General features: G+C 36.8%; 54 protein-coding genes and 1 tRNA gene (2 of these 55 only partly in view). 24 read left to right on the top strand and 31 right to left on the bottom strand.

Annotated features, from left to right (window positions below):
- The 9 genes from VK161_RS09945 to VK161_RS09905 form a co-directional block, all read right to left on the bottom strand.
- Window positions 1–365 carry the 5' portion of a hypothetical protein gene (locus tag VK161_RS09945; protein WP_324214627.1) on the bottom strand. The gene continues 310 nt to the left of window position 1, outside the view, so 365 of the gene's 675 nt are visible here — the first part of the coding sequence; it begins with the start codon at window positions 363–365; its stop codon lies off the left edge, out of view.
- Between the two features lies 1 nt (window position 366).
- Window positions 367–1,137 (bottom strand): hypothetical protein, encoded by a 771-nt coding sequence (locus VK161_RS09940; RefSeq protein WP_324214626.1) that lies wholly within the window; start codon window positions 1,135–1,137, stop codon window positions 367–369.
- Between the two features lie 220 nt (window positions 1,138–1,357).
- Window positions 1,358–3,148 carry an acyl-CoA dehydrogenase family protein gene (locus VK161_RS09935; protein WP_324214625.1) on the bottom strand — a complete coding sequence of 597 codons (1,791 nt, stop codon included), beginning with the start codon at window positions 3,146–3,148 and terminating at the stop codon, window positions 1,358–1,360.
- Window positions 3,149–3,221: 73 nt separating this feature from the next.
- Window positions 3,222–3,572, bottom strand: a complete 351-nt coding sequence (locus tag VK161_RS09930; protein WP_324214624.1) for a four helix bundle protein — start codon at window positions 3,570–3,572, stop codon at window positions 3,222–3,224.
- 70 nt (window positions 3,573–3,642) lie between these two features.
- A complete protein-coding gene (locus VK161_RS09925) occupies window positions 3,643–4,824 on the bottom strand; it encodes an acetyl-CoA C-acyltransferase (protein ID WP_324214623.1) in 1,182 nt (393 codons plus the stop codon).
- A gap of 96 nt (window positions 4,825–4,920) precedes the next feature.
- The gene (locus tag VK161_RS09920; RefSeq protein WP_324214622.1) at window positions 4,921–7,311 is read right to left on the bottom strand and encodes a 3-hydroxyacyl-CoA dehydrogenase/enoyl-CoA hydratase family protein; all 2,391 of its coding nucleotides are present in this window, start codon (window positions 7,309–7,311) and stop codon (window positions 4,921–4,923) included.
- Window positions 7,312–7,500: 189 nt separating this feature from the next.
- Window positions 7,501–7,932, bottom strand: coding sequence for a MarR family winged helix-turn-helix transcriptional regulator (locus VK161_RS09915; protein ID WP_324214621.1), 432 nt, complete (start codon window positions 7,930–7,932; stop codon window positions 7,501–7,503).
- Window positions 7,933–8,302: 370 nt separating this feature from the next.
- Window positions 8,303–8,725, bottom strand: a complete 423-nt coding sequence (locus VK161_RS09910; RefSeq protein ID WP_324214620.1) for a hypothetical protein — start codon at window positions 8,723–8,725, stop codon at window positions 8,303–8,305.
- An 82-nt stretch (window positions 8,726–8,807) separates the two neighbouring features.
- Window positions 8,808–9,635 carry a helix-turn-helix transcriptional regulator gene (locus VK161_RS09905; protein WP_324214619.1) on the bottom strand — a complete coding sequence of 276 codons (828 nt, stop codon included), beginning with the start codon at window positions 9,633–9,635 and terminating at the stop codon, window positions 8,808–8,810.
- 206 nt (window positions 9,636–9,841) lie between these two features.
- Between VK161_RS09905 and VK161_RS09900 the strand changes: the two genes are divergently transcribed.
- Entirely contained in the window at window positions 9,842–10,654 is an 813-nt protein-coding gene (locus VK161_RS09900; RefSeq protein ID WP_324214618.1) for a hypothetical protein, read from the top strand.
- Between the two features lie 321 nt (window positions 10,655–10,975).
- Here VK161_RS09900 and VK161_RS09895 read toward each other — a convergent pair whose 3' ends face one another.
- From VK161_RS09895 to VK161_RS09870, 6 genes are all read right to left on the bottom strand, one after another.
- Window positions 10,976–11,356 (bottom strand): VOC family protein, encoded by a 381-nt coding sequence (locus VK161_RS09895; RefSeq protein WP_324214617.1) that lies wholly within the window; start codon window positions 11,354–11,356, stop codon window positions 10,976–10,978.
- A gap of 159 nt (window positions 11,357–11,515) precedes the next feature.
- Window positions 11,516–12,283, bottom strand: a complete 768-nt coding sequence (locus VK161_RS09890) for an SDR family NAD(P)-dependent oxidoreductase (RefSeq protein ID WP_324214616.1) — start codon at window positions 12,281–12,283, stop codon at window positions 11,516–11,518.
- Window positions 12,284–12,374: 91 nt separating this feature from the next.
- Window positions 12,375–13,307: a helix-turn-helix transcriptional regulator gene (locus tag VK161_RS09885; protein WP_324214615.1), complete on the bottom strand. Its 933-nt coding sequence runs from the start codon at window positions 13,305–13,307 to the stop codon at window positions 12,375–12,377.
- 128 nt (window positions 13,308–13,435) lie between these two features.
- Window positions 13,436–13,846 carry an OsmC family protein gene (locus tag VK161_RS09880; protein ID WP_324214614.1) on the bottom strand — a complete coding sequence of 137 codons (411 nt, stop codon included), beginning with the start codon at window positions 13,844–13,846 and terminating at the stop codon, window positions 13,436–13,438.
- An 85-nt stretch (window positions 13,847–13,931) separates the two neighbouring features.
- Window positions 13,932–14,561, bottom strand: coding sequence for an NADPH-dependent F420 reductase (locus VK161_RS09875; RefSeq protein ID WP_324214613.1), 630 nt, complete (start codon window positions 14,559–14,561; stop codon window positions 13,932–13,934).
- Window positions 14,562–14,588: 27 nt separating this feature from the next.
- The gene (locus VK161_RS09870; RefSeq protein ID WP_324214612.1) at window positions 14,589–15,356 is read right to left on the bottom strand and encodes a type 1 glutamine amidotransferase domain-containing protein; all 768 of its coding nucleotides are present in this window, start codon (window positions 15,354–15,356) and stop codon (window positions 14,589–14,591) included.
- 93 nt (window positions 15,357–15,449) lie between these two features.
- On the opposite strand from VK161_RS09870, the gene VK161_RS09865 reads away from it, so the two are divergent.
- Complete coding sequence (locus VK161_RS09865) at window positions 15,450–15,797, top strand: helix-turn-helix domain-containing protein (RefSeq protein WP_324214611.1); 348 nt, start codon at window positions 15,450–15,452, stop codon at window positions 15,795–15,797.
- 47 nt (window positions 15,798–15,844) lie between these two features.
- On the opposite strand, the gene VK161_RS09860 is transcribed toward VK161_RS09865, so the two are convergent.
- From VK161_RS09860 to VK161_RS09850, 3 genes are all read right to left on the bottom strand, one after another.
- Window positions 15,845–16,237 carry a hypothetical protein gene (locus VK161_RS09860; protein WP_324214610.1) on the bottom strand — a complete coding sequence of 131 codons (393 nt, stop codon included), beginning with the start codon at window positions 16,235–16,237 and terminating at the stop codon, window positions 15,845–15,847.
- A gap of 112 nt (window positions 16,238–16,349) precedes the next feature.
- Complete coding sequence (locus tag VK161_RS09855; protein WP_324214609.1) at window positions 16,350–17,399, bottom strand: proline iminopeptidase-family hydrolase; 1,050 nt, start codon at window positions 17,397–17,399, stop codon at window positions 16,350–16,352.
- 74 nt (window positions 17,400–17,473) lie between these two features.
- Complete coding sequence (locus VK161_RS09850; protein ID WP_324214608.1) at window positions 17,474–19,252, bottom strand: long-chain fatty acid--CoA ligase; 1,779 nt, start codon at window positions 19,250–19,252, stop codon at window positions 17,474–17,476.
- 108 nt (window positions 19,253–19,360) lie between these two features.
- Here VK161_RS09850 and VK161_RS09845 point away from each other — a divergent pair, with 108 nt between their 5' ends.
- The 5 genes from VK161_RS09845 to VK161_RS09825 all read left to right on the top strand — a co-directional run bounded on the left by VK161_RS09845 (window position 19,361) and on the right by VK161_RS09825 (window position 24,825).
- Window positions 19,361–21,301: an LTA synthase family protein gene (locus VK161_RS09845; protein ID WP_324214607.1), complete on the top strand. Its 1,941-nt coding sequence runs from the start codon at window positions 19,361–19,363 to the stop codon at window positions 21,299–21,301.
- On the top strand, window positions 21,298–21,867 hold the full coding sequence (locus VK161_RS09840) for a dual specificity protein phosphatase family protein (RefSeq protein WP_324214606.1): 570 nt from the start codon (window positions 21,298–21,300) through the stop codon (window positions 21,865–21,867). The genes VK161_RS09845 and VK161_RS09840 overlap by 4 nt, the downstream gene beginning before the upstream one ends.
- A 297-nt stretch (window positions 21,868–22,164) precedes the next feature.
- On the top strand, window positions 22,165–22,911 hold the full coding sequence (locus VK161_RS09835) for a CHAP domain-containing protein (protein WP_324214605.1): 747 nt from the start codon (window positions 22,165–22,167) through the stop codon (window positions 22,909–22,911).
- Window positions 22,912–22,921: 10 nt separating this feature from the next.
- Window positions 22,922–23,839, top strand: coding sequence for a hypothetical protein (locus VK161_RS09830; protein ID WP_324214604.1), 918 nt, complete (start codon window positions 22,922–22,924; stop codon window positions 23,837–23,839).
- Window positions 23,840–23,856: 17 nt separating this feature from the next.
- A complete protein-coding gene (locus VK161_RS09825) occupies window positions 23,857–24,825 on the top strand; it encodes a hypothetical protein (protein ID WP_324214603.1) in 969 nt (322 codons plus the stop codon).
- Window positions 24,826–24,841: 16 nt separating this feature from the next.
- Here the strand turns inward: VK161_RS09825 and VK161_RS09820 are convergent, their stop codons facing one another.
- From VK161_RS09820 to VK161_RS09805, 4 genes are all read right to left on the bottom strand, one after another.
- Complete coding sequence (locus VK161_RS09820) at window positions 24,842–25,282, bottom strand: hypothetical protein (RefSeq protein ID WP_324214602.1); 441 nt, start codon at window positions 25,280–25,282, stop codon at window positions 24,842–24,844.
- 1 nt (window position 25,283) lies between these two features.
- Window positions 25,284–28,952 carry a phosphoribosylformylglycinamidine synthase gene (purL, locus tag VK161_RS09815; RefSeq protein ID WP_324214601.1) on the bottom strand — a complete coding sequence of 1,223 codons (3,669 nt, stop codon included), beginning with the start codon at window positions 28,950–28,952 and terminating at the stop codon, window positions 25,284–25,286.
- 134 nt (window positions 28,953–29,086) lie between these two features.
- A complete protein-coding gene (locus tag VK161_RS09810; protein WP_324214600.1) occupies window positions 29,087–30,910 on the bottom strand; it encodes an endonuclease in 1,824 nt (607 codons plus the stop codon).
- A gap of 135 nt (window positions 30,911–31,045) precedes the next feature.
- Window positions 31,046–32,662 carry a hypothetical protein gene (locus tag VK161_RS09805; RefSeq protein WP_324214599.1) on the bottom strand — a complete coding sequence of 539 codons (1,617 nt, stop codon included), beginning with the start codon at window positions 32,660–32,662 and terminating at the stop codon, window positions 31,046–31,048.
- A 173-nt stretch (window positions 32,663–32,835) separates the two neighbouring features.
- Between VK161_RS09805 and VK161_RS09800 the strand changes: the two genes are divergently transcribed.
- The 6 genes from VK161_RS09800 (at window position 32,836) to VK161_RS09775 (ending at window position 36,151) form a co-directional block, all read left to right on the top strand.
- Window positions 32,836–33,258 (top strand): PaaI family thioesterase, encoded by a 423-nt coding sequence (locus tag VK161_RS09800; protein ID WP_324214598.1) that lies wholly within the window; start codon window positions 32,836–32,838, stop codon window positions 33,256–33,258.
- The gene (locus VK161_RS09795) at window positions 33,258–34,310 is read left to right on the top strand and encodes an isochorismate synthase (RefSeq protein ID WP_324214597.1); all 1,053 of its coding nucleotides are present in this window, start codon (window positions 33,258–33,260) and stop codon (window positions 34,308–34,310) included. Before VK161_RS09800 ends, VK161_RS09795 begins: the two co-directional genes overlap by 1 nt.
- Window positions 34,310–34,756 carry a GNAT family N-acetyltransferase gene (locus VK161_RS09790; protein ID WP_324214596.1) on the top strand — a complete coding sequence of 149 codons (447 nt, stop codon included), beginning with the start codon at window positions 34,310–34,312 and terminating at the stop codon, window positions 34,754–34,756. The genes VK161_RS09795 and VK161_RS09790 overlap by 1 nt, the downstream gene beginning before the upstream one ends.
- Window positions 34,753–35,469 carry a bacillithiol biosynthesis deacetylase BshB1 gene (bshB1, locus tag VK161_RS09785; protein ID WP_324214595.1) on the top strand — a complete coding sequence of 239 codons (717 nt, stop codon included), beginning with the start codon at window positions 34,753–34,755 and terminating at the stop codon, window positions 35,467–35,469. Before VK161_RS09790 ends, bshB1 begins: the two co-directional genes overlap by 4 nt.
- A 63-nt stretch (window positions 35,470–35,532) precedes the next feature.
- Window positions 35,533–35,608 (top strand) — tRNA-His (locus VK161_RS09780).
- 69 nt (window positions 35,609–35,677) lie between these two features.
- Window positions 35,678–36,151: a hypothetical protein gene (locus tag VK161_RS09775; protein WP_324214594.1), complete on the top strand. Its 474-nt coding sequence runs from the start codon at window positions 35,678–35,680 to the stop codon at window positions 36,149–36,151.
- A 111-nt stretch (window positions 36,152–36,262) separates the two neighbouring features.
- On the opposite strand, the gene VK161_RS09770 is transcribed toward VK161_RS09775, so the two are convergent.
- Window positions 36,263–37,285, bottom strand: coding sequence for a M28 family metallopeptidase (locus tag VK161_RS09770; protein WP_324214593.1), 1,023 nt, complete (start codon window positions 37,283–37,285; stop codon window positions 36,263–36,265).
- Between the two features lie 6 nt (window positions 37,286–37,291).
- Window positions 37,292–38,446 (bottom strand): DUF3667 domain-containing protein, encoded by a 1,155-nt coding sequence (locus tag VK161_RS09765; RefSeq protein ID WP_324214592.1) that lies wholly within the window; start codon window positions 38,444–38,446, stop codon window positions 37,292–37,294.
- Window positions 38,447–38,537: 91 nt separating this feature from the next.
- On the opposite strand from VK161_RS09765, the gene VK161_RS09760 reads away from it, so the two are divergent.
- The 10 genes from VK161_RS09760 to VK161_RS09715 all read left to right on the top strand — a co-directional run bounded on the left by VK161_RS09760 (window position 38,538) and on the right by VK161_RS09715 (window position 48,022).
- Window positions 38,538–38,993: a DUF1801 domain-containing protein gene (locus VK161_RS09760; protein WP_324214591.1), complete on the top strand. Its 456-nt coding sequence runs from the start codon at window positions 38,538–38,540 to the stop codon at window positions 38,991–38,993.
- A 2-nt stretch (window positions 38,994–38,995) separates the two neighbouring features.
- A complete protein-coding gene (locus tag VK161_RS09755; protein ID WP_324214590.1) occupies window positions 38,996–39,625 on the top strand; it encodes a Crp/Fnr family transcriptional regulator in 630 nt (209 codons plus the stop codon).
- A 63-nt stretch (window positions 39,626–39,688) separates the two neighbouring features.
- Window positions 39,689–40,489 carry a sulfite exporter TauE/SafE family protein gene (locus tag VK161_RS09750; RefSeq protein WP_324214589.1) on the top strand — a complete coding sequence of 267 codons (801 nt, stop codon included), beginning with the start codon at window positions 39,689–39,691 and terminating at the stop codon, window positions 40,487–40,489.
- A 56-nt stretch (window positions 40,490–40,545) separates the two neighbouring features.
- Window positions 40,546–41,967: an MBL fold metallo-hydrolase gene (locus VK161_RS09745; protein ID WP_324214588.1), complete on the top strand. Its 1,422-nt coding sequence runs from the start codon at window positions 40,546–40,548 to the stop codon at window positions 41,965–41,967.
- 140 nt (window positions 41,968–42,107) lie between these two features.
- Window positions 42,108–43,517, top strand: a complete 1,410-nt coding sequence (locus VK161_RS09740) for an MBL fold metallo-hydrolase (protein WP_324214587.1) — start codon at window positions 42,108–42,110, stop codon at window positions 43,515–43,517.
- Window positions 43,517–43,714: a hypothetical protein gene (locus VK161_RS09735; protein ID WP_324214586.1), complete on the top strand. Its 198-nt coding sequence runs from the start codon at window positions 43,517–43,519 to the stop codon at window positions 43,712–43,714. The genes VK161_RS09740 and VK161_RS09735 overlap by 1 nt, the downstream gene beginning before the upstream one ends.
- Window positions 43,715–43,716: 2 nt before the next feature.
- Window positions 43,717–44,019 carry a thioredoxin gene (trxA, locus tag VK161_RS09730; RefSeq protein ID WP_324214585.1) on the top strand — a complete coding sequence of 101 codons (303 nt, stop codon included), beginning with the start codon at window positions 43,717–43,719 and terminating at the stop codon, window positions 44,017–44,019.
- Window positions 44,019–44,210, top strand: a complete 192-nt coding sequence (locus tag VK161_RS09725) for a DUF6132 family protein (protein WP_324214584.1) — start codon at window positions 44,019–44,021, stop codon at window positions 44,208–44,210. Before trxA ends, VK161_RS09725 begins: the two co-directional genes overlap by 1 nt.
- A 93-nt stretch (window positions 44,211–44,303) precedes the next feature.
- A complete protein-coding gene (locus VK161_RS09720; RefSeq protein WP_324214583.1) occupies window positions 44,304–44,519 on the top strand; it encodes a hypothetical protein in 216 nt (71 codons plus the stop codon).
- A 191-nt stretch (window positions 44,520–44,710) separates the two neighbouring features.
- Window positions 44,711–48,022 carry a T9SS type B sorting domain-containing protein gene (locus VK161_RS09715; protein WP_324214582.1) on the top strand — a complete coding sequence of 1,104 codons (3,312 nt, stop codon included), beginning with the start codon at window positions 44,711–44,713 and terminating at the stop codon, window positions 48,020–48,022.
- Window positions 48,023–48,076: 54 nt separating this feature from the next.
- Here the strand turns inward: VK161_RS09715 and VK161_RS09710 are convergent, their stop codons facing one another.
- From VK161_RS09710 to VK161_RS09700, 3 genes are all read right to left on the bottom strand, one after another.
- On the bottom strand, window positions 48,077–48,691 hold the full coding sequence (locus VK161_RS09710; RefSeq protein ID WP_324214581.1) for a hypothetical protein: 615 nt from the start codon (window positions 48,689–48,691) through the stop codon (window positions 48,077–48,079).
- A 197-nt stretch (window positions 48,692–48,888) separates the two neighbouring features.
- Window positions 48,889–49,536 carry a Yip1 family protein gene (locus tag VK161_RS09705; RefSeq protein ID WP_324214580.1) on the bottom strand — a complete coding sequence of 216 codons (648 nt, stop codon included), beginning with the start codon at window positions 49,534–49,536 and terminating at the stop codon, window positions 48,889–48,891.
- A 61-nt stretch (window positions 49,537–49,597) separates the two neighbouring features.
- A complete protein-coding gene (locus tag VK161_RS09700; RefSeq protein WP_324214579.1) occupies window positions 49,598–51,835 on the bottom strand; it encodes a CocE/NonD family hydrolase in 2,238 nt (745 codons plus the stop codon).
- A gap of 244 nt (window positions 51,836–52,079) precedes the next feature.
- Between VK161_RS09700 and VK161_RS09695 the strand changes: the two genes are divergently transcribed.
- Window positions 52,080–52,346: a hypothetical protein gene (locus VK161_RS09695; protein WP_324214578.1), complete on the top strand. Its 267-nt coding sequence runs from the start codon at window positions 52,080–52,082 to the stop codon at window positions 52,344–52,346.
- 102 nt (window positions 52,347–52,448) lie between these two features.
- Here the strand turns inward: VK161_RS09695 and VK161_RS09690 are convergent, their stop codons facing one another.
- From VK161_RS09690 to VK161_RS09675, 4 genes are all read right to left on the bottom strand, one after another.
- Window positions 52,449–55,580, bottom strand: coding sequence for a T9SS type A sorting domain-containing protein (locus tag VK161_RS09690; RefSeq protein WP_324214577.1), 3,132 nt, complete (start codon window positions 55,578–55,580; stop codon window positions 52,449–52,451).
- A 140-nt stretch (window positions 55,581–55,720) separates the two neighbouring features.
- Window positions 55,721–56,467 carry an AbiV family abortive infection protein gene (locus tag VK161_RS09685; protein ID WP_324214576.1) on the bottom strand — a complete coding sequence of 249 codons (747 nt, stop codon included), beginning with the start codon at window positions 56,465–56,467 and terminating at the stop codon, window positions 55,721–55,723.
- Window positions 56,468–56,713: 246 nt separating this feature from the next.
- A complete protein-coding gene (locus VK161_RS09680) occupies window positions 56,714–57,448 on the bottom strand; it encodes a hypothetical protein (protein ID WP_324214575.1) in 735 nt (244 codons plus the stop codon).
- A 23-nt stretch (window positions 57,449–57,471) separates the two neighbouring features.
- A protein-coding gene (locus VK161_RS09675; protein ID WP_324214574.1) for a hypothetical protein crosses the window boundary here: on the bottom strand, window positions 57,472–57,671 show its end. It continues 346 nt past the right edge of the window; only the last 200 of its 546 coding nucleotides appear in the window; its start codon lies off the right edge, out of view; it ends in the stop codon at window positions 57,472–57,474.

The raw sequence follows: 57,671 nt of genomic DNA, 5'->3' as shown, positions 1-57,671 counted from the left end.
AATTTCAGTGAGTCGTCATAGTTTTTCTGCAAATACCACTCTTTAGCAATTTTTATTTTAGTTTCAATATCGAGGCTTACTAAAGTATCTTTTTCAAGTTTTTTTACTTGATACAATTTTCTTTCACTTTCTGAAACGCTATCCAATTGTTTGTACGACAAATACAAAAATTGATTCGATTTAGTGCTAATTTGTTCCTCTCTCAATGCTCTGACATAATCGTAATCAACATTTGGCAATGGATTCGAGTTGTAATTGGATTTTTGGTTGTTCATATTAGAACAAGTATACATCAACCTTCCCACCATGAAAAGAGTGATGCAAACACTGAGCATGATTTTCCATGCAGGTCTATCTTCGCTCATACTATCTTAAATCAGCCGATGTAAGGTTTAGATCGGTTATTTTTTTTCCACTACTGTCTAAGTAAATGTACTTCACTTTTGAGATTCCATAATTTCTCATGCCTTGTACCAAGGTTCTAAAATCTGGACTTCTCAAAATGGATTCTTTCATTATGCCTTTTGCTTCTTCACTTTTTAAAAGTTCGGCGTAATCTTCACCAACTTCAACTGAATACACCAACTCGTTTGTTCCATTGATGTCAATTTTAGTAATTTTTGTTCCTTCTTCTTTATTTTCAATTGGAAGACTTTGATTCATAATTGCCAACATCTCTTTCAATTGTGGAGATAATGAAGATGAGCTACTACTAAGATCTGCAGTTGGTTTTTTAGCTTTGAGGAACTCGTCTAATTTTTTCTTATCTACTTCAACCGAAGCAATTTCGCGATTGTTGTCAGCATAAATTCCAATGAAAAAAGTGATGCCTTCCTCGATTAAGTCTTTTGTAGTTTCATCTTTGGTAAAAATGCCCGACATTAAGTTAGGAACAAATTGTGAATAAAGCGCTTGATTATCTGGACTATACTCTAAGTTGGTTTCAAATCGAATTTCAATATTGTTGTTTTCAATTAACTTTGCTGATGTAGCCGTAACCACATTATTCGTATAAAATTGTGCTGAATTATTATAGGAAGTCACAAAGTCATTTGCTTTTTGCTGCGCATTTTTACAACTGATAAGTAGTAATTGGAATAAAACGATAATCAGGATTTTAATTGATTTCTTTTTCATAGTTCTAGTTTTTTTAAGAGTTTAGATTTGTAATTTTAAAGAAAATCAATTCAATCACAAATAGTTTAATTTTTCAAATATAAAAATTTAAACTATTGATGGAAATTTTATTCCAATAAATTCAAAATAGTAAACGCTACTAAAATGCAATTTTAAAAGGCATAAAAACAAAAAAACCACTCGTACTACGAATGGTTTTTCTTAATTAACATAACTAAAATTAAAAACAGTAACTATTTTCAGCGACTAACTTCGCGGTTATAGTTTCTCTTAAACCAACAATATTGGGCATGTTGGTATATTTTGTAAAGCGTCGTAATCCCATAAGCATCATGCGTTGTTCATCGCCTTCAGCAAACGAAATGATACTTTCCTTTCCTTTTTGAGTCACCACATCCACAGCTTTATATAAATACAATTTAGCCATGGCGATTTGCTCGTTCACATTACTTTCACCTTGTTTTTTAGCCATTTTTTCAGTACGCAATAATGTACTTTCAGCCATATAGATTTCAATTAACATATCAGCAGCAGCAGTCAATAATTGTTGATGACCTTCTAAATCAGGACCGTATTTTTGTACCGCTCCACCTGCAACCATCAAAAATGCTTTTTTCAATTTGCCAATCATTTCTTTTTCTTCAGAAAATAATTCAGAATAATCAGGTGTGTCAAACGATGGAATTCCCATTAATTCTTCTTGCACTTTTGTAGCTGGTCCTAATAAATCAACATGACCTTTGAAGGCTTTTTTGATTAACATTCCCACGGATAGCATACGGTTGATTTCGTTCGTACCTTCGTAAATACGAGCAATACGAGCATCACGCCAAGCGCTTTCCATTGGAGTATCTTCCGAGAATCCCATTCCGCCATAAATTTGAATTCCTTCATCGGCACAATTTTGAACGTCTTCCGAAACGGCTACTTTTAAAATAGAACATTCAATAGCAAATTCTTCAACACCTTTCAATTCGGCTTCTTGATGCGAAGTTCCTTCTGCTTCACGGATTTTAATACGGTTTTCAATGTCTTTTGCAGCACGATACGTTGCACTTTCACCAGCATAACAACTGGTTGCCATTTCAGCTAATTTGTAACGAATGGCGCCAAAACTTGAAATTGGCACATCAAATTGGTAGCGTTCGTTAGCGTAATTGATCGCGTTTGAAGTAACTCTACGTTGCGCATCCAAACAAGCTGCGGCCAATTTAATACGACCTACGTTTAAAGCATTCATGGCAATTTTAAAACCATTTCCTCTTTCAGACAACATGTTTTCAATTGGAACTTTAGTATCGGCAAAAAACACTTGACGAGTTGAAGAAGCACGAATTCCTAACTTATGTTCTTCTTCGTTCATGGTGATCCCGTTGCTTGGGTCGTTTTCTACTATGAAACCAGTAATGTTTTTATCGTCTTCAATTCGGGCAAAAACGATGAAAAGCGAACAAAAACCAGCATTGGAAATCCACATTTTTTGTCCCGTGATTTTATAATGCGTTCCATCTTCCGATAAAACTGCTTTGGTTTTTCCAGAATTTGCATCCGATCCAGCGCCCGGTTCTGTCAAACAATACGCGCCAAACCATTCGCCCGAAGCCAATTTCGGAACGTATTTTTGTTTTTGTTCTTCGGTTCCATACAATGTAATTGGCATGGTTCCGATTCCGGTGTGTGCTCCAAAAGCCGTTGAAAACGAACCCGTTGCACCCGAGATGTAATCACATACCAAGCATGTGTCTACAAATCCCATTCCCATTCCGCCGTAGGCTTCAGGAACAGCAACACTCAAAAAGCCCATTTCTCCAGCTTTGCGCATCATTTCTTCTGTAAAAGCGTAGTCTTTGTGTTCAAAACGGTCTTTATTGGGCCAAATTTCTTTGTCGACAAATTCTTTCACCGAATCGCGCATCATGATTTGTTCTTCTGAGAAATCTTCGGGTGTAAAGACGTTCTCACATTTGGTTTCTTTTACGAGGAATTGTCCTCCACGAGTGATATCTTCCATGATATTGTTATTTTAAATTTTGAATTTATTTTTTAAAGAAAGAGGAAAGACCGCTGCGCTGAAAGAAGAAAGACTACTTCAGTTTGGCAATAAATCCTGCAATCATCTTTTGAAGTTCTATTATTTTGTTCTCTAATTCAATCGTTTTTCTTGTTTCAATATAATTGTTCATGTTGGCAATTAAAAGTTGTGTCTGCAATTCGAAAGAAGATCCGAGGCTTATATTTAGAAAATGGATAAAATGAGTATTTCCTCTATTTGAACCTTCAGCAATATTAGAAGGAATGGATACTGATTCACGATTCATTTGACTGACCAAACCATACATTTCATTTTTAGGAAATCCCAAACAAATTTTATGTATTTCTTCTGTAATTTCCATTGATAAACTCCATATTCTTAGATTTTTAAAATTGTGATTCATGGCATATAATTATTTTGATTGGTTTGTATTATTTTTTTCTCTCTCTTCTTTCAGCGCAGCGGTCTTTCTTCTAAATCAACTCAAAAACTCCCGCGCTTCCTTGTCCAGTTCCCACACACATACTCACAATTCCGTATTTGGCTTTACGCAAACGCATTTCGTCAAATAATTGCACTGATAATTTCGCTCCAGTACAACCTAGTGGATGACCTAATGCAATCGCACCACCGTTTACATTTACGATTTCGGGATTCAACCCTAATTCGCGAACTACTGCCAATGATTGTGACGCAAAAGCTTCATTCAATTCAATTAAATCAATATCATTTAATGTCAATCCTGCTTGTTGTAAGGCTTTCGGAATGGCTTTCACTGGCCCAATTCCCATGATTCGTGGTTCGACACCAGCCGAAGCGAAGTTTACTAAACGTGCGATAGGAATAATGTTTAATTCTTTTACCAATTCTTCGCTCATAATTAACACAAAAGCGGCGCCATCACTCATTTGAGATGAATTTCCAGCAGTTACACTTCCATCTGCCGCAAAAACTGGTTTTAATTTGGATAAAGCTTCTTTGTTGGTATCAGCTCTCGGACCTTCATCTTTATTAACTACATACGATTTCGTTTCTTTTTTACCGTTTTCGTTGAGGAACGTTTGTTCTACTGTAATAGGTACAATTTGTTTGTCGAATTTACCTTCTGCTTGCGCTTTCAACGCTTTTTGATGCGAATGGAAAGCAAACTCATCTTGGTCTTCACGAGAAACATTGAATTGCTTAGCCACAGCTTCTGCGGTTAATCCCATTCCCCAATAGTAGTCTTCGTTTCCTTCTTTCGCAACAGCGTAATCAGGTGTTGGTTTGTAGCCGCCCATCGGAATAAAACTCATGCTTTCGGCACCACCCGCAATGATGCAATGCGCCATTCCACTTTGAATTTTTGCTGTTGCCATTCCGATGGTTTCCAATCCTGATGCGCAATATCGATTGACAGTTACACCTGGAACATCAGTTACTTTCAATCCCATAAGAGAAATCAAACGACCTACATTTAGACCTTGTTCGGCTTCAGGCATGGCGTTTCCAACCATTACGTCGTCGATTCTTTTCTTATCAAAATCAGGAAGCTGAGCCATCATGTACTCAATAGTTTCTGCTGCTAATTCGTCGGGACGTTTGAAACGAAAAACCCCTTTAGGTGCTTTACCGACCGCAGTTCTGAATCCTTGTACTATATATGCTGTTTTCATTTTTTCTATTTTAAATTTTAAATTATGAATTTTAAATTGGGTTTATTTTAGATGATTGAGAATCATTTAAAATTTAGAATTTATAATTCAAAATAATTAATTACGTAGCGGTTTCCCTTTCGTTAACATAAACTGAATGCGTTCCAATGTTTTTCTTTCGGTACACAAACTAAGAAACGCTTCGCGCTCGATGTCTAATAAGTATTGTTCGCTTACTAGTGTAGGTTCAGATAAATCGCCACCCGCCATAACGTAGGCTAGTTTGTTAGCAATTTTTTTGTCGTGTTCAGAGATGTATTTTCCGGCTTCCATTTGGTCGGTTCCCACTAAGAACATTCCCAATGCTTGTTTTCCTAATACTTTTACATCTTTACGTTGGATGGGTTTGGTGTAACCTTGTTCCGCCATTTGTAGAGCGATTTGTTTGGCTACTGCAATTTGTCGGTCTTTATTCACTACCACAATGTCTTTGCCTTTTTGTAAAACACCCATATCAAAAGCTTCATACGCAGATGTTGCCACTTTTGCCATACCGATGGTGAGGAAATATTCTTGTAATACATTCAACTCCACATCATTTTTATGGAACAAATCAGATGCACGAAGCGCCATTTCTTTGGATCCACCGCCACCTGGAATTACTCCAACACCAAATTCCACTAAACCAATATAAGTTTCTGCTGCAGCCACCACGCGATCAGCATGCATGGTCATTTCGCAACCGCCACCCAATGTCATTCCGTGTGGAGCCACAATTACCGGAGTAGAAGAGTAGCGCACACGCATCATCGTATCTTGGAAGTACTTGATGGCCATGTTTAGTTCTTCGTATTCTTGCTCGACTGCCATCATGAAAATCATTCCGATGTTGGCACCAACTGAGAAATTAGCAGCTTGATTTCCGATAACTAATCCGTTGTATTCTTTTTCAGATAAATCGATGGCTTTGTTGATGGCAGCTAAAACGTCGCCACCAATGGTATTCATTTTTGATTGGAATTCGAGGTTTAAGATTCCGTCTCCCAAATCGTGTATCACCGCGCCACTGTTACTCCATACTTTTTTGCTTTCGCGTATGTTATTTAGGATGATGAAGGCATCTTGTCCTGGCACTTTTTCTTGTGATTTAGAAGGAATGTTGTAAAAATAAGTAGCACCTTCTTTTACACTATAAAAACTTGAATTTCCTGAAGCAATCATTTCGGTTACCCAACTTGCTGGTTCATAACCTTCTGATTTCATCAATTCGATTCCTTTTTCAACTCCAATGGCATCCCAAATTTCGAACGGACCATTTTCCCAGCCAAAACCGGCTTTCATGGCATCGTCAATTTTGTAGAATTCGTCAGTAATTTCGGGAACTCTGTTCGAGCAATACGCAAACATCGCCGAGAAATTTTTACGGTAAAAATCGCCCGCTTTGTCCTTTCCTTTTACCAAAACTTTAAAACGATCGATAGGTTTGTCGATGGTTTTAGTTAACTCTAATGTGGCAAAAGACGCTTTTTTTGCTGCTCTGTATTCTAATGTATCTAAATCTAATGATAAAATGTCTTTCCCTTCTTTTTTGTAGAAACCTTGGCCAGTTTTGCTTCCCAGCCATTTGTTTTCCATCATTTTGGAGATGAAATCAGGTAGTTTGAACAAATCGTGTGCTTCGTCATTTGGGCAGTTTTCGTATAAACCATTGGCAACGTGCACCAAAGTATCCAATCCCACAACATCAACCGTACGGAATGTAGCCGATTTTGGTCGGCCAATTACTGGACCAGTTAGTTTATCCACTTCTTCAATGGTCAATCCCATTTCTTTTACTAAATGGAACAAACTTTGAATACCGAAAATTCCGATTCTATTTCCGATGAATGCGGGAGTGTCTTTAGCAACAACTGATGTTTTTCCGAGAAAACGCGAACCGTAATCCGTTAAGAAATCCAAAACGTCTTTACTGGTTTGTGGGCCCGGAATGATTTCGAATAATTTCAAATAACGAGCTGGGTTGAAGAAGTGCGTTCCACAGAAATGCTTTTGGAAATCCTCGCTTCGGCCTTCGCTCATGAATTTAATTGGTATTCCAGAAGTGTTAGAAGTAACTATTGTACCTGGCGTTCTGAATTTGTCAATTTGTTCGAAAACCAATTTCTTGATGTCCAAACGCTCCACAACTACTTCGATGATCCAATCGCATGAAGCAATTTTTGGCATATCATCCGTTGTATTTCCTGTTGTAATTCGGTTGGCGAATTTTTGGCTGTAAATGGGTGACGGATTCGATTTTAAGGCATTTGCTAAATGATCATTCACAAGGCGATTGCGAACCACTTTACTTTCGAGCGTTAACCCTTTCTTTTCTTCGGCTTCGGTAAGTGCATTCGGAACGATATCCAAAAGCAAAACTTCTAGGCCAATGTTAGCAAAATGACATGCTATTCCTGAGCCCATGATTCCAGAGCCTACAACTGCCACTTTTTTAATTGTTCTTTTCATTTTTTTTTAGATGAAAGAAGAAAGACCGCTGCGCTGCAAGAGGCAAGACTAACTTTCTTCATGTTTATATTTTAGGTTCTTTAACTATTTTTTTCTCGTTTACTTCTTTCGTTTCGGCTCAGACTCAGTTCAGCGAGGCAATCTTGCAATGAAATGGTCTTTATTCTTTCAGCGAAGCGGTCTTTCTTCTTAAAAAATCTTCTTCTCCGCAATCAAGTCATTAATTACTTCGGCCACTTCCATAAAATGTTTCAGCTTTTCTTCTGAAATGTTTTGTTTAACTATTTCATTAAATTTTAACACGGTGTTGCGTGATTGTTCTCTCATTTGTTTTCCTAAATCGGTCAAATAAATCAGTACACCACGACCATCTTCAGGATTTTTTTGGCGCGTAATGAGTCCTTTTTCTTCTAATGTTTTTAAGGTTCGTGTCAAACTAGTTGGTTCCATTCCCATTCGATTACTAATGTAGGTAGATGGAGTTCCTTCTTCTTTGTCTATACTTAATAAAGCAAAACCAATTGCCATCGAGCCATCAAATTTGGATGCTTCTTCGTTGTACATTCGGGAAACGGCTTGCCATGTGGCGCGTAACGTATAATCTATAGTTTTTTCTTTCATTAATTACGATAACGTTTTAGTTTCGAAAATCAAAGATATAAAAAATTTATTATGCACGCATACTATTTTAAAAAATTTTATGCGCGCATAGTATTTTTTTTAGAAGTTAGTGTATATGGATTGTGATAATGGTAATTGAAAAAGTATTCAATTAGGCAATTGATGCAAAAAAAAGTGCCGCAACTTACAAGAAATTACGACACAATCAAAAGTAGTCAACAATTAAACTTTTGTTAGGGTTTGGGGGAAATACATTATTTTGGGGAATAATCAAAATTAACAATCATAGCGTAGGTTAATTAGGGTTTGGGGCAAAAAGGGTACGACGTTAATTTATTTTTGGTTTAGTTGTTGTTTGCTAACTGTAAGACTACTGTTTTTTAATTCTTCGAATTCTTTTCAATTCAGATTCCATCCACATTGAATCATCATCAATGTTGTTCAAATAAATCTTACAAGTTGATAATGTCAGTAGGAGACAAGCTAAAATTGTAATTAAAACAGTTGGTTTTTTTGAGCTTTTCGAGAAGAACTCACTATTATTAGCCAGTTGATAACTATAGAATGATCCGTTGCTAATGAATGAATAACCAATGTTGTTCATGGAATTACCTAGACTCTTTTGTTCAGGTAACACCATAGAATAGGTCAGCTTTTCTTGAGGATTGATAGTATCATCAACTACATTTTGACTTTCGGTTGTATTCACTTTGGTAGGTGCAACTTGTGAACACGATGTAGTTAGGAATCCAGCTATCACTACAGCTAGAAAAGATTTTTTTAATTGCTTCATACTTTTAATCTTTTTATTGGTTGACGAAGCAAATCTATAACCTAATTATTTCTAGAAATTATGAATTTCCATCAAATGCTTATTAATTTAAATTTCTTGAGTTTTCTAGAAGTTGTTTGGCACTAAAACCTGTTTTTTTCTTGATGAACTGAGCAAAGTTGGTTGAATAATTAAAACCTAAATCGTAGGCTATCTCTTTGATGGAATTGGTTTCGCAGAAAATCATTCGCTTAGCTTCCAGTAATAAACGATCGTGTATGAGTTGTAACGGAGTTTGCCCGAAGTGTTCTTTAGTAATGAGCGATAATTTGTTCTCAGCAATATTTAGTTTATTGGAATAACTGGAAACGGTATGCCATTCTTTGTAATTTTTTTCCAACAAACTCATAAATTCAATGTGAATTCCCTTTGATGCGATATCTTTTGTTTGCGAAAAATTCAACAAAAAACAAACAAATGAATTCAGTTGATGGGCAAGAATGCTTTTGTAGTTCTGTTGCTTACTTACGGCAATAGATTTCATAAAACCAATGAACCGCTCCGTTTCAAGATAGAGGTTTTGGTCGTTTTCAAATAAAATAGTTTCGCTTATAGTGGCTAATTTTCCCGCAAGTACATTATCGCTGATGGATTCATAAGTAAACTGAACGATTTGTCCCTTTGTGGTGTCGTTTCGTTTTAATAAATGCACTTGTTTAGGTAAAACTATATAGCAACTGTAATCCTTAAGGTCAATTTCTCCAAAATCAACCCATTGTTTACCTCCGCCTTTCTCGCACAAAATGATTTCTAAATAATCATGACGATGCTTTTTGTGAAAGTCGTAAGGATTTTGATACGCAATATCTTCAAAAACAACAATTTGGCTTTTGAGTGAATGCAACGGTAATTTTTCTAATTGGTCTGACATACTATATAAATTTAGATGCCTTAGAAAATTGGGTAACAGAATTAGGCTAATTTAAGAATTTATTTTTATTATCCAAAATCCATTTGTAGAATTAGTCCTGTGTCTTGTTCTTACTTGTCTTGTTCTTACTAACGGTCAATCAAAGTGTACTTTTCCCTTTTTCTTTGTAATAAACTAATTTTTCTATTTTTGTCAAAAAACCAAACATGAATCTAATTCTGAACCGTTCGATCATTATAAAATCTATGATTGCTGGAATAGCCATTCTAAGCCTTAAAAATTTTGTGTTTAAAAACTTGTCAGTTTACGGACAGGATTTTCACGATTTAATAGAGTTGTCCGATATTACCATCATATTTACAGGTGCTTTTTTTGTATTCGGACTGCTTTTGGCTGCAACCATGTCTGATTTTAAGGAAAGCGAACGAATTCCGGGTGAAATAGCCTCTAACTTGGAAGCGATAAAAGATTGGATTTATTTGTCCTTTAAAGCTCCACGAACTGGAACAACAGATTTATGCAAAGAAGAACTCAATAAAGAGTATTTGCGAAATGAATTAATTACTATTACCGATGGAATTATTTCGTGGATTTACAGTAAGGCTAAAGATTCGAGTGTGATTTTCCCATTGATACGAAAGTCGAATGAAATTGCCTACTATTTTGCCGAGCGAGGTGTAGATAAAGAAGCCATCAAAGGAATCCAAGAAAATACCAATGCGATGCGTAAACAACTAACTCGTGCGTATTCTATTTCGCGGAATAATTTCGTCCGACCTGCCTATATTTTGCTTCAAAGCATCTTATTCATAGTAATGACTTTATTGCTCATTACTAAATTCAAAACCACTGCAGCCGATTATTTTGTGACATCAACAATTACCTTTTTATTCTGCTATTTGTACCTTTTAATTGTAGGCTTGGATGATCCATTTGACATTTCATCAGGCGAAATAGATGTTGATTTAAAACCGATTGACCGCTTTAGACAACGATTGGTGTCCGATTTTTTGGTGTGATTCTAATCCAATCCAATAGAAATAGTATTGATTTTTGGGCGTTACCCAAAGGGTCGGGCTTTCCGTTTCAATCTTTTGCTTTAAAAAAGCAAAAGGATTTCCACTTCAATCCCTAACGCAAAACGCATAGCGTGAGTTTACAAGCATTTATATCACTGTAGATACTGTAGACTATACGATTATGGAAAGTTCGCTAACTGTTTTATCAAAAACTGTGATTTTAAATTGTATCACAAGGATACCAATCACAAAGTTTTGCATTGGATTTATATGCTCACAATCCTACAGTCTTACAATCCTACAGTCTTACAGTCCAAAAATCTAATTCATCGAATGAAACCCAATTGGATTGCCTTCGGTATCCATAGCTATCGCGCAGAAACCGTGTTCGCCAATCGGGAATTTTTCTTGTAATACAGTTCCACCTGCATCAGCTACTCGAGAAAGTTCAACTGAACAATCGTCACAGGTAAAATACACTAAAGTTCCGCCACCTCCAGGTTCCATATCTTTCATTTTACACAAAGCACCACTTATGTTTCTTCCGCCATCTTCCCACGGAAAACACAACATTTGTAAATCGCTAAAATCACCCGGAGCTTCCATTGGCATCATGGTGATTTGAAATACAGTTTCATAAAATTTTTGGGCACGTGCCATATCCGACACATAAATTTCGACCCAAGTAAAAGGATTTTTCATGTTTTTATTGATTAAATGATTGTTTTTCAAATTTAAAAAAATGTTCTTAAAACAAAAACTTAAGTGGAATAACAATCGATTTCAAATAAAAAACTACATCATTTGATGATGTAGTTTTTTATTTTTTGATGGTTTTATGCATCTAAATTTTTGGTGAATTTATATATTAAATCCACCTGAAACTTCCAATCGTTGCGCATTGACCCACTTTGAATCGTCGCTGCACAAAAAGGCAACTACCGAACCAATATCATCTGGTAATCCAACTCTTCCTAAAGCAGTATTTGATGAAAGCATGTTGTTCAAATCTTTGTTGTCTCGTACTGCGCCACCACCAAAATCAGTTTCAATGGCTCCAGGAGCAACAGTGTTGACTCTAATTTTTCTCGATCCTAATTCTAATGCTTGATAACGACTCAACGATTCAATAGCGGCTTTCATGATAGCATAAGCTGCATATCCATTAAAACTAAAACGTGCCAATCCTGAAGAAATGTTGACAATACTAGCACCATCTTCAATAAGCGGTAATAATTTCTGAGTAAGGAAGAAAGCGCTTTTTAAATGAATGTTCACCATACTGTCAAATTGTTCGATGGTAGTTTCTGCAAACGAAGCGTGAATTCCAGTTCCGGCATTATTGACTAAAGCGGCAATAGTTGTAGCTTGAAATTCATTTTTTAGTGTAGTTGAAAGAGTTGAAGTGAATTGATCAAAAGAGTTGGCGTCAGCTACATCAAGTTGAATTGCGTACCCTTTTTTGCCGTTATTTTTAATTTCATTCACCACTTCTTGTGCTAATTCGTTTTTGGTTTGATAAGTTACGATTACATCAAAACCTTTTTTTGCTAATTGTATTGCCATGTCTTTTCCAAGTCCACGACTTCCGCCTGTTACTAAGGCAATTTTGTTTACTGTAGTTGTCATTTTTTTATGAATTAATTACAGTACAAAATTGGGTGATTCGTCTCAGATGATTGTTGCGATATTCAAAGTGTTGTTTGCAAAAATCAAATAATTAGTTTTCTCTGAAATGTAAAGGTGATTGATTGGTTTGCTTTTTAAAAAAATTGGAAAAATGAGCCACTTCGTCAAAGCCGAGGCAATTTGCAATTTCAGAAACGTTCCAATCGGTTTGTTTTAGGAGAATTTTGGCTTCTTGAGTAATTCGGCTACTAATAATTTCGGTAGTAGTTTTTCCGGTGACTTCTTTCAGCACTTTATTCAAATGGTTGACATGAACTCTCAAATTCTCTGCGTATTGTTTGGCAGTACGTAATTGCAGTTCTTGTTGGATGGATTCAATTGGGAATTGTCTTTCTAGTAATTCTATAAAAAGCGATGAAATTCTTGAAGTAGCGTTATGTTTTCCTTTTGTACCTTCAATGGGTTTTAGTTTTTGTCCTGTGTGAATGAGCTCGGTGACGTAGTTGCGCAACAAGTCGTATTTGAAAGCGTAGTCCGAATCAATTTCAGAGCTCATTTTTAAAAAAATCTGTTCGATCGCATCAAATTGTTCGTCGTTAATCTGAAAAACAAAATCACTTTGACTACTGAAAATGGGCAACGAATCTAGGTGTAAAGCCGTTTTGGATTTGTGCATAAAGTCGGCAGTAAATATGCAAAAATAGCCCGATTGATTTTCGTTTTGTGGAGTGTATCGGTACGGAATTCGAGGAGAGGCGAATAAAATCCCTTTCTCTTTAATTTCAATTTCCTTATCGGCATATTCCACCCAATTATGTCCGTTGATGAGACTTATCTTATAGTAGGTTCTTCGGTTGTAGGGCATAACAAGTTTGCCTTTACAAGCACTATTCATTTCGGCAATATTAAATACATTGAAATGACCAATGTTGTTATTGTTTTGTTCGCTGAAGAACAATTCAGTTAATTCGCATTTATCATCGAATATTTCTCTGTAGAATTCGTTTATTGAAATGGTTGTCATTTTGTAAAAATCAAATAGTTTACAAAGATAACAAATTCGGCTGAAAGTAGTAATTATAAAAAAACCACGAGAATTTCTCGTGGTGTAATCAATTTTCTATACTCTATGTTCCCTTTTCTTAATGAAAACTAATTCAAAGTATATTCAACTGTTATTTTCGTATCTAATAACTTCGAAATTGGGCAATTGGCTTCCGCGTCTTTTACCAATTCTGCAAATTTCTCCTCAGAAATTCCATCAATTTTGGCGCTTAACGTCAAGTTCGATTCGGTGATTTTTCCTTCTTCCAAAACGATTACACCTTTGGTTTTGAGTTCTTCTGCAGCAAAACCTTCGGCTTGTAAGTTGAAGGCTAATTTCATTGTAAAACAACCTGCGTGTGCTGCGGCTATTAGTTCCTCTGGATTTGTTCCGATTCCGTCTTCAAACCGAGATCCAAAAGAGTATTGTGTTTCGTTCAATACACCACTTTGCGTGGTCAAATTTCCTTTTCCGTCTTTTCCTGTACCGCTCCAAACGGCTGTTGCATTTCGTTTCATACCTAAAATTATTTAATTTCCATAAAATTACAAATCAAAAAATGGTTTTGTATTAGGGTTTTGTTAAATGTTGTAGTATTCCATTTTATTTTTCAAGATACGCCCAAACAAAGTTCGGATGATGTCCGTTTTTACGCACCATTTTCACCCACAACAACGTAAGGTGTTCCAGATGCAATGCTTGATCGAGTAAACCTGTATCTAAAGTTTCAAAACCAAGATCTGTGATGAGTTGTTGCACTTGATTTTTGGCTTTTGCATCGTTGCCCGCAATCATCATCACAGGTTTTACATTGTAATTTGGGAAAGAGTTATCGATGAAGTTTTCAAAACCATATATTGTAAATGCTTTTACCACTTTGGCATCGGGCGCCCATTCTTGTACTTTCTCACTTCCCGAAATTTCGCTTTTTAATCCGTGTGAAATTCCTGCACCCACCGGATTTGTGCAATCAACCAATGTTTTCCCTTCAAATTGAAGCGATTGCAAAACTTCTTGATTGGCTTGAAAAGGAGTAGCTAAAAACACAATTTCACTTTGTTTGACCGCATTTTCAACAGAAGTAAACCGATCTTCTCCAATGCGAGTTGCCAAGCTAATATTAGTATCACTCAGCGGGAATTGAGCACCAATAAGTACTGTGTGATTTGCTTTAATTAGTCGTTGTGCCAGAGTTCCACCCACATTTCCCGAACCAATAATTGCTATTTTCATGTGTTTCTAATTTTTAATAGTAAAGGCTTATGATTGTGTTAAAAGTGCAACTACTAATTCTGCAGCATCCGCACCCGAATTTTGTTGTTGTCCAGTAATTAAATTACCGTCAGCTATGGCATACGAACTAAAGGGTGCAGCTACTTTAAAATTAGTGTCAGTTATTTTTTTAGCTTCATCTTCAATTCGATACGGTTGAATTTTCATACCAACGGCTTGATCTGCAAAATCTTCCTCCGAATTCGCAAAGCCTGTCCATGTTTTACCTTTTACAATCAATTCGCCATTTGATTTTTTTGCTTCCAATAATAAGGTTGTTGAATGGCAAACGGCTGCAGTTGGTTTTCCCGATTCATAAAAATTAGCAAACAATTTTTGAAGTTCATCATTTCCTTTAAACGTATACATTGGAGCTTGTCCACCAACTAAAAAGATAGCATCATAATCGGTTGCAGAAATTTGATTAATTGGCAAGGTATTTTTAACCATTTCTAAAAAGGCAGTTTGTTGAAGATAGCCCAATGATATGACATCGTGAGCAGAATATCCGCTTTCATCCGTTGGGTTGGAATAAGCGTCCATTTCGATTGTTCCACCTTCAGTTGATGCCAACACTACATCAAAACCAGCTTCTTGAAATACACGAAGCGGATGGGTTAATTCGGCTGCCCAATAACCAATGGGCCAACCCGTTTGAGTTGATATAGTTGGTGAGCTGGCTACCATAAGAATTTTTCCTTTGGATGGAGCACCATGAAAGTGAATGTAGCGATTGATTTCTTTAGTGTTTTTCATAATTAGTCGTATTATTTTTCAACAAAATTAAATTAGCTTTGTATAAAAGACAACAACCACGTACTTTTGTAAGTAACTAACAAAAATGTAAGTATGCCCGATTTTGTTAAAGACAACCACTTGTTTCACAATCCAGTAGAGTTTGTGATGAGTAAAATAGGAGGAACCTATAAAATGCCTATTTTATGGAGGCTAAAAGATAAGAAATGGCGTTTTGGCGAACTTCAGAAAAGTCTCTCTCATGCGTCTGATCGAATGCTATCAAAAGCGCTGAAAGAATTGGTAGATGATGGTTTTGTAACTAAAGAGGTTTTTCCTGAAGTTCCTCCTAAGGTAGAGTATACCATAACTGAAAGAGGTTTAAAATCGATTGCAATTATTGATGCATTGCGGGTTTATGGCTTTGATTTGATGCAGGAATTTGGCATCAATCAAAAATAAAAACCACGAGAAATTCCCGTGGTTTCAAAGTATAAAGGTTAGGTTGGTTATTTCATTTTTCCATTAATAAATCCTATGACTGCTCCCACAATAGCACCACAAACCAACATCAAAACAATGTCTAATGCAATCATTTTCATTGGTGGTTCCAATTCCATACTGTGGCCAAAGAAGTTGCTGAATAAACCTAAAAATAAGGCGATAATGGCACCGCCTTTTGCTCCACCCACAGCGGTTGAAATACTTGCCAAATTCGTAAATATATACGATACGAAAAATCCAAATGTCATGCATCCTAGAAAGATGAACAACATATTCATCTGACTCTCATCTCCCATAGGAAAACTTTCTTTAAAAAGAGTTCCCCACAAAAGCCAGCCTAAAAGATAATCTACAATTCCGCCGACAATTCCGCCAACAATAAAGTTTTTTACATTCATAATTATTAGATTTTATTGGTTATTGAAATAAAAGTACTAAAAATTAAGAATTGTTTAATGTTGATGTCAAATAATTATTAACTATTAAATAAGATAAATTGTTTATAACCAATTATTTAGAAAAATTTCCGCTGTCAACATCTTTTAGAAACTGTATAACACCCGGAAAATAATGTTCTTGATCGTCGTATTGAGAACAATGACTGCCGTTCGGACAAAACAAAAAGCGTCCGTTTTGAACTTCTTTGGAAATCCATTCCATATGTTTTGGATCCATAGTGTCGTGTTGCGCTCCAATAACTAGAGTAGGTAAGGTAAGAGTTTTCAATTGTGCCGTAATATCCCAGTTTTTCAAAGTCGCATCTCCAGTGATTCCAAATTCACTTGGACCTTGCATGTACACATACACATTTGGATTCAGATGTTTGAATGCTCGGTTAATCGATTCTGGCCATTGATCAATGGGTTTTCTTAGAATGTGCTCAGTATAGTAATATTTAAAGAGTAATTCAGTATACTTCGGGTTAGTGTAGTCTTTATTTTTTTCAAAGGTTTTAATTTGGTCAAAAACATCTTTGGGTAATTTAGGTCCGAGTACTTCTTCGGCGTATTTATTGTAAGCAGGAGCACTTGCCATCATATTGGAAATGATCAAGCCTTTCATGTTTTTTTGGTGTTTCAGTGCATATTCCATCGCTAAAATTCCGCCCCAAGATTGCCCTAACAAATAAAAGTTGGTGTTATCTAGTTTTAGTGCTTTGCGAACTTGTTCTACTTCGTCTACAAATCGCTCAATCGTCCATAATCGGTTGTCATTCGGTTGATCGCTGTAATACGAACCCAATTGATCGTAGTATATATACTCAATGCTTTCATTCGGGAAAAAACCATCAAAACTCTCAAAGAATTCATGAGTTCCACCTGGTCCACCGTGAAGTAATAGCACTTTTATTTTGGGATTATTTCCAACGCGTTTTGTCCAAACATTGAATGTACCGTGTGGTGTAGTAATCGGAATCATTTTAATTCCGCCTGTAGCCTGATCATCAGCATTGGTGTAATTGAAGTAGTTTTCTTTTATGGAATCCACTTCTTTATTTTCTTTACAACTTGAAAAAACAACTAAAGTAATGGCAAAAATGAGTATTGATTTTAGTTTCATGTTTTGGATTTTAGTTTAGTTTTCAATTACAGTTAGAGTCACAGTCGCAGTTTTTGGTTTTCAGTATACAGAAATTAATCGTTTCTATAAATCTTATCGTATATGTCTTTGTATTTTTCACGAACTACTTTTCGCTTCAATTTAAGAGTAGGAGTGAGTTCGCCGCCGTCAATACTCCAAATATTCGGAGTCAATTCAAATCGTTTGATTTTTTCCCAGTTTCCAAATTTTTCGTTGGCCGTATCCACTTCTTCTTGAATGCGTTTAATGACTTCTGGGTTGGATGCAATTTCTTCGTTCAAATCGCCCACATCCACATGATGACGTTTGGCCCATTCTCTGACAAAATCAAAATTCGGCTGAATGAACGCAGCAGGCATTTTTTCACCATCGCCAATCACCATTATTTGTTCAATAAAAAGCGATTGTTTCATCTGGTTTTCAATCAATTGTGGTGCAATGTATTTTCCTCCTGAAGTTTTGAACATCTCTTTTTTTCTGTCTGTAATTTTAAGGAAACCTTCGGCATCAATTTCGCCTATATCTCCCGTATGAAAATAACCATCTTTGATTACTTCATCGGTAAGTTGTTGGTCTTTGTAATAGCCCATCATAACGTTCGGACCTTTACATAAAATTTCGCCGTCTTCAGCAATTTTTACATCTACATTGTTGATGACTTTACCCACAGTTCCGACTTTGAAACCTTTGTTTCTTACATCATTTACTGAAATTACGGGCGAAGTTTCGGTCAAACCATAGCCTTCCATTACGGGCATTCTGGCAGCAGCAAAAACGCGAGTCAAACGGGTTTGTAAAGCGGCACTTCCCGAAACCATTACGGTTAAATTGCCACCCAAACCTTCTTGCCATTTGCTGAAAATTAATTTTCGAGCAATTTTTAATTGGGTTTCGTACCAAAATCCGTTGGCACCATACGGTTCATATTTCAGGCCAAGTTCAATAGCCCAAAAGAATAATTTCTTTTTAATTCCGGTAAGTTCAGCGCCTTTAGCGTAAATTTTATCGTATACTTTTTCCAACAAACGCGGTACAACCGAAAATACTGTAGGTTTTACTTCTTTAATGTTGTCCGATAATTTTTCGATGCTTTCGGCAAAGTAAATTGATACCGAATAGTATTGATAGATGTATAAAATAACACGTTCAAATATGTGGCAAATCGGTAAGAAACTCAGTGCGCGACTGGTTCCTTCTTCAAATGGAATGCGTGGTGAACTGTCCAATACGTTGGAAACGATGTTGTTGTGCGATAACATTACGCCTTTTGGTTTTCCGGTAGTTCCAGAAGTGTAAATTATGGTAGCTAATTCTTCGGGTAACACATTGTTTTTTCGATCTTCAACAACGTCTTGATTGCTTTTGTCTGATCCAGAAGCAAGTACTTCTTTCCAATTTTTGCAACTTTTGATTTCGTCAAACGAATAGACTTCTTTTAAAAGCGGTACGTTTTTTTGAATGGATTGTAATTTTTTAAGCACTACATCGTCCGAAACAAAACAATATACCGATTCGGAGTGGTTTAAAATATATTCATAATCTTCTGCCGAAATGGTTGGGTAAATAGGAACGGTTTGCGCTCCTACTTGCAACACTCCAATATCCATAATGTTCCATTCGGTTCTATTAGAAGAGGAAATGATGGCAATTTTATCGTTTTTTTGAACTCCCATTCGAAGCAAAGCTCTCGAAATGGCATTGGCTTGGTCAATGTAGTCTTGGGTAGAAGTTTTCACCCATTCGCCATTGTATTTGGTTACCAAACAGTCGGAAATATTATTTTTCTCTAATTGGTAGTAGGGAAAATCAAAAAGTCGTGTGATTTTTGTCATTATCGCATTTTATTTGTTGCAAATTAATTAATAAAAAACAGATTAACAATTATTTTAAGAATTATAGTTGCTGAATTTAGTAGTTTTGCCAAAATTCTTTTTCACTACATGAAGAAATTCCTGCGCATCGATGAGTATAAAGTCTTGTTACTGAGAATAGGATTAGCGTATCTGTTTTATACCATTGCCCGTTTACTTTTTTATTTTTATAACGACGATTTGTTGCAAGTTAGCTCGTTTTCCTATTTTTTAAAGTTGTGTTACCACGGATTGACCTTTGATACTTCGGCTATTTTATACGTCAATTTGCTTTTCATCTTAGTGAGTATTTTACCCTTGGTTAAAAACACTTCGAGAGGTTTTCAAAAAGGACTTTTCTATTTGTATTTCATCACAAATTTACTTGCCTTCTCCACCAATTTTATCGATTTTATTTACTATAAACACAGTCTAGCTCGAACCACCTTGGCTGCGATGAATGTAATTGAAAACGAAACGAATAAAGCCACCTTGTTTCTCAGTTTTATAGTCGATTATTGGCACGTTTTTGTGTTGTTTTTTGCATTGTCTTTCCTTTGGGTGTTTTTGTATAAAAAAATCCGATTTAAAGAAGACATTCCACAAAATAAGATTGCTTATTTCGGGTTTTCAACAGTAGCTTTTGTTGCATTTGGATTGTTGATTGTAGCAGGAATTCGTGGTGGTGATTTGAGTAAATCTACTCGACCAATCAATTTATTGGATGCTAGTCGACACGTAAAAAATAACGTTCATGCAGATATTGTACTGAACACGCCATTTGCCATCATCCGCACCCTTTTTAGTAATAATTTCAAAAAAGTAGAATTCCCAGAAGTGACCGAACAAGTCATCGCCGAAAAAATTCAACCGATTAAATTTTACGATAACAATCCAGAGTCAAAACCCAATGTGGTTTTAATCATTTTGGAAAGTTACGGAAGAGAATACTGTGGTGCGTTCAACAAAGACATGAACATTAAAAACTATAAAAGTCACACCCCATTTATTGATTCATTAGCTCAACACAGTTTGATTTTTACGAACGCTTACGCGAATGGCAGACAGTCGATTCACGGAATGTCGTCAATAATAGCTGGAATTCCTACCTATAAAGATGCGTTCACTTCTTCACCTTATCCGAAGCAAAAAATTGAATCGTTGGTTTCTACTTTGGAAAGTAAAGGCTATACTACTTCTTTTTTTCATGGTGCGGCCAATGGATCAATGGGATTTTTAGGATTCAGCAATATACTAGGAATTGACAATTATTACGGTAGAACGGAATACAACAACGACGCCGATTTTGATGGTTTTTGGGGCATTTGGGACGAACCGTTTTTGCAGTTCATGAAATCGACTTTAGACCAGCAAAAAATACCTTTTTTCTCAACTGTTTTCACCGTTTCTTCTCACGAGCCGTACATCGTTCCCGAAAAATACAAAGACAAGTTCAAAGAAGGCGACATCATCATGCACAAATGCGTTGAATATACTGATTATGCTTTAAAACGCTTTTTTGAAGAAGCCAAAAAATCTTCTTGGTACGAAAACACCATCTTTGTAATGGTGGCTGATCACGGAAATCAAGTATTTTACAACGAATACTACCAAACCTTGAATCGTTTTGCCGTTCCGATTTTGTTTTACAAACCCAACAGTGAATACGTTGGAGTGAATAACGAATTGGCACAACAAATCGATATTTATCCGACACTATTAGACATGATTGGTTACAATAAACCTTTCAGAAGTTGGGGCAGAAGTTTGGTGGATAAAAAGAAGAAAACCCAGCCTTTTGTTGTCAATTCGATGGGAAATGTGCATCATTATTCAAAAGGAAATTATACTTGTGTTTTCGATGGAAAGCAAGTAATCGGATTTTATGACATCAAAGACAAAGCATTGGAACACAATTTGATTAAGAATAGAAATGCTGAAATGGACGAATTGGAATTGGAGTCAAAAGCATTTTACCAAGATTACATGAATCGGGTGATTGATAAAAAACTAACAACACAACTGAAATGAGTACAAAAAAGAAAATTCTATTAGGTGTTTTTTTAATCGTTCTTGCTGGCGTAGGAAAGTATGTCTATGACATGCACATCAATCATAATTTTGAGACTATAACCGAAGGGAAAGTGTATAAAAGTGGTGTAATTCCACCTGATGAAATTGCTGATTACGTAAAAGAATACAACATCAAAAGTATTGTTGATTTGCGTTTTCCTGGAACGGGCGACGATGTCAATAATCCAGAAATTCCTGCCGAATTAACAGCCGAAAAAGAAGCGATTGCTAAATTAAAAGGAGTAAATTATTTTAATAATGGTTCGGATCAAATTCCGACCCAAAAAAACTTAGATTACTTTTTCAAGATCATGGATAATCCCGATAATTACCCAGTTTTATTGCATTGCTATCACGGTGTGGGTCGAGCAGAAATGTATTCGGCTATTTACCGAATAGAATACGAAAACTGGGATAAAAACGACGCACGTTTAGCCACAAGAGTTTTTGTAAAGTTCAGCTCATTTGACATCGGAAAGCCTAAAGGTGATTACTTGATGAACTATCAAAAGCAGAGAAAATAAATTATAAATGTCCTTTTAGTAGGACATTTTTTTGGTGCATATACAAGATGTTTTATTAAAGACACGTCGAATGGTATTTCTTCATCTTAATTACACAATCCTAAAGTCTAACAATCTTATAGTCTTACAGTCTCAAAGTCTTATAATCTTACAATCATAAATTCTCTCCTCATCACTTTATTAAAAAAAGGGTGTTTTTCCTCTTTTATCGCTTCGCATTTATATTTAATTTCACATTTTACTATTCTGACTATCAAAAAGATACTCTATTAATTGTGTAATTTAATAAACTAAATCATGAAATATCCCGGTAGATTGATCAAAAAAGGAGAACAAGACAAAACCATTGTCAAAGCCGTTCAGAAACAGCTTAATGCCAAGGGTTATGGTGTAATTGATGTGGATGGCGACTTTGGAAACAAAACAGTTAGTGCTGTAAAATTGTTCCAAACTCAAAATACCGATCAAAACGGAAATCTGTTAGTTGTTGACGGTGTTTTAGGCGCCATAACTTGGGCCATTTTATTTGGTGAAAGTTCGGTACCACAAAACACTACTGTAAAGAAAAAATTAGCTGAGAAAGCGATTGACTATGCCAATTCTCAATTAGGCGTTCGCGAAAAAGGAGGCAGTAACAGTGGTCCGGAAGTAGAAACTTTTTTAAAATCGGTTGGTTTGGGCAAAGGCTATGCTTGGTGTATGGCTTTTGTGTATTGGAGTTTCGAACAAGCAGCCAAAGAACTTGGTCAAACTAATCCATTGGTAAAAACAGCTGGAGTTTTGCGAGGTTGGAACGAGGCAACGTGTACTAAAATTTTAGCCAAAGATTCTAAAAACAATCCGTCATTAGTCAAACCCGGACAAATTTTCATCATGGATTACGGTCAGGGTTACGGTCATACCGGAATTGTAAAAGAAGTTAATGGCGGATTCATCACAACCATCGAAGGAAACACCAATAATAACAAGAGTCGAGAAGGAATTGGTGTTTTTGAGCACATCCGCAAAATTAAAGACGTAAACAAAGGATTTCTTCAATACTAAAAACTAAGCGATGCCAACACCATTACAAATCAGAATTGAAGCGGTTCAGAAACGATTGAAAGTGAATCCGACAGGAATATTCAATTCAGAAACTTGTGCCGAAATTGAAAAGTTAAAGAAAATTGTGGTTCCGAATGGGAGTCTGATTCATGAGCGAAAGAAATCCATTCAAAAAAGCCTCGGATTCACAGGTAAAGATGTAGATGGGATTTTTGGTCCAGCTACACTCACTCGGATTGAAGATTTTTTAGACAAGCAATTGCCCGAAATTCCGAATGGAGCCAGCATGATTGTTTCTAAAAGAGCCTTGGATATTATTATTAATTCGGAAATTTCTTCTAAAGCATCTTATTTGGCAAAGTATAAATTCCCAATCTGGCCCGAATTAGAAAGCGGAATCACCATAGGAATTGGCTATGATTTGGGATACGTGACGTCAACACAATTTCAAAAAGATTGGAGTGGATTATTGTCGACCAGTACATTCAATTCGTTGAATGCTGTTGTTGGGAAAAAAGGCGATGCAGCCAAAAACGCACTGACCACAGCGCTAAAGAAAATTGAAATCAGTTGGGAAGTGGCTTTGGAAGTTTTTTACACCAAATCGATGCCTAAATATGCGGTTGATACTAAAAAAGCATTTCCAGGCGTGGAGAAATTACCAGCCGATGCCCAAGGTGCGCTACTGTCGTTGGTGTACAATCGGGGTGCATTAATTGACAATTCTGATCGAAGAAAAGAAATGAAAAACATTGTTGGTCACGTTGCTTCTGGAAATTTAGCCAAAATTGCTGCTGAGATCAGAAGTATGAAGCGTTTATGGGATATAAAAAAGGCCAAAGGATTACACATCAGGAGAGATGCAGAAGCCAATTTGGTAGCCAACGCAACATTTTTTATGCAAACCAACGAATATATTTTTGTTTAATTTAAAAGAATCGATTTATGTTTCCAGCCGTTCTTGAAGTTGTAATTTCCCTAGTTGTTGTTTATTTTTTAATGAGTACACTTGTTTCGTTCTGCAACGAATTCATCGCTATGGTTGTCAATAGCAGAGGGAAAATTTTACATAAATCATTACAGAATCTACTGGATGAAAATAAAAATGACGAAGACTCATTCATCAATAAAATTTACAGTTCAAAATTTGTTACCCATTTGGCTTCAAAATTTAGGGTAGCTAGTAAAGTCAATAAAAAACCCAGTTATATTGGAACTGAAAATTTTACAAGTGCTTTGATTGATGAAATTCAAAAAGGATCTGGAAAGAAGTCATATGCACGAGATTTTGATGAATTGAAAAAGAAAATAGAAGCTTTAAAAGATTCGTTCATCAAAACCAAGTTGCAAGAAATCATCACTGAGTTGGAAGAAACCCAACAAGCGAGCATTACTGCCATCAAGAAAAAAATCTCAGAATGGTACGACAGTTACATGATTACCGTTACAGAAGTATATAAAAATTACGTACGTTTTTGGATATTCGGAATTAGCATTTTCATCACTTTTACCATGAATATTGATACTTTGGTTCTAATAGAATACTTCTATGAAGACAAAGAAAAACGAGAAGTGATGGTTAGTTTTGCCGAAAATGTTGGTAAGGACGATTACAAAATAAACGATTCACTAACAGGTGATGAACGGGTAGAAGAAATTAAAAAACTAAAAAAAGTGGTTGTAGATGATTTCAATGCATTCGATTTGCCTTACGGATGGAAAAATGGAATGTCGAATACCTTAGAATACGAAAGAAATGCCTTGAAAAACCCTTCTAAAGATTCCGTGTTTAAGAAAATTATAGGTTTATTGTTAACGACTATTTCATTAACTCTTGGAGCACCATTTTGGTACCAATTGATGGTGAATCTGTTGGCTTTAAAAAAATCGATTACAGAAAAGAAAGTAACTTAATTATTTTTCAGTGTAATCATTTTTCTGCCTTTGGAGTATACGTTTTCATTCGTTCACCATTGATGAACATCTTCATCGAATTCAGATGAATGGAAAATTCTACTTTGTTCCATTCTTCTTCCGTTTCTGTGGATGAGGTGTATTTATAGTACAAAATATATTCAATGCTATCGAAGCCTTTGGTGAATTTTAGCACTCCTTCTTTACTGCATTCCAATCCCCAAATCATTGCTTTTTTGGATTCTTCATGTTGTTGATACAATCCAGTTCCATTACTGTTCAATTCTACTATTGGTTCAGCGCCTTTGAAAAAATAGGTTCCAGTAACCGGATGATCAATAGAAGTCGTAATGTAATGAACGCCATCTTTTGTATTGATTTCGGTTGCTGAATTCTGTGAAAATACATTAACAGAAAAAAATAAAATTACCAATAAGAGTACTTTCTTTAGTTTCATATTATTTAGAATTAATGGTTTCAATCCATAATCGTGCATTTACAAAGGCTTCAATCCAAGGCGAAACTTCATCGTTTCTGTCTTTTGGATAATGTGCCCAATTCCATGGGAAAGTCGAACGCTCAATGTGCGGCATCATCACCAAATGTCTTCCAGTTGCATCACACATCATCGCGGTGTTGTAATCCGAACCGTTTGGATTGGCAGGATATCCTTCGTAAGCGTATTTGGCCACAATGTTGTACTTGCTTTCTTCGTATGGCAATTTGAATTTTCCTTCACCGTGCGAAATCCAAACGCCTAATGTACTTCCTGCTAGAGTTTTCAGCATCACCGAATGGTTTTCTTGAATGGTTACTGAAGTAAATCCGCTTTCGTGTTTGTGCGAATCGTTGTGGTGCATTTTTCCGTGAATTTCGTGCTCCGGATTGATGACTTCCAATTCCATAAACAATTGACAACCATTGCAAATACCCACCGATAAAGTATCTTCTCTTTTGAAGAAATTATCTAACGCCGTTTTGGCTTTTTCGTTGTATAAAAAGGCACCAGCCCAACCTTTGGCAGAACCTAAAACATCCGAATTCGAAAATCCACCCACAGCACCAATAAACTGAATGTCTTCTAATGTCTCTCTTCCCGAAATCAAATCGGTCATGTGAACGTCTTTCACATCAAATCCAGCTAAATACATTGCGTTGGCCATTTCGCGCTCCGAATTACTGCCTTTTTCACGAATAATCGCAGCTTTCGGACGATCATTGCGAGAAGTTTGTTCAATTTTTCCTGTAAAATGACTCGGAAAAACATACTTCAAAGGTTGATTCACATAATTTTCAAAACGTTCCAACGACTTGCCGTTTTTGGTTTGTTTTTGGTCGAGTAGGAACGAGGTTTCGAACCATAATTCGCGGTATTGTTCTATGTTATAAGTTGTAAGTTGTGAGTTGTGAGTGATTTCTAAAGTTATTCCTTCAGCAACAGAACCTAACTTGAAATACTCGATTCCATTTAAAGCACTTTCAAAAGTAGCATCATTTTTGGCTTGGACAACTAATCCAATATTTTCTGAGAATAAAATCTTTACCAAATCTTTTTCTGCGAAAGAATCGAATGAAATTTTGGCTCCCAAATTCACATCGGCAAAACACATTTCCAATAAAGTGGTAATCAATCCGCCACTTCCAATGTCGTGTCCGGCTACAATTTGATTGTCTTTGATTAAATTTTGAACTGTATTGAATACTTTCTTGAAGAAAGTTGCGTCTTTTATAGTTGGCGTTTCAGAACCTATTTTATTTTGAGTTTGGGCAAACGAACTTCCACCCAATTTAAAATCATCTTGTGATAAATTGATGTAGTATATTGAACCTCCATTTTTTTGCAGAACAGGTTCTACTACTTTTGTGATGTCTGAGCAATTTCCTGCTGCAGAAATAATTACAGTTCCTGGAGCAATCACTTCATCATTCGGGTATTTTTGTTTCATCGAAAGTGAATCTTTTCCGGTTGGAATGTTGATTCCCAATTCGATGGCAAATTCCGAGCATGCTTCAACTGCTTCGTACAAACGTGCATCTTCTCCTTCATTTTTACACGGCCACATCCAATTAGCTGAAAGCGAAACACTTTTCAAATTGTCTTTCAATGGAGCAAAAACAATATTTGAAAGTGCTTCTGCAATGGCATTTCTACTTCCTGATTTGGGGTCAATTAATGCCGAAATAGGCGAGTGTCCAATGGAGGTTGCAATTCCTTCTTTTCCTTTGTAATCCAAAGCCATTACTCCCACATTATTCAATGGCAACTGAATTGGTCCAGAACATTGTTGTTTGGCTACTTTTCCACCTACACAACGATCGACTTTATTGGTCAACCAGTCTTTACAAGCTACTGCTTCTAATTTTAAAATTTCTTCTAAATAGGTAGGAATGTTTTCTTGTGAGTATTCTAAATCAGTATAATTTCTTGTAATTGTTGTGTCGGCCATGATGGTTTTGGGAGAACTACCAAACATATCTTCTAAAGCAAAATCCATTGGTTTAGCGCCAGTTGTTTTGCTTTCAAAAGTGAATCGATGGTTTCCAGTTACATCGCCCACTTGATACATAGGCGAACGCTCTCTGTCGGCAATTCGTTGTAACGTATCAATGTCTTTTTGGCCAATGACTAATCCCATGCGTTCTTGCGACTCGTTTCCAATGATTTCTTTCGCCGAAAGCGTCGGATCACCCACAGGCAATTGGTCCAAATCAATCAATCCACCGGTTGCTTCGACCAATTCGGATAAACAATTCAAATGTCCACCCGCTCCGTGATCGTGAATCGATACAATAGGGTTTTCATCGCTCTCTACCAATCCGCGAATCGCATTGGCAGCGCGTTTTTGCATTTCGGGATTCGAACGTTGAATGGCATTCAATTCAATTCCAGATCCAAAAGCTCCAGTATCTGCAGAAGAAACTGCCGCTCCACCCATTCCGATTCGGTAATTTTCTCCACCCAGAATTACAATTTTATCACCTACTTTCGGTTCGTGTTTTTGCGCTTGCGATGCTTTTCCATACCCGATTCCACCCGCTTGCATGATGACTTTGTCGTAGCCTAATTTTCGGTTTTTCTCCTCGTGTTCGAAAGTCAAAACAGAACCTGTAATTAAAGGTTGTCCGAATTTATTTCCGAAATCAGAAGCACCATTTGAGGCCTTAATTAAAATATCCATCGGAGTTTGGTACAACCATTTGCGTTCGGGCATTCCGTTGTTTTCATACGAACGATTGTTGGTCAAACGCGAATAGGCTGTCATATACACCGCAGTTCCAGCCAATGGCAGCGAACCTTGTCCGCCCGCCAAACGATCGCGAATTTCACCACCCGAACCCGTTGCGGCACCGTTAAATGGCTCAACAGTGGTTGGGAAATTATGGGTTTCTGCTTTTAAGGAAATGACTGAATCGAATTCTTTTTTAGTGTAAAAATCGGGTTTATCGGCGCTTTTAGGTGCGAATTGTTCCACTTTTGGGCCTTTAATAAAAGCCACGTTATCTTTATAAGCCGAAACAATATCATTTGGGTTTTCAGCTGAGGTTTTTTTGATTAATTTGAATAAAGAAGTTTCTTTTTCAACACCATCGATAACAAATGTTCCGTTGAAAATTTTATGGCGGCAGTGTTCAGAATTCACTTGTGAGAAGCCAAACACTTCTGAATCGGTTAGTTTTCGGCCGATTTTTTTCGATAAATTTTCTAAATAATCAACTTCTTCCTGACTCAACGCTAAACCTTCTTTTTGGTTGTAAGCGGCGATATCGTCAATTTCAATAATCGGTTCAGGTTGAATGTTGATGGTGAAAATATCTTGGTTTAATCCGGTGTATTTCTGCGAAAGCATCGGATCGAAATCGGCAAAATCACTTGAAACTATTTGGAATTCTTCAATTCTGATGATACCTGAAATCCCCATGTTTTGAGTGATTTCAACGGCGTTGGTACTCCAAGGTGTTACCATTGCGGCACGTGGACCAACAAAAAAATCCGCGAGAACGGATTTATCTATTTTGTGAGCGTTGCCAAATAACCAATTAAGTTTTGAGATGGTTGCTGCCGAAAGTTCGGTTTGCGTTTGTACAGCAAATACAGTAGAGGTTTCGTTTCCGAAAAAGTGAATCATTGTGTTGTTGTTAGTTGTTGTGCAAATTTAATCCAAAAACCACGATTCGCCAAAAGAGTTATCAATAGTTTTTAACGGTTTTTTTGACAATTGAATTTTAAAAAGAAAGCCCCGAAATAATCGAGGCTTTTCTTTTAATTGATGATGATTTTCTTCATCAATGATTCTCCTGATGAACTTACTTTGATTAAGTAAATCCCCGATTGCAGATGGTTGATTTCTAAGGTTTCAGTAGTTCCTGTTTTTTCAAATACTTTTTGACCTACAGCCGAAAATACTTCTACGTCATACACCATTGAATTATCAGTTAATTGAATGGTAAATGTACCGTTGGATGGGTTTGGATATAACTTATAATCGAGAGAAATTCTACCATCTTCTGCAACTTTATTTCCTATTCCGTTGCACGTGTCCAAAGCATAAACGGTCCAGTCGGTAGTTTTGTTGAATGTCGCTTTGGGTACAGCAACAGTTGTATTTCTTCGCAGCGTTTCGTCAGCTGAAAAATTAGCAGTTCCACCGTTAAATGTTCCAATGATGTCTATCAAAACTCCATTTTTGAATAAACCCACTGCGTCGTTTCCGTTGAATGTTAATTCGCTTCCTGCGCTCGAATAATTTGCAGAAGCCACAGGATAACACACACTATTAGTACTGCTATTAGCCATTACGTATTTGGCTCCGTTAGCCAAAGTTCCCGATAAAGTGATTCCGGTACTCCAAGCGCCAGCTCCATTGGTTTGTTTTTTCACTACATAACTCGATAAAGCTACAGAACTTCCTGTTCCGTTAGCAATTTCTAATATTTTATTGTTGGATGAACCTTCAATGTATTCCGAAAAATACAAATCGGTTATCAATGAAGCCGAAGTAGTGGTTGCGTTAATCGTTGTGCTGTTGGCCGAAGTATTTCCGGCTGCATCTTTGGCTTTTACATAAAAAGAATAGGAAGTGGCGGCAGTTAATCCAGTAATTGATGCAGTTGCAGAAGTAACCGATGTTTTTAAAGTTCCATTCATATAAACATCATAGCCCGAAACACCAACATTATCGGTCGAAGCGGTCCAATTCAATTGTAATGATGAAGTCGTGATGTTGGAAGCCACCAAATTAGTTGGAGTTGTTGGCGCTTGTGTGTCGGGAGTAGGAGCAGTTCCACCCCAAATCATTCCCACGTATTCGGGATGATCAATAAATGGATTACGATTCAATTGTCGAGCGTAAATCGCATTATTTCGAGCAATTTCTCTAGTGCTCACCGGATCTTGATTGTGCCACTGAATCAACATTGCTAAAAATCCGTCTGTAAAAACCTGATTGCTAGTTCCGTTAAACATTGGGTAAGTGGTGTAAGAAGCAACTGTATTTTCATAACGAGTAGCAAAGTAGAAATACATACGCGCTATATCACCTTTAAACGCATCCAAAGGCTCAAAAACAGTTCCCGTATAACCTGTAACTGCGCTTGTTCCGCGTTTGCTACCGTTTAAAGAAGTCCAAGTGGCAGAAGCTACTTTTCCGTGTGGATTATCCGAACGCATTCCGTTTACATAGCCATCCACTGGCGGAATAAAATGCGCATCGGCAACCATAGGTGAAGCTGAATTGAAAACCGATTGCGGAATAATGTGCTCTCGGTTGTAGCAATTTCCCTCAGTGGTGTAAGTTCCACATTGATTGGTGCTGTATGCAAAAATCACAGGATCAGGTCCATTCGGATTTTCAGAATAATAATCAAAAATAGTATTGTCGTTTTCGTACTGATTGTCACGGTCGGAAGTGGCATAGGTTGTCCATAAACCCGCATAGCCTTTGTTGGTGTGACCTTTAATTTTATTGTACAATTGCGTTTTAAGCGTGTAGCCAGTTCCTGTTGCCGTGTTGTAATAGCCAGCTGGAATTTGGGCATACGAAAAATACGACATTACAAATGCCGCCAATAGTAATTTTAGTCTCATAGTTAAAATAGTTAATAGTCATGTTAAAAATAGAAAACATCATTAGCATTTTAACTATAGCTTTGAAAAGTTAATAACAAAAAAAACTGTCATTTTGTTGATGACAGTTTTGTATGAAGATTAATTTTTACTTTTTTATGGCACAAATTGATACGCACCTAAATCGGGTGAAGTTGCTCTGGATACACCCAGAATGTCATTAAAATTGCTGGCGGAAGTCTCAGTTGCCAAATTCAAATCTTCACTCAAACGCATGTCATTGATATCCGTGTCCACAAATTTTGGATTGTTGATTTGTGAGTTGGTGGCGAGGAAAATATCAGAATAATGAACCGCATCACTTGCAAATTGATACAACGGATTATTTGTAAATGAATTATTTATATTATTGAAACGTATCAAACAATTATCAAAGAAATAATTGAATGCAACACCGCTGTCTGTCGTTTTATCCAAAAGCATTTCAATTTGATTGCTACCATAAATGATGCAATTGGTAAAGTTGGCTTGAGTCAGTTCGTGTACATAAATAGTGTCTTCCGTTTCAAAATAATCGCTAAGTAAAACCGCTACTTGACGAGAGCTGTTCCAATCGTTACTAAAAGTACAATGAGTAAAGTTATAAATTCCGCCGTATGTACATGCTAATGTGGCTTGACCACAGTAGTTTCCAACTAAATTGCTTCCTGTTAATTGTGCTTTACGAGCCAGAATTCCTACATTCGAACAATTGTAAATCTGCGAATTGGTGATGGTTAAATTCGGAATCGTCGTTCCTGTTGCAGTAGCAATATTTTGCATCAAAATTCCAACTGTAGCATTTTTAATCGTTAAATGATTAATCGTGTTTTCAGTGCTATTGGATAAAATCATCAGCGTTCCCCATTGACCAGGAACATCGTTATAAAGAGGTTCTAAACGATCACCTTCAAAAATAACTTCATTGGATAAATTATCGTAATCTGAACCTGGTGGATTTCCTCCGTTAATCTGAATTTTAGCGTCTTGTCCCACAATCAAACCCGAATTGGCATGGAAATGTACTCTTGCTCCTGCGTCAACCACCAACGTTTCAGTTCCGGGAACTAGAGCATATCCATAAATCACATACGGTTTTGCTGCAGTCCAATGCAGTTCATCTCCATTAACAGGATCAGTATGCGATAAATTGCTTCCTACTGAAATGATTTGCTCATTAGCATCATCCAAACCTAAATTAATGGCTTCGTACAAATAGTCGTCGGGGTTGGTTCCTGTTCGTTGCGGATAGATAAAAATCGCATCCTGTATCAACGTCACCAAATCGACATCTTGTTGTGCACCGCTTATGTTGGTGAATTCTAATTTATCAGTATATAAAAAATCAGTTGGATTAGCGCTGGCAACATCGGCAGTAACTTCTATAAAAACAAACAAACTGTCGTTGGCCAATAATTCTACATTGTTAAAGATTTTTCCATCGCCAACACCACTATTGTCAGCATCTTCACCCGTTAAACCATCTACCATGATTCGGTACTTGGAAGCCGTTCCTTTAGCCAAACGAATTTGTGGAATTGAGATGTCTGAATCGCTTCGGTTGTACACTTTCAATCGGTACGTACTCGAACCAATATTAGTAAAAACAGTATCTAAATAAACAGTGTCTTTAGAGAATTCCAATCCGCCTGTACTCGGTTCAAACTCGAAATCATTTCTACACGAGGTTAATGAAAGCACCAATACGATAACGAGTAATGATAAATAACGCATAATAAAATCAATTTTGGTAAAAGTAGTTATTTAATTTAAAAATTAAAATCACCAGTTAAAAATTATAAAGTAAACGCTCTTTTTAAAGCATTAGTACTTTTTTAAATATCTTTTTTCTATTTTCCTTTCTCTATTCTCTTTACTAAAATTATCTTTACAACAAAATTACGATTATGTCTTTTGATAAAGAAAAAATGCTGCAATGGTGTAACGATTGGTCGAAAAATACCTTGATGGAAACACTAGAAATCAAGTACGTAGATGCAGGTGAAGATTTTTTAGTTGCTACAATGCCAGTTAATCCCAGAGTACACCAACCTATGGGATTGTTGCATGGTGGTGCGAGTGTGGCTTTGGCAGAAAGTGTGGGAAGTGCTGCTTCGATTATGTTTGTCAATCCAGAACGTCAGGAAGTACGTGGCATCGAGATTTCTGCGAATCATCTGAAAAGTAAAAAAGAAGGAATGGTAACGGCAACTGCCAAAATCATTCACAAAGGCGCCAGCATTCATCTTTGGGAAATCCGAATTGCTGATGAAAACGACAAATTGATTTCGCTCTGCAAACTAACCAACATGATTTTACCTCGTCGCTAATGAATGTATTTGAAACCGCAAAAAATCATTTTGCCTCGCAATTGCCCTTTGTGCTTTTTTGTAAGCCCAATTCGCATAAAATAGTGGGTGTTTTTCAACAAAACGACCAATTATTTGAGTTGAACGATGTTACAGAAAGTGGTTTCGCCTTTGTTTCTTTCGACGGAAAACAGCGCTATTATTTGCCTGTAAGCGAATGCAACGTTGTTGTAAATCAAAACAACCAAATGGATTTCCATTTAAGCAAAGAAGTTACCGCTTCTTTTGATGAAAAAGCTAAAAACTCCTTTGAGAATTTAGTTGCTAATGGAATTCAGTCCATTCAAAATAATCAGTTTCAAAAAGTAGTTTTGTCTCGTAAAGAATTGATTTCTGTACCAAATATCGATGTTGTATCCGTTTTTAAACAATTAATTTTCAATTACAAAACGGCTTTCAATTACTGTTTTTACCACCCAAAAATAGGTTTGTGGATGGGTGCCACTCCGGAGCAATTCATTAAAATTGAAGGAACTACTCTCAAAACTGTTGCTTTAGCTGGAACACAATTGTTTGATAATGATTTGATGTGGCAAAATAAAGAACGCGAAGAACAACAATTAGTTACCGATTTCATTACTCAAAATCTGCAGCTATTTTCAAATCAAGTAGCTGTTTCGGAACCCAAAACCGTTCAGGCCGGAAATTTAGCGCATCTCAAAACCGATATTTTGGCAGTGATTGATAAAGTGAATTTAGGTCAAATTATCGACAAATTGCATCCAACGCCAGCAGTATGTGGAATGCCAAAAGAACCCGCGATGCAATTTATTGTTGCGAATGAAGGCTACAATCGCGAGTTTTATACAGGATTTTTAGGCGAACTCAACATCGATTTTACTTCTTACAAAACTGAGAATTCCGATTTGTTTGTTAACTTGCGTTGTATGAAAGTAGAAGAGGAGCAAGCGACTGTTTTTGTGGGCTGCGGAATCACCAAAGACAGCATTCCTGAAAAAGAGTTTTTTGAAACCGTCAATAAATCGATTACGATTAAAAAAAGTATAGTGTAGTGGAGTTCAGAGAAGCCATTTCATCCGATTTAGAAGCCATTATGGACGTTCGTTTTTCAGTCAAAGAAAACGTGCTTTCCAATCCTGATTTGGTAACTATTGCTGATTGTGAAGATTTTATTTTCAGAAGAGGAAAAGGTTGGGTGTGTGTAGTGGATGAAAAAGTGGTTGGTTTTTCGATTGTCGATTTGGTTGAAAATAACATTTGGGCGTTATTTGTGCGTCCGGAATTCGCTCAACAAGGCATCGGAAAACAATTGCACAATCTGATGCTCGATTGGTATTTCAGTCAAACACACAAAACGGTTTGGTTAGGCACTGATCCAGGCACAAGAGCCGAAGCATTTTATAGAAAATCAGGTTGGCAGCACATTGGAATGTACGGTAACGAATACAAATTTGAAATGACCTATTCCGATTGGAATCAACAAAATAATAAAGTATGAAGTTAGATATTTTAGCGTTTGGAGCGCATCCCGACGACGTAGAATTAGGTTGTAGTGGCACCATTGCCAAAGAAATTTCACTGGGTAAAAAAATCGGAATCATTGATTTGACTCGTGGCGAATTAGGAACGCGTGGTTCCGTTGAAATTCGCAATTCAGAATCGGCAAAGGCTTCACAAATACTCGGAGTTTCCGTGAGAGAAAATCTCGACATGCGCGATGGCTTTTTTGTGAACGATGAAGAGCATCAGTTGAAAATTATTCAAATGATTCGCAAATACCAACCCGAAATAGTATTGTGCAATGCTGTAGAAGACCGCCATATCGATCACGGAAAAGGAAGTAAACTGGTTTCTGATGCTTGTTTTTTGTCGGGTTTGCGAAAAATTGAAACAAGTTTAAATGGAGAAAATCAATCAGCATGGCGACCCAAAGTAGTGTATCATTACATCCAATGGCATAATTTGAAACCCGATTTTGTTGTAGACATTACAGGTTTTATCGATGTAAAAATGGAATCCATTTTGGCCTATAGCTCCCAATTTTTTGATCCGAATAGCAACGAACCTGAATCGCCCATCACTTCTAAAAACTTTTTAGATAGTGTAAGGTATCGTGCGCAAGACTTAGGAAGAATCATCGGGACTGAATTTGGAGAAGGTTTTACAGTAGAAAGATATTTGGCTGTCAATAGCTTAGGCGATTTGCTGTAATTTTTTACAATTTTTCTTGGCAAAAGAAAAGAATTGCAATATATTTGCATCCTCAAAATAAATGGTGATTGTAGCTCAGTTGGTTAGAGCGTCGGATTGTGGTTCCGAAGGTCGCGGGTTCGAGACCCGTCTTTCACCCTGAAATTTTCAACCATCCGTGAACAACGGGTGGTTTTTTTATTATTTTTGTTTTGAAATTTTAATTGTAATGAAAAAACTACTGCTTCTTTTCGTCTTACTTCCGATGCTTTCTTCAGCTCAGATTGAAAAAACAATCAAGTTGAAATTGGCTGTGATGCAGAATTTTGTCAGCAAAGGTGAAGAAGGTCAAACGATGTTTTGGCAAACCAAAGGTAAAATCACTTTCGGAATTGTTAATTATACCGAAGCTCAAAATTACCAATTCAAAGAATTGTTCATCAATCAATACAAAGAATTAGAAACCATCTACAATAAAATGATTGTTTCTCAAGATGAAAGAGATACCGATCTGTACATTCGCACACTCATTCGCCAAGAAGACGATTACCGCAAATTACTCACAGCCGAACAGTTGGCAAAATACACCAAACAATTGGCCGATTTTGAGAAAAACAATCCACAAGCAAACGATTCGTATTCGTCGTTGTTCTTTTCAGATAATTTACTGAAAGAGTTCAAAACCAAGTTTCAGTACAAATAACTTTCAAACATCATTTAAACACAAAAGTCACAAAAGAGAATTCCTTTGTGACTTTTGTGTTTGTGATATCATTTTAATCTAAACTTCAAACTTTGTAAATCGTACTTCCTATCAGCTTCCGCTTTTATCCACTACCAAACGCTTCTCTCTGTTAGCAATTTCCCAAGCCACAGCAAAAGCAAGCTGAGTTCGTTTGGCTAAAGCATCAAATTCAATTTTATCTACTTCATCAGTGGGTTTGTGGTAATCAGCATGAGTTCCGTTAAAGAAAAACACCGATGGAATTCCGTTTTTAGCAAAATTATAATGATCAGAACGGTAGTAAAAACGATTCGGATCTGCACGATCGTTGTATTTGTAGTCCAATGCCAAATTGGTGTATTTCTTATTCACATCTTCGCAAATGTTGTACAAATCAGTCGATAAATAATCTGAACCAATAATGTACACATAATTGTTACTGTCTTTATGAAAATCATCTCTACGACCAATCATGTCAATATTTACATCGGCAACCGTATTTTTTAAGGGAAATAGTGGATTTTCAGAATAATATCTAGAACCGTGTAAACCGTGTTCTTCTCCAGTTACGTGCAGAATTAATATCGAACGTTTGGGTCCATTGCCTTCTTTCTTAGCTTGTTGAAACGCTTGAGCAATTTCGAGTAAAGCAACAGTACCTGAACCATCGTCATCGGCACCATTGTACACCTCTTCGTTTTTCACGCCCACGTGATCATAGTGCGCAGAAACGACCACAATTTCATTGGGCAATTCACTGCCTTCAATGAAAGTCCAGATGTTTTCAGAGTCATTCAATTTTGGACTAAACCCTTTTTTCATGAATTCAGAAGGTACTTTCTGATAAAAATCGGTTGCTCCTGGAGGAAACGAAATACCGTCTTTTTTATATTGATCAATCAAGTAACGACCAGCTTTTTTCTGACCTTCAGAACCTGTATTTCTACCTTCCATTTCATCAGAAGCCACAATTGTAAGATGTGTTTTTAATTCGTCTGCCGTAATAGAATTGATGTATTTAGTCACATCAGCAATAGGTTGTTTAGCATTTTTAGGAGCAGAACAATTGATGAATAATGCGATAGCTACCAATAAGTAAAATAGTTTTTTCATAGCGGTTTATAAATTAGCAAAGGTATAGATGAGAAACAACGTTAAAACAATAGAAAATAGTATACTGTTAATAATGAAAATAAAAACACTTTTTATAAATGAAACCATTCGTGTTTCACCATAAAATCGGTGATGTGCCGGAAAAAAGTAATACAACATCCAAATGGTTCCAATAAAGTTGATGAAGAACTCCATTGTAATCCAAAACCATGAATCACCTATCAATGAGAATAGGGTATCCAAAAGCAACATTATTAGAGTAATCAGTAATAAAAACGAAAAGTAATGCAACGTAAAAATACCGTGATCAAAATAATACCATCTCTTTTTATCGTGGAAAAACCACAAAACAAGAGCAAAAATTGGCATATAAATGAATAATGTCTTTGGGAAATTATGTTTTATTGATTCTAAAAACTTTTCTTTTAGTTGTTCTTCGGTGTATTTTTCTTTGAGTCCAATTGATTTTTTTTCAAACCAATACTCAACGTCATTCATTTCGTTGGGTTTACTTTTTCGAACCGAATCCAATTGAGCAATAGATTCATACTCTGAACTAAAAAGACTGTAATTTTTTTTGGCAGTCTCTTCCTTTTTCCCCAATTGAATTAACTTTTTAATCGAATCGGCTTCACTAGGTTTTAGGACACCTTTTTTCTTCAGTTCTTCAATTCGCATCGCTTCCTTACTTAAGGTGTCTGTAGAAATAGAATCCTGTTGCTGTATTTCTTCTTTGACTTCTTTTTTGATGGAATCAGCGTAGTTGTAAGATAAATTCTTCTCCGATTTTACTGGCTCATCCTTTTTCTCATTGATTTTGATTACGTCGTCACTTTCGTCTTCATCCGGCAAAACGGCAATCATAAAAAACGTCACAAAACTGATGAAAATATACAATCGTACGGGCGCCAAATACGACAATCGTTTTCCCGAAAGGTATTCTTTAGTTAACGAAGCAGGTTTAAGCAGTAAATTCTTTATGGTTTTCCAAAAGGCATTTTCGTAGTGGGTTAAATCTTCAAAAAAGTGAACAAACAAATGGTAAAACGTTTTTCGAGTATCGGTGTTTTCCTGACCGCAATTCGGACAAAAGCGCTGGTCCACAACGTGATTACAGTTCAAACAAGTTTTGTCTTTTCGTATCGGATTTTTATGCGACATAGGTGAATAAGTGATTTAACGACGTAAATCTATTAAAAAAAATTATTATTACCTTTGTTTAGCTACATTAGTAACCAAATTAAGAACAATTATGCAATCTAAAGCGACTACTGCTGACCAGTACATTAATGAATTACCCGAAGATCGAAAAATTGTGATGCAAAAATTACGTGAAGTAGTTTTAGCTAATTTACCCAAAGGTTTCAAAGAAATGATGGGTTACGGAATGTTAGGATATGCAGTTCCACACGAAATTTATCCCAACGGTTACCATTGCAATCCAAAAGATCCATTGCCTTTTTTCGGAATGGCTTCACAAAAAAACACCATCAATATTTATCATATGGCGGTTTATGCCGATAAAAACCTGTACGATTGGTTTGTTGGCGAATATCCAAAACATTGCAAATCCAAATTGGATATGGGCAAGAGTTGTGTGCGTTTTAAAAAGCTGGATGATATTCCGTATGACTTGATTGGTGAATTGTGCACTAAAGTAACCGTAGAGCAGTGGATTGAAATGTACGAGAAAAATTTAAAAAGATAAGAATGCTCGAAGTATTAAAAGCCAATTATAGCTCGATTTTTGAAGAAAAACTAATGGAAGAAATCGCTCAAGTTGCTTCGTTACGCGATTTTCACGAAGGCGACATTCTGATTGATTTTGGCGATTACATCAAGAAAATGCCTTTGTTGCTCAATGGGGCTATAAAAATTTTAAGAGAAGATTTTGACGAAGGTGAATTGCTCTTGTATTTCATTGAAAAAGGCGATACGTGTGCCATGACCATGGCGTGTTGTTTGGGAGAAACCAAAAGCGAAATCAGAGCTGTAGCCGAAACCGAAGGTAAGCTTATGATGATTCCGGTCAATAAAATGGAAGATTGGCTCGGAAAGTACAAATCATGGCGCAATTTTGTGTTCAACAGCTACAACAATCGTTTGAAAGAAATGCTCAGCGCTATTGATAGTTTGGCATTTATGAACATGGACGAACGTTTGTCAAACTATCTTTTGGACAAATCCAAAATCAATAAAACCAAATTCATTCAAAATACCCACCAAGAAATTGCCTACGATTTGCACACCTCAAGAGTGGTGATTTCCCGTTTGTTAAAAGCATTAGAAAATCAAGGGAAAATTCGCTTGCATCGTGCTTCTATCGAATTGATTAAATAAATGTAACATTTGTAACTCAGGCAACGCTATAAAATACGCAACTTTGTCTTTTCAATTTAATTCATGGATTCCAACCACTTACTCGGATACTTTTTAGCTGTTCTCATCGGAATTTCCCTCGGATTGATAGGAAGCGGCGGTTCGATTTTATCGGTTCCAATTTTGGTGTATGTGATGGGAATTGAGCCCATTTTAGCAACGGCCTATTCTTTGTTTACTGTTGGCATCACAGCTTTGGTTGGCGGAATCAAAAAAGCAAAAGAACAATTAGTCGATTTTAAAAAAGTAATGGTTTTTGGGTTGCCCACTTTAATCGCCGTTTTCCTAACCCGTAAATTCATCGTACCTGCATTACCCGAAGTGATTATTCAAAGCGCAACAATTACGGTACACAAATCAACACTAATAATGAGCGTTTTTGCCGTAGTAATGATGATTGCTGCCCTGCGAATGATTCAACCAACAAAAGAAGTCCAACCTAATGAGCATTCGGAAATCAACTACCTAAAAATCGCTTTTACCGGAATTTTTATCGGATTGATAGCTGGATTTGTCGGTGCTGGTGGCGGATTTTTAATCATACCGGCTTTATTGTTTTTAGCCAAAACACCAATGAAAATTGCCATTGGAACCTCATTGTTTATTATTGCCATTCAGTCGCTAATTGGTTTTATCGGTGATATCCGTCCAGAACAAATTCTCGATTGGAAATTACTACTCATTTTTTCTTCCTGCTCAATCTTTGGCCTGTTCATTGGTTCGGCTTTATCCCAAAAATTGGACGCCAGCAAACTCAAAACACTTTTTGGTTGGTTTGTTTTGGTAATGGGAATCTACATAATTGTAAAAGAAATCTTCATCTGATAAATATCATATTTTCTATTCCTTTTCATTGATAATTTTGACTAAAATTTAGTACAATGAAGATAGAACAAATTTATACCGGATGCTTAGCCCACGCAGCCTATTACATCGAGAGCAATGGCGAAGCAGCTATTGTTGATCCACTCAGAGAAACGCAACCGTATTTAGATCGCATTCAACGTGATGGTGTAACGCTTAAGTATATTTTTGAAACGCATTTTCACGCCGATTTTGTCTCGGGTCACGTTGATTTAGCGCAAAAAACAGGCGCAACTATTGTCTATGGTCCAACTTCTATGAAGACGGGTTTTGATGTGTACATCGGAACCGATGGTGAGATTTTTAACGTAGGCGGAATCCAAATCAAATTGATTCATACTCCAGGACATACCCTAGAAAGTTCGTGTTTTTTACTTACCGATGAAAACGGAATTGAACACGGAATCATAACAGGCGATACCTTATTCATAGGTGATGTGGGCCGACCTGACTTGGCTCAACACGTAATTGCCGATTTGACGCAAGACAAATTAGCACGCCATTTATACCATTCTTTGCGCACTAAAATTATGCCTTTGTCAGACGATTTGATTGTATATCCCAATCACGGTGCCGGAAGCGCTTGTGGTAAAAACATGAGTAAAGAAACGACCGATACTTTGGGTAACCAAAAGAAAACCAATTATGCATTGAATCCGAATTTGTCTGAAGATGAATTTGTAGTGGCCATTCTTACAGGATTGACTACACCTCCGCAATACTTTCCTAAAAATGTATTGATGAACATTCAAGGCTATGAAAGTTTGGAAAAAGTAATCAACCGCGGACATAAGTCGTACGACGCAAAAACTTTTGAAATAGTTGCGAATGAAACTCAAGCGCTGATTTTAGATACAAGAAACGCTTCTGAATTTGCCAAAGGATTCATTCCGAATAGTATTAATATCGGTTTAGAAAGCAACTTTGCTTCTTGGGTAGGTGAATTGATTACCGACATCAAACAGCCTATTTTATTGGTAGCTGAAAATAACGAAAAAGTAGATGAAGCCATTATTCGCCTGTCGCGAGTAGGTTATGATTATGCAATTGGTTACCTCGATGGCGGATTCAAAACGTGGGTAGATGCCAGAAAAGAAACCGATCGCGTGCATCGAATTACTGCAGCCGAACTAGAAAAACAGTACAACAGAGAACATCTTATTTTAATTGATGTCAGAAAACAAAGCGAATTCGATTCGGAACACTTAATCGATTCTGTCAATATTCCATTGAATGTTCTTAACGATCATTTAGCCGAGTTTCCAAAAGAAGTACCTTTTATTGTGTATTGCGCTGGCGGCTACAGAAGTATGATTGCGGCTTCAATATTAAAACAAAGAGGATTTGATAATTTCGTAGATGTTATTGGCGGATTTAATGAAATCAAAACAACTTCACTGCCAAAAACCAACTACGTTTGCCCGACTACACTATTGTAGAGATGGTGTGATTTAGTTTATTTTGGGAAAAGCATCTATTAGCGATAATGGGTGCTTTTTTATTTGTTAAATTTGTAACAATGGTTACAGTATTTTTATCTGAAACCCATTAATTTTACCAAAAATAAACAGAACACACTATGAAAATAGAACAAATATACACCGGATGTTTGGCGCAAGGTGCCTACTATATTGAAAGCAACGGAGAAGTGGCCATTATTGATCCGCTTCGTGAAGTACAACAGTATGTGGATAAAGCCAATGCCAACAACGCCAAAATAAAATACATTTTTGAAACCCATTTTCATGCTGATTTTGTGAGTGGTCATGTTACTTTAGCTCAAAAAACAGCTGCGCCAATCGTTTACGGTCCGAATGCAAATCCATCCTTTGAAGCACACATTGCCCAAGATGGAGAAGTGTTTCAATTGGGAGAAATTACGATTACGTGTTTGCACACACCCGGACATACAATGGAAAGTTCGTGTTATTTACTAAAAGATAAAGACGGAAAAGATCATGCCCTTTTTAGTGGTGACACGTTGTTTTTGGGAGATGTGGGTCGCCCTGATTTAGCCCAAAAAGCAGCCGATATGACGCAAGAACAATTGGCAGGAATTCTATTCGATAGCTTGCGAACCAAAGTCATGACACTTGCCGATGACGTAATTGTATATCCAGCTCACGGTGCCGGAAGCGCTTGTGGAAAAAACTTAAGTAAAGAAACGGTAGGTAGTATTGGTGATCAAAAAGCGACAAATTATGCGCTTCGTGCCGATATGACCCGAGATGAATTCATCAAAGAGGTAACCGATGGTTTGTTGCCACCGCCAGCTTATTTTCCTATGAATGTGAAGCTGAACAAAGAAGGCTATGAAAACGTAGAAAACATCATTTCGGAAGCCAAAGCCTATGATCCTAAAACGTTCGAATTCATAGCCAATGATACCGATGCGTTGATTCTAGACGTGCGTCATCAAGACGACTATTCAAAAGGTCACATACCAAAATCTATTTTTATTGGTATTGACGGGCAATTTGCTCCTTGGGTAGGTGCTTTAATTTTAGATTACAAACAACCTATTTTATTGGTAACTCCAATCGGAAAAGAAGAAGAAACCATCACTCGTTTGTCACGCGTGGGTTATGATAATACATTGGGTTATTTGCAAGGCGGATTTGAAGCTTGGAAAGCAGCAGGTTTTGAATACGATACATTAAATAGTGTAACAGCATCCGAATTAGAATCTAAAATGAAGGAAGGAAATACAGCTGTTTTTGATGTTAGAAAACCAGGTGAATACGAATCCGAACACATTGAAAATGTGCCTTCAACACCACTTGATTTTTTAAACGATCATTTAGCCGAATTTCCAAAAGAAGATAACTTTTACATCCATTGTGCCGGCGGATACCGTTCTGTAATTGCAGCCTCTATTCTTAAAGCACGAGGTTTTCATAATGTGGTCGATGTAAAAGGTGGTTATGCTGCCATAAAAAACACGGGCATTAAAAGAACCAATTACGTTTGTCCTTCAACACTAAAATAATGAAACGATTACTATTGACCAACTGGCATTTCATGCGCTTTTTACGATTGGGTTTGGCAACTTTTTTGTTCGTACAAGCTTGTATTACTCGCGAATGGATGTTTGGCGCCTTTGGGTTGTTTTTCTTATTTCAAGCGGTATTTAATTTAGGATGTGGACCCAATGGTTGTAGTGTTAATTACGATAAAAAGAAGTAATCATGAACAATACTTTTCACGATATTATCAATTCAAACAAACCTGTTTTAATTGATTTCTATGCTACTTGGTGCGGACCATGCCAGATGCTCGGACCTATTTTAAAACAAGTGAAAGATAGCCTTGGAGACCGCGTTTCCATCATCAAAGTGGACGTTGATAAAAACCAAGAGTTGGCTAGCATGCAACAAGTACGAGGCGTTCCAACGATGATGTTGTTTCAAAACGGGCAACAATTATGGCGGCAATCGGGTGTTCTATCCAAAGAAGAAATCATTCAAATCATTTTAGAGAAAAGCAACTAATGTCGAAAAAGGCCATCATACTCACATCAATTGGAGTAGTAGTAGGTGCTATTGCTGGCTATGCGTATTACTATTATGTAGGTTGTCAAAGCGGAACTTGTGCCATCACTTCAAAACCCATCAACAGCACTTTATACGGAAGTGTTATGGGTGGATTGTTGTTCAATTTGTTCGTGAAAGAAAAAAAGTAATGTTAAAATTCAATAGGGAAGTGAACAACCTATTTATTTTTTCATACTTTTGAGAGACAGTAAAAGAAATTTATAACTAAAAAATAAAATAAAATGAAAAAAGTAGTATCAATGTTAGCTGTTGTGGCATTCTTGTTTACAATGAACGTTAACGCACAAGAACCAAAAAAAGCTAAAAAATCAAAAGCTAAAACTGAAAAAGCAGCGGCAGAAGCATCTACTTCAACAGCTCCAGCAGCAGCTTCAGGAAAATCGTGTTCATCAGGAAAATCATGTTGCGCAGCTAAGAAAGAAGAAGCTAAATCGTAATCAAAAAAGTTTTCTTACAATATCTAAGTGCTCGAGTAATCGAGCATTTTTTTTTGTTTTGAATTAGGGTATTTGCACAATAAATTGTTAATAATTTAAGTTATTTCTACATCGAAATCGGCGCGGTTTTGCTAAATTTGATTCAAAATTGCCTCATTTTCAGTTTCTAACGATAGAAGCTGCCTACTGTTATGAAAAGAAAGTATACATATCTTCTTTTACTGTTGATCCTGTCAACGTATTCGATTTACGGATTTACGTTTACGGCAACTCCTACCAACGAGACGTGCTCAGGCAATGGCACCATCACTTTTACCAGTTCGGATACTGATGCCAACGGAACTTTGGTTTATGTAGTCTATAAATTACCCGATACAACCACACCGTACGCCACAGTAACGGGTACAAGCATCAACGGACTTTCAGCTGGAACCTACCGAATCATAGCTCGTGAAACGGTCGGCTCTGTTGTGACTACACAACAATTGGATGTGGTCATAAGTAGTAATATTGTGCCGTTAGTGTATACCATCCAAAGTTTAAATCAAGCGTGTTCCGACATTAGCAATATTTCAATAACTGTGACTTCAGGAACGGCTCAGAGTTATGAAATTTTTGATGGACCACTTTTATTTCCTCCACAAACCAGTAACACGTTCAATGGCTTACCCGTTGGAGTGTATAAAATCAGAGTGTTCAATAGTTGCGGAATAGGAGTAGTCCAAACCTTTACCGTCAATCAAACTACGGCTGGAATAACGATTAGTCCGCCTACCTATGCCAACACCAATCCTCCATCGTGTAATTTTACAGTTGCAACCAATGTATTAACACCTGCTACAGGAACTATTTTAGGCTATCCTTTAAGTATTTCGTATTCGGTGCATCCTCCGGGTGGTGGCGCGCCAATCAATTCATCGGCTTCAATTGTTAATGGTAATTTAACGTCGCAAGCTGCATCGGTTACGATTCCGTTTTATCCCAGCCAAGTCTATGATTACGACATTACGGTAACCGATGCTTGTGGAAGCGTATATACCGAAAACTTTACAGTGAACAATAATGTGGGCATCATTACCAACATCATCATTTTGGATTGCAATCAGAATTATTTTGAATTGATAGCCAACAATTTTACACCACCTTACACGTTGAATTTTCTTAATGCACCTGCTGGTTTTAATCCGAGTGCATTTAATGGAAATTATCCCGGACCTTATTTTCAAGGAACAGTTCCTTTTGGTAGTGAAACAAACACCGTTCCTTTAGGAAACTACGCCGTTCAAATAACCGATAGTTGTGGGCGCACTCAAACTACTGCTTTTTCTATAGTTCTAAATGTTCCAACCCCCAATGCAGTAGGCTCCAATAATGGTTGTTTAACCAATAACGGAACGATAGTAGTGAGCATTCCATCGTTTGAATTAACATCAGCAATAATTACTGTCGCACCATCGGATTATCCATTTCCGTTGCCACACGATGTTTCCTCTCAAATTGATGCCAATGGAGAATTGACTTTGAGTCCGGTTCCTCTTGGTGATTATACTTTTATAATTACAGACAATTGCAGCAGCATTTTGTCGCCTTTAGATTGCAATGTTCCGCCTTACTCGAATAGAGGTTTATCGCGCCGAATTCGTCCTGGTTGTACTTTAGGTACTTCATCCGTTGAGGTATGGAGCAATAACGGACGCATGACTTCAGTATCCATTGTTACAGCTCCACCCGAATTTACTCAAACTCTTCCGTTTAATGTTTCCAATAATATTACTATCGACGATGGAAGATTATTTTTAGATGATTTACCCGGCGGAACGTATGTTTTTTTAATTACAGATGAATGTAATTTTACGAGTACCATTACCATCAATGCGGCTGGTTATGTTATTACAGACAGTACTTTTTCGCTTCAACCCAATTGTGGTTCGTTCAATATTCCGCTGAATTTTATTAGCAACGGAACTCAAAGTGAATCATTTTGGTTGCAAAAATTAATTGATGCCACGACTGATACTTGGGGTCATCCTGCAACACAAGTGATTTACCCGAACAATACAGTGCCAACAGCGGCCAATTCACTTGCATTAGATAACGAAACCACCAATTTTAATTTGTCGTACAACGGAACCTTTCGTATTGTTCGTGAGTTCATTTCGTATAACGATGGCGTTGCTATTAATGCAGGTGCCAACATCAGCAAAAACTGTATTGAAATTTTGAGTCCAACTTTATCGTTCAATCAGACATTAGAATTGCTAGAAGCCAATCGATTGCCGTGTAATGTATCAGGTAATTTAGATTTGGTTATTTCGGCTTTGGGCGCTCCACCTTTAACGTATTCCATTACCGAAAAAGACGGACAACCTTTTGTTGTCAATAACGGAACTTCCAATATTTTCTCCAATTTAGACATCGGAACGTACACGGTTGTTGTAGAAGATGCCTGTGGCAATCAAGTGAGTAGACCGTATAATTTGGCTACTCTAACTTCGTTAGTCAACATCACGCAACCCAACGATATTTTGCAATGCCAAGATGTGATTACCAATAATGAAACTTTTGATTTGACCGTGCAAAGTCCGATCATCATGGGTACACAATCCACTTCAGAATATACGTTAACGTATCACACTTCTGTGAATGATGCCCAAGCCGGAACCAATGCAATTACCAACCTAACCAATTTTAATCCGCCCGCCAATCCGCAAACCATTTATGCACGATTGATTTTTAACGCGTTGCCCACCTGTTATGAAGTTCGCTCGTTTGATTTGATTGTTGGTCAGATTCCGCAGTTCAATTTACAACCCGATTATCTAAACTGTTCAACAGCACCGATAGTAATTGATGCTTCTGCACTTAATCTACCAACCACTACGTATTCATGGTCGAACGGAGCAACAACACCATCGGTATCCTTGACCCAATTAGGAACCACCGATTTAGTAGTGACCGCAACCAATACCTATGGAACAAACAATGATTTGACTTGTAGTGCCTCATTCGGTGTTACCGTAACCATTTCTGAGTTGCCACAAATTGAACGCATTGAAACCGTTGATTGGACCGTAAACGAAAACAGTATTACCGTTTATACGTCCAACAACAACAGTTATGAGTTTTCGGTTGATGGAATTACCTATCAAGATGAAAATACATTTACCAATTTGCAACCGGGTTTGTATACTGTTTTTGTACGCGATAAAAACGGTTGCGGATTCATAACAAAAGAGGTTTGGTTACTCTATTACACCCGATTTTTTACTCCGAATGGTGACGGAATCAACGACCGTTGGTTCATCAAATATTCGCAGTTTGAACCCGAACTCAAAGTGGTAGTCTACGATCGCTTTGGAAAAGCTATGGCTACTTTTGACGCCAACAGTCAAGGTTGGGATGGAACCTACAACAATTTACCCATGTTTGCCACCGATTATTGGTTTGTAGTCTACCGACAAGATGGGCGAGTGCACCGAGGGCATTTTACGTTGAAACGCTGATGTAAATAATTAACGACTAACCCTCGAAGGGTTTCAAACCCTTCGAGGGTTAAGTTAAAAATCGATAATTAATTCCTCAATATCATTCCAATTTTGCGGTTCATTATGATACAGTGTAAAGTTTTCAGTACCTCCAAAAACTTCCAATACATCCTCACGATTTAGGCGTGTGGGTCTATTTGAGAGAATAGTTTCATACGATGACCATGTATATAATTCTATTTTGGAGGCAAATCCATGGTGAACAGGATTGTTATGTATGTAGAAAATAAGTTGCTTAAGGTACTGTTCTGAGGTTACCTGTTTTCGTTCAAATTTTCGTTCAAACAAACTACCAGTTCGGCGATGCCTTTTGTTTATTGCTTGTGTGTAGGCATTAAATAGATGTGAAAATTGACGATAAGGCTCAATAGTTTTTGGTCTGTCTGTTGTATTATAAGTTAAATCACTAGTTATGATTTCATTTTTATCTTTTATTCTTACTAAGATATGAAAATGATTTTTTAGCAGACACCATGCATAAGTCTCAGCAATAGGTACTATGTACTTGGCATACAATCGTAAGAAATAGGTATAGTTGTCTGGTTCAAAAAATAAGTCATTACCATTATTACCTCTGTTGTAGATATGATAATACTGACCGAATTCTAAAGGTGTTTTGATTTCCATTTGTGGCGTATAAAGTGAGTGTATGGTATATATAAATCTCCTGGGAGGAATTGATGGTCTAAGATAGGTGTTTTTTAGTTACATAACCCTCGAAGGGTTTTAAACCCTTCGAGGGTTTTTTGAGGGTTTAAAGTATTTTGAAGTACTATTCTTTAGTTTCTTTTATCTACTTTTAATCCAACAGAAGCAGCAACCCGTTAAAGAAACAAAAGAACAAGTAAAGCAATAGGTACAACAATAACAATAATAGGCAAAATAACATTTAAGAACGCTTTACCATAACCAAATTGTTGTGCTTCAGCAACTCCAATAACCAGTAGGAACACATTCCAAATACCAAGTCCGAGTTGAGCTATGGCAAGGCCATAATAGAGAATTGTTACTGCTGTTCCGTATTCATCCAAATAAATAGTGGATTGAAAATAGGAATTTCCAACCAGTATAAGCTGAAATATCATTATGATTAAACCCAATATGCTTGGGATATTGGCATAGGCAATAATACGCAACAAGTCAGAAGTTCCGGCATTGCCATTGAGCCATCCGCCCGTCCAACTCATTAATGCAGCGTAGAGATAATACGAAATCCATCCTAGCAATCCACCAACAATTACAGACATTGCTATCACGCCACCCAATGACATATCGTCTCCCGAATTATTATTGACCGCTCTATCAAAGGTGCCCGAAATACCTGCCAACACTAACAGGACTTTTACATGATTCTCATACTCGTATTTATGAATGAATTTAAAAGCTCTCTTCGGATCTAATAAAACGGTTTTAAACAGTTCATTGCCTTCAATTACATCATGATCGGGTTCAAATTCTTTAAAGTTTTCCATCAGTTTTTCTACTTTATTGTTTGTTAAATTTTATGGGTTTTAGCTTTCAGCTTTCTAAATACTACCGTAACGCAGGCACTATAAAATGACTATCACCATACCATTTTACTTCCAGCGGAATTGCAGCATCTTGTATACTTTCGTCACTCACATCTTTTCCTGTACCGTAGTTGACTTGCCAATTGGCATTTTTTAAAACGCCCAAAACAATTACAATTTGACTGCCTTTCTGCATCTGTTTGCAGGTTATGTAATTAGTAGTCAAAGAAAAACTTTCTTTGGTATTGGGTTTCAACAGTTGTCGTTTACTTCGGTCTTTTGCCAAACTCAAGCGATGCATATTGTTAGACAAGGCAAAATAATGACCATCGGGTGTTTTTTCATACACTTGAAATGTAACATCCATGTCTTTTTTATTGCAACTTACGGATAAATTAGCAACCACATTACCACTTATTGCTACAGCTTCTGCTAAAGGCTCACTTTCATATACGAGATGATGTTTTTCGACTGAAAGACTAGTATCGTCGATTAATTTGAATCCACATACTTCGGTTGAGCCGTCTATTTCAACTTCACTACGGTCTTTAAAATCGATGGTTTGTTGGATGAATTCGCCATTAGAAGGTTTTTGTTCAACCAATTTCTTGTTAGCAAGATACAAAGTCAGGTTATCGTTGTGCATTTCATCTAATTTAGAAACATGCATCCATTTGTTTTGCCCCATCACTTCAAAATTCACTTTATTCGATAGTATGGCGGGCTTTTTGCCCTCTTTTAAAGTGTAATTGAACCAATCAAACACCAAGTCTTCTATTTCTAAAACAGCACGTTCGTCTAAAGTATAGCCATTTAATTGCTCAGATGGAAATCCCTGCGATCCGTAATGGTCATACGGACCAATAAGTAAATAGTGGTTGTTGTTAGGGAGCCATTTTTGATGTTCTTTAAAATAATGCAAAGCACCTAACTGATCATCGTCGTAGTATCCCGTAATCGTTAAAACGGGAATGGTAATGGCGGCAAATTCTTCTTTTTGTGGTGTCATGTTTTGCCAAAACGAATCGTAGGTAGGATGTTGCAACCATTTCTGAAAAATGCCACTAGGTCGTCCTTCTTTTTTGTCGTAGTCTTTAAATCGATATCCTTCAGTAAAATACTGTTTTTGCGCTTTGGCCCATTTTTCGTCGTTACCAAAATCATCGTAATCGATGGTTTTGTTATTGGTTACATAATGAATCCAGCGCAACATATAATTATTAAAAATACCGTTGTGCATCGGGAAATCAATTCCAGCACCTACAGCAACTTGTGGCACTATTGTTTTTAGGGCAGGATGCATTTTTTTGGTGGCACTCCATTGACTAAACCCCAAATAACTGCCACCGTACATTCCTACTTTTCCGTTACACCATTCTTGTTTACTAATCCAGTCAATGATTTCATAAGCATCTTTGGCATCGTGTTCAAACGGTTCAATGGCATCCTTACTGGTTCGTTTTCCGCGCGTGTTGGCAATTACACCCACAAAGTCATTATAATTGATGTTTTTTCCTTTAGATTCATCATAGCCTGCATAAATGTTAAACATGAAAACAGCGGGTTTTTTGGAGGTATCGGTCTGACTGCGCACCACAGTAACAGCTATGGTACCACCATCGTTCATCGGAATAACCACGTCTTCTATTTTGTAGATTTCGGCTTCAACTTTTCTAAAGGTTTTTTCAGCAATGGCATTCGTCATCGAAATGGATAAAAAACTGCCGTATTTTCGGCACAAAAGTACCGCTTCATTTACTTCTAAACTGTCTTTGGTTTGCGCCGATTCAATGAGTTTATGGTATTCTTTTTTGTATTGTTCGAAGTCATAAATCAAATAGTCACTCAAGTACATGCGCGCACTCGGATACAATGAATAGTAATACTCTTTTACATTCTTGAAATAGGCATTTTCAAATTCGGTTGTATTTTGTGGGTTGGTCTGCAAGGTTTTAACCACTATTCGGTAGCCACTACCCGGAAGCACCACTTGCATACTATCACCGGTAGTTTCATAACAAAATTTATTCAGCGTGCTCTCCATCTGTGGGTATTTTTTTGCCACAAACTGAAGCCGGAATAAATTGTCGTAATACGTAATTTTATCTTCATTTTTATACAGTGGAATCAGTTGTTCTGCCAATTTCGGAATCGTACGGGCTCGAGTAACACTGTCTTTTAAATTCTCTTTGGGAAAGTACACTTTTTGCGCCGTTGCCATTACCGAAAACAATACAAAAAGCAAAGTATATTTTTTCATGCCAAAAATTTTAGTAAGTAAATATAGTGTTTTTTACAATTTCAATAGCAAAAGCCATAAGCAGTATTTTCTGAAAATATGATATAAAACATACAACATACAACATACAACATACAACATAAAGCAAACACTATTCAATCACTCCTTAACTGAAAATTCTATAAACATTCCCTAAAATTCTGTAAAACTACTTTGACACTAAATAACGAACTTGTAACTTAGTTAAAATTAAAAATCCAATACCATGAAAAAGTTAATTGTACTACTGATGTTCTTGTTAGGAACCGCAGTAACCTTCGCACAAATGGACCCAATAGACGACACTCAAGAACAGTATTTGGATCAATTGGAACAATTACAAGAAACCCCAACCCAGCTTGAATTGGAATACAGAAGCCAAATAGATGCTGAACGCACAGCAGCAGAAAAAGAGGCCAAAAAACTGGAAAAACAACGCAAAAAAGAAAAAAGAAAAGAAGAGGCTAGAAAGCAGAAAGAGGTCAGCAATTAACTTTTAGCTGTCAGCAGAATGCAGAAAGCAGTAAGTTAGAAAACCTCTTTGCGTACTAGTGTCTTTGTGAGAAACTACTTTTCAAACAAGAAATACGCGGCTTTATTTTAGAATTACTTTTTTTAGCGCTACACCTTTATTGGTAGTCATTTTAATCAAATAAATGCCTTTTGAGTAGTGGCTCAAATTAATTTCGTTCTGATTACTCGTTTCCAGCAGTATTCCACTCATAGAATAAATCTCAACTTTTTCTAAAGCATCGCTTTCTATTACTAAAAGGCCCGATGTTGGGTTGGGATATATGCTAATGTCTTGAACCTCAAAAGGGACTACACTCAAAGGTACGTAAGTAAGCACTAAATCGGATATAATGACTTGCGCTGTATTGGTTACCACCGGAAAGTTGTAATCAAAATAAATGCTAGCGTTGTTGTTCACTTCGATACCATTTGCTAATGCAGCATAGGTTCTTGCTTTGAATTTTACAAACCCATTTGAAGCCAATTCATTCGCGGCGCTGTGAGGTAAGTTAATGTTATCGAATGTAAATTCTAAAACAGGAGTTTCCGTTCCGGTAATGGTAATGGTATACGGATGTGAGCTCAGTCCCCATTGAATGGTTGATGGATCTAAGTAATTGGAAAGAGTATCTTTAATTACAACCTTGTAAGCAGTATCCGTACCTGTGTTCTGAAAACGAATCATATAATCCAACTCGGTTCCAGCTTGTACATAATGATTGGCTGTTATTCCGGTAGGACTTACTATTTTATCATTAGGATCAAAGCTGTCGATGATGGGCAAACAGTGTGTTTCTGTAGCAATACCTTCATCACCCATAGGCATAGTGTCGACAAACCCAGTGCTCATTTGGCCATTAACGCTACCACAACCTTCTACCGTTTGCTGTGCGATACTGTCTCCCATATACATAGGATGTTGATCTACTTCCAGTCTGATTGTTTGACCGTTGGCAGGATAATTTACCACAGTGCTTTGTCCTCCGTTCAGTTGATACGTTTCGGTAACTGCTAATGCATTATCTACATAAATACGGTATTGTCTTGGAGTTAGCATATCACCAATTCCAGGTTGTGAGGTGTTTACAATCGTAAACTCAACTTGGTTTGGGTTCAAACAACTTCCAGCCACCCTAACAACCGATTTATCCCAATTGGCATAATTCGGATCCAAGGCAGTTGCACAATCATTAGCAGGAGTAATCCAAGCGGTGGTACATTGTGTCAATCCGGTGATGCCATCAATACAGTTGGTATGATCCACAATATGTATCAAACCCGATTGATTTGGATTCAATTGACCTACAAAAAAAACATAATTCCCTTGTGCATTGATAGTGTAGGGGTGATCACTTGAAATAAGCGTAACGTATTCGGGCAGTTGCACTATAACTTCCACATTTTGAGCTGTAGCAAAACCAGAATTTTGATAGCTGACATACGTATTGCTATCAAAACATCTTCGGCGTCGATCACTGGATACATCCACATTGAGTAGCGGACAATTGGCCAGTTCTATTGGGAAATTTACATTAGTTGCATCCTGTGCAGCAGCGGTTAGTGTTACACTTTGCTGCGTATAACAGTTTTGTTGAATTAAAGAACTTTGTACAGGATTAGGTAGTATCGCCACAGTATACGATCCTACATCAACCGGAATATCATAATGACCTTCACTATTGCTTATCGAATAGCGAATTAATCCATTGCTGTCGGTAGCCTTTACAATTACAGCATTTTGCACTACATCACCTGTGTTCAGACTGCAATTAGCATCAATATCTTGAAATACAGTACCTGTAATATTGCATCGATTAGCAGAAAGTTGGTAATCGGTTATTTCTCCATACAAAGCATCTCCCGAATTGTTAACTATAACGCTTTGACCCGAGTTATACGTAAAATCCTCATCTATTCTTGCGGCAAATAATACTTTGCTGTTCTGATAATCAACACGGTGATCAAATCCGTATACTCCATCAATTTCTTGAACCCACTTTATTTGCTGAAGCACGTCCATCTTAGCAATAAAACCTTTATAGCCCGTTAGCGATGCTGTTCCTGGGTTCATACCTAAAACAATACTTCCGTTGTATTGCCCTGCTATATAGGCTTCATTATATTCATTAAAAGCCATTGATAGAACTCTTAGACTATTAGTAGAAGGGTAGGTGTGCTCACTGATAACAGACCCATCACTGGTGTAAAAACCAACTTTCCCGTTAGGGTTACCTGCTGGAGTATAGCCAGTAACGCCCATAATTCCGGATGGACTAATAGCCAGTGAAGACGCAACATCCCAGCCATAATTGCCCTCATCCAATACTCGTTTGATCCAGTTTCGCGTGCCGTCCAAATTATAGGACACTAGCAGTAGTCCTCTTTCTATAGAACCATTAAAAGGCATAAGAACATCATCAAAATAGACGTAACCTTGCCCATCAACAAGCACTATAAGTTGATTGGTTTGTGGATTAATTTTTAAGTCAATTCCAAAAGCAAAGGTATTTTGAGGTGCACCACCGGCTTTTTTTGCCCACAGTATCGTTCCATTCGGTTGGTATTTTGCTACCATCATATCCATAGTAGTAAAAGTAGAGGGATTGTTTAGTGTAATAGTTCCTCCTAAAATTATGTTTGAATCATAAGTTCCGGTTAGGTATACATTTCCCGCAGCATCAGTGGTTACTCTTTCAAAAATACTGGCGGTTGTTCCTGAATCGTGCCAAAGGTAGTTTCCGTTTGAATTTACTTTGAGTAATACACCTTCACCACCGTATTGTCCAATAGAACCCACACCACTTAATGGTTGACCGTTGTAGGTTACGTTAAAACCGACTGACTTAAAGGTGATGTAAATATCCCCAAATGGATCAATATGAATATCATTAGGCTCATCATAATAAATAGTATCATTACCACCCATAGTTTTCATCCAAACCAATTGTTTAGCGGTATCCAGCTTCGCAAAGAAAACGTCGCCACGACCTACAACGGGATAGTTAACGCCATTGAATAGAAAAGTATTGCTACCACTAGAGTTATCTCCGATAGTATAGCCTATAAGGTAGGTGTTTCCAGCAGCATCTTGAGTCGATTTAATGCCATATTCATAACCAGCACCACTGGCAGCAGTTGCCCAATTGACTTCTTGCGCTTGCACACTGTGCATGCAAAACAGTAATGAAAGCCCTAATAGAAGTTGTATTCGCATTTGGTAATTGTTTTTATGGGTTCAAATATATTAATTTTATAGAGACTATGAGGGTTCCGAAGCCTTGAGTTTTATTTATTGGCAAACTTTATGGCCAACGGAGGACGCATTGTATTCAACAAGGCTAACAGCAAAAAAGCTTAGTTGTTATTTTTGTCAAGAGACGCGTTCAATTTATCAATATCAGACAAAAGATCTTCAATGGTTGATTTTATCTTGATGTACTCATCTTTTTTGACTCTGTTTACCACTTTAGGATGATGCACTATTGAAATCGTTTTATAAATGTTTTCCAGTCTTTTCTGCACTTTTACGATGTATTCAAAAAAGGCGATGTTGTGCTCTGCTTTTTTATCACTATAAATGTCTTGATAGTCAACATAAAAGCCAAAGTTTTTCTTAAAATTGAATTCGTCAATTTTTTCACAACTAAATGCCGTCAAAATATAGGTACAGAAATTCTCTAGTACTTGTAGTGCCTCTTCACCAGTTTGATGGTCAACGGTTGTTTTTGATTGATTTTTATTTTCGGTTTTGGTGGTTTCAATGATTTTTTCACAAAGGGGAACTAGTTCAATAATACCACTGAATACATTGATCAAATTGGCATAGTTATGCCGTGTTTTGTGATCGTGAAAAACAAATTGAGCATGCTTAATTTTATAAACCTCATACCCATAACTGTGCAGTAAAATTAAAGTGGCTTTAATCATTTCTTCAATACTCAACACCATAAGTGAGATGGCGGTGCTGTACGATGCATTCTCTTTAGCAATTAAAAGAGCATCTTTTTGTAAATGATGGGCATTAATAAAAACAAATCGATCGAGTCCTACAGAATGTTTAGGACTTAATTCATAAAATGTCTTTCTTGATTTTCGTTTCATATCAACGTCTAAAGTAATGGGCTTCTTTGATTAAAAGCAATGTTTTTATATATGTTATTTTAGTATCTACTTTCTACTAGCTTCAATCACTTTGAGGTTTTTATCCATAAACTTGTGATGCTGACGAAGGAGGAATCTCATCAAAAAACTTTCAAGTGTAAAAACTTACTGTAACACTTCTCCCAATCGGTCGAATTTTTCAATGAGTTTTTCCACCAATTCAGTTTTAGATACCCAATACTCTTTTCACTGGTCTTTGGTAGTTTCGCTCATCGAAGCCATGATTCTTCGTTTACCATCGTTGAGTAATATTGATTTGGTATTGACTTCTTTAGAAGAAACAAACAGGATTTTATCTTCCATTTCCATTTTGGTAGCGTTGAACGAAACACCCACAATAAAATAACTGTGGTGTGCCGCAAAAGTGGGCGATAGGGTAAGAGTAAGGTTGTTTTTTTCGCGTGCGTTATAGCGTGATTTAATTTGTAAAAAGATAGGATGAAACTGTCCTTTACGCAAAACAATCAAATCAATACCTTCATTGTCTATAACAGGTTTATAAACATTGAGTTCGCCCATACCACGCAACAATATTAATTCTTTAATACGGTCTTCTACAATGTTGCCTTTGGCTGTTGAAGAAAGTTTGCTAATATTCAATTCTTCCACTCCTTCTTCCACTATTTTAGGTTGTACAGTAGGCTTTTGTGTGGCGATGTATAAAACTCCTTTATCAATAGTAACATCCAAAAAAGTACCTTCTACAATATGGTTGTCACGGTACCATGCCGTAAGCCCAAATACGCGGCCGTACTGTACATTGTAATTGAGTTCAAATGTTTTAACAGTACTATTTTTACAATGTACTTGTAATCGGGTATTTTCTTTTGGTAACAACCCTTTGGCTTTTACAGGAATTGACATAAAGCCCAAACGGGTTTCGACTTCGATGATTTTGCGGATGTAGGTGAGTTTGGACATAAAATATTATCTATCAAGTTTTTTTAAATTTTTACCCACTCATTAAGTTGATATATCCAACCTTCCCACTCACACTTGCCATCATAGTGATAACCTAAAATAAATAAAAAATTTTCTTTTACTGAAATTTCGTTGGCTATATTACAACTTGAAATCACTTTATGCAAGTAATTTGAAACTGGCTCTTTGTCATTTTGTGGATAAGAAACTAAAACTCTCAGGT

The sequence above is a fragment of the Flavobacterium sp. genome, from assembly GCF_035299245.1.
Classification (GTDB): Bacteria; Bacteroidota; Bacteroidia; order Flavobacteriales; family Flavobacteriaceae; genus Flavobacterium.
Note: the sequence above shows the minus strand (reverse complement) of the source record. Positions and strands in the feature narration are given on the sequence as shown.

Bases quoted from the DNA above. Each gene is read 5' to 3' on its own strand.
- VK161_RS09920 (WP_324214622.1), bottom strand. From the start codon at position 7,311: ATGAAAAGAACAATTAAAAAAGTGGCAGTTGTAGGCTCTGGAATCATG.
- VK161_RS09890 (WP_324214616.1), bottom strand. From the start codon at position 12,283: ATGACAACTACAGTAAACAAAATTGCCTTAGTAACAGGCGGAAGTCGT.
- VK161_RS09915 (WP_324214621.1), bottom strand. From the start codon at position 7,932: ATGAAAGAAAAAACTATAGATTATACGTTACGCGCCACATGGCAAGCC.
- VK161_RS09705 (WP_324214580.1), bottom strand. From the start codon at position 49,536: ATGGAAAACTTTAAAGAATTTGAACCCGATCATGATGTAATTGAAGGC.
- VK161_RS09870 (WP_324214612.1), bottom strand. From the start codon at position 15,356: ATGAAAAACACTAAAGAAATCAATCGCTACATTCACTTTCATGGTGCT.
- VK161_RS09880 (WP_324214614.1), bottom strand. From the start codon at position 13,846: ATGAAACGAAATGCAACAGCCGTTTGGAGCGGTACAGGAAAAGACGGA.
- VK161_RS09700 (WP_324214579.1), bottom strand. From the start codon at position 51,835: ATGAAAAAATATACTTTGCTTTTTGTATTGTTTTCGGTAATGGCAACG.
- VK161_RS09695 (WP_324214578.1), top strand. From the start codon at position 52,080: ATGAAAAAGTTAATTGTACTACTGATGTTCTTGTTAGGAACCGCAGTA.
- VK161_RS09710 (WP_324214581.1), bottom strand. From the start codon at position 48,691: ATGGAAATCAAAACACCTTTAGAATTCGGTCAGTATTATCATATCTAC.
- VK161_RS09690 (WP_324214577.1), bottom strand. From the start codon at position 55,580: ATGCGAATACAACTTCTATTAGGGCTTTCATTACTGTTTTGCATGCAC.
- VK161_RS09930 (WP_324214624.1), bottom strand. From the start codon at position 3,572: ATGAATCACAATTTTAAAAATCTAAGAATATGGAGTTTATCAATGGAA.
- VK161_RS09865 (WP_324214611.1), top strand. From the start codon at position 15,450: ATGCCCGATTTTGTTAAAGACAACCACTTGTTTCACAATCCAGTAGAG.
- VK161_RS09755 (WP_324214590.1), top strand. From the start codon at position 38,996: ATGCTCGAAGTATTAAAAGCCAATTATAGCTCGATTTTTGAAGAAAAA.
- VK161_RS09765 (WP_324214592.1), bottom strand. From the start codon at position 38,446: ATGTCGCATAAAAATCCGATACGAAAAGACAAAACTTGTTTGAACTGT.
- VK161_RS09935 (WP_324214625.1), bottom strand. From the start codon at position 3,148: ATGGAAGATATCACTCGTGGAGGACAATTCCTCGTAAAAGAAACCAAA.
- VK161_RS09795 (WP_324214597.1), top strand. From the start codon at position 33,258: ATGAATGTATTTGAAACCGCAAAAAATCATTTTGCCTCGCAATTGCCC.
- VK161_RS09825 (WP_324214603.1), top strand. From the start codon at position 23,857: ATGTTTCCAGCCGTTCTTGAAGTTGTAATTTCCCTAGTTGTTGTTTAT.
- VK161_RS09810 (WP_324214600.1), bottom strand. From the start codon at position 30,910: ATGAGACTAAAATTACTATTGGCGGCATTTGTAATGTCGTATTTTTCG.
- VK161_RS09680 (WP_324214575.1), bottom strand. From the start codon at position 57,448: ATGTCCAAACTCACCTACATCCGCAAAATCATCGAAGTCGAAACCCGT.
- VK161_RS09820 (WP_324214602.1), bottom strand. From the start codon at position 25,282: ATGAAACTAAAGAAAGTACTCTTATTGGTAATTTTATTTTTTTCTGTT.
- VK161_RS09760 (WP_324214591.1), top strand. From the start codon at position 38,538: ATGCAATCTAAAGCGACTACTGCTGACCAGTACATTAATGAATTACCC.
- VK161_RS09925 (WP_324214623.1), bottom strand. From the start codon at position 4,824: ATGAAAACAGCATATATAGTACAAGGATTCAGAACTGCGGTCGGTAAA.
- VK161_RS09940 (WP_324214626.1), bottom strand. From the start codon at position 1,137: ATGAAAAAGAAATCAATTAAAATCCTGATTATCGTTTTATTCCAATTA.
- trxA (WP_324214585.1), top strand. From the start codon at position 43,717: ATGAACAATACTTTTCACGATATTATCAATTCAAACAAACCTGTTTTA.
- VK161_RS09770 (WP_324214593.1), bottom strand. From the start codon at position 37,285: ATGAAAAAACTATTTTACTTATTGGTAGCTATCGCATTATTCATCAAT.
- VK161_RS09775 (WP_324214594.1), top strand. From the start codon at position 35,678: ATGAAAAAACTACTGCTTCTTTTCGTCTTACTTCCGATGCTTTCTTCA.
- VK161_RS09860 (WP_324214610.1), bottom strand. From the start codon at position 16,237: ATGAATGTAAAAAACTTTATTGTTGGCGGAATTGTCGGCGGAATTGTA.
- VK161_RS09685 (WP_324214576.1), bottom strand. From the start codon at position 56,467: ATGAAACGAAAATCAAGAAAGACATTTTATGAATTAAGTCCTAAACAT.
- VK161_RS09895 (WP_324214617.1), bottom strand. From the start codon at position 11,356: ATGAAAAATCCTTTTACTTGGGTCGAAATTTATGTGTCGGATATGGCA.
- VK161_RS09840 (WP_324214606.1), top strand. From the start codon at position 21,298: ATGAGTACAAAAAAGAAAATTCTATTAGGTGTTTTTTTAATCGTTCTT.
- VK161_RS09835 (WP_324214605.1), top strand. From the start codon at position 22,165: ATGAAATATCCCGGTAGATTGATCAAAAAAGGAGAACAAGACAAAACC.
- VK161_RS09800 (WP_324214598.1), top strand. From the start codon at position 32,836: ATGTCTTTTGATAAAGAAAAAATGCTGCAATGGTGTAACGATTGGTCG.
- VK161_RS09900 (WP_324214618.1), top strand. From the start codon at position 9,842: ATGAATCTAATTCTGAACCGTTCGATCATTATAAAATCTATGATTGCT.
- VK161_RS09750 (WP_324214589.1), top strand. From the start codon at position 39,689: ATGGATTCCAACCACTTACTCGGATACTTTTTAGCTGTTCTCATCGGA.
- VK161_RS09845 (WP_324214607.1), top strand. From the start codon at position 19,361: ATGAAGAAATTCCTGCGCATCGATGAGTATAAAGTCTTGTTACTGAGA.
- VK161_RS09905 (WP_324214619.1), bottom strand. From the start codon at position 9,635: ATGTCAGACCAATTAGAAAAATTACCGTTGCATTCACTCAAAAGCCAA.
- VK161_RS09875 (WP_324214613.1), bottom strand. From the start codon at position 14,561: ATGAAAATAGCAATTATTGGTTCGGGAAATGTGGGTGGAACTCTGGCA.
- VK161_RS09720 (WP_324214583.1), top strand. From the start codon at position 44,304: ATGAAAAAAGTAGTATCAATGTTAGCTGTTGTGGCATTCTTGTTTACA.
- VK161_RS09745 (WP_324214588.1), top strand. From the start codon at position 40,546: ATGAAGATAGAACAAATTTATACCGGATGCTTAGCCCACGCAGCCTAT.
- VK161_RS09830 (WP_324214604.1), top strand. From the start codon at position 22,922: ATGCCAACACCATTACAAATCAGAATTGAAGCGGTTCAGAAACGATTG.
- VK161_RS09855 (WP_324214609.1), bottom strand. From the start codon at position 17,399: ATGAAACTAAAATCAATACTCATTTTTGCCATTACTTTAGTTGTTTTT.
- VK161_RS09740 (WP_324214587.1), top strand. From the start codon at position 42,108: ATGAAAATAGAACAAATATACACCGGATGTTTGGCGCAAGGTGCCTAC.
- VK161_RS09910 (WP_324214620.1), bottom strand. From the start codon at position 8,725: ATGAAGCAATTAAAAAAATCTTTTCTAGCTGTAGTGATAGCTGGATTC.
- VK161_RS09735 (WP_324214586.1), top strand. From the start codon at position 43,517: ATGAAACGATTACTATTGACCAACTGGCATTTCATGCGCTTTTTACGA.
- VK161_RS09885 (WP_324214615.1), bottom strand. From the start codon at position 13,307: ATGACAACCATTTCAATAAACGAATTCTACAGAGAAATATTCGATGAT.
- VK161_RS09805 (WP_324214599.1), bottom strand. From the start codon at position 32,662: ATGCGTTATTTATCATTACTCGTTATCGTATTGGTGCTTTCATTAACC.
- VK161_RS09850 (WP_324214608.1), bottom strand. From the start codon at position 19,252: ATGACAAAAATCACACGACTTTTTGATTTTCCCTACTACCAATTAGAG.
- VK161_RS09715 (WP_324214582.1), top strand. From the start codon at position 44,711: ATGAAAAGAAAGTATACATATCTTCTTTTACTGTTGATCCTGTCAACG.
- bshB1 (WP_324214595.1), top strand. From the start codon at position 34,753: ATGAAGTTAGATATTTTAGCGTTTGGAGCGCATCCCGACGACGTAGAA.
- purL (WP_324214601.1), bottom strand. From the start codon at position 28,952: ATGATTCACTTTTTCGGAAACGAAACCTCTACTGTATTTGCTGTACAA.
- VK161_RS09725 (WP_324214584.1), top strand. From the start codon at position 44,019: ATGTCGAAAAAGGCCATCATACTCACATCAATTGGAGTAGTAGTAGGT.